At 66.8% G+C, this 44950-nt stretch carries 50 protein-coding genes and 4 pseudogenes; 23 read left to right on the top strand and 31 right to left on the bottom strand.

Annotated features, from left to right (window positions below; translation table 11 throughout):
- Positions 1 to 623 precede the first annotated feature (623 nt).
- On the top strand, positions 624 to 1652 hold the full coding sequence (locus AB0M56_RS47515; RefSeq protein WP_364189356.1) for an alpha/beta hydrolase: 1029 nt from the start codon (positions 624 to 626) through the stop codon (positions 1650 to 1652).
- A 460-nt stretch (positions 1653 to 2112) separates the two neighbouring features.
- Entirely contained in the window at positions 2113 to 2946 is an 834-nt protein-coding gene (locus tag AB0M56_RS47520; protein WP_364189359.1) for an aldo/keto reductase, read from the top strand.
- Positions 2947 to 3280: 334 nt separating this feature from the next.
- On the opposite strand, the gene AB0M56_RS47525 is transcribed toward AB0M56_RS47520, so the two are convergent.
- Entirely contained in the window at positions 3281 to 4060 is a 780-nt protein-coding gene (locus tag AB0M56_RS47525) for a transposase family protein (RefSeq protein ID WP_364189362.1), read from the bottom strand.
- Positions 4061 to 4872: 812 nt separating this feature from the next.
- Between AB0M56_RS47525 and AB0M56_RS47530 the strand changes: the two genes are divergently transcribed.
- Positions 4873 to 6168, top strand: a complete 1296-nt coding sequence (locus AB0M56_RS47530; RefSeq protein WP_364189365.1) for an MFS transporter — start codon at positions 4873 to 4875, stop codon at positions 6166 to 6168.
- Positions 6169 to 6497: 329 nt separating this feature from the next.
- Here AB0M56_RS47530 and AB0M56_RS47535 read toward each other — a convergent pair whose 3' ends face one another.
- The 3 genes from AB0M56_RS47535 to AB0M56_RS47545 all read right to left on the bottom strand — a co-directional run bounded on the left by AB0M56_RS47535 (position 6498) and on the right by AB0M56_RS47545 (position 8711).
- Positions 6498 to 7319: an isocitrate lyase/phosphoenolpyruvate mutase family protein gene (locus tag AB0M56_RS47535; protein ID WP_364189368.1), complete on the bottom strand. Its 822-nt coding sequence runs from the start codon at positions 7317 to 7319 to the stop codon at positions 6498 to 6500.
- Between the two features lie 133 nt (positions 7320 to 7452).
- Positions 7453 to 8100 (bottom strand): nitroreductase family protein, encoded by a 648-nt coding sequence (locus tag AB0M56_RS47540; protein WP_364189371.1) that lies wholly within the window; start codon positions 8098 to 8100, stop codon positions 7453 to 7455.
- Between the two features lie 62 nt (positions 8101 to 8162).
- Positions 8163 to 8711 (bottom strand): peroxidase-related enzyme, encoded by a 549-nt coding sequence (locus AB0M56_RS47545; RefSeq protein ID WP_364189374.1) that lies wholly within the window; start codon positions 8709 to 8711, stop codon positions 8163 to 8165.
- A gap of 147 nt (positions 8712 to 8858) precedes the next feature.
- Here AB0M56_RS47545 and AB0M56_RS47550 point away from each other — a divergent pair, with 147 nt between their 5' ends.
- Positions 8859 to 9512 (top strand): TetR/AcrR family transcriptional regulator, encoded by a 654-nt coding sequence (locus AB0M56_RS47550; protein WP_364189377.1) that lies wholly within the window; start codon positions 8859 to 8861, stop codon positions 9510 to 9512.
- Positions 9513 to 9998: 486 nt separating this feature from the next.
- On the opposite strand, the gene AB0M56_RS47555 is transcribed toward AB0M56_RS47550, so the two are convergent.
- The 3 genes from AB0M56_RS47555 to AB0M56_RS47565 form a co-directional block, all read right to left on the bottom strand.
- Complete coding sequence (locus AB0M56_RS47555; RefSeq protein WP_364189380.1) at positions 9999 to 10961, bottom strand: NADPH:quinone oxidoreductase family protein; 963 nt, start codon at positions 10959 to 10961, stop codon at positions 9999 to 10001.
- A gap of 157 nt (positions 10962 to 11118) precedes the next feature.
- Positions 11119 to 11418, bottom strand: coding sequence for a hypothetical protein (locus AB0M56_RS47560; RefSeq protein WP_364189383.1), 300 nt, complete (start codon positions 11416 to 11418; stop codon positions 11119 to 11121).
- Between the two features lie 472 nt (positions 11419 to 11890).
- Entirely contained in the window at positions 11891 to 12676 is a 786-nt protein-coding gene (locus tag AB0M56_RS47565) for an alpha/beta fold hydrolase (protein ID WP_364189386.1), read from the bottom strand.
- A gap of 550 nt (positions 12677 to 13226) precedes the next feature.
- Between AB0M56_RS47565 and AB0M56_RS47570 the strand changes: the two genes are divergently transcribed.
- From AB0M56_RS47570 to AB0M56_RS47600, 7 genes and pseudogenes are all read left to right on the top strand, one after another.
- Positions 13227 to 13853: a TetR/AcrR family transcriptional regulator gene (locus AB0M56_RS47570; protein ID WP_364189389.1), complete on the top strand. Its 627-nt coding sequence runs from the start codon at positions 13227 to 13229 to the stop codon at positions 13851 to 13853.
- Positions 13854 to 14229: 376 nt separating this feature from the next.
- The gene (locus tag AB0M56_RS47575; RefSeq protein WP_364189392.1) at positions 14230 to 15048 is read left to right on the top strand and encodes a zinc-binding dehydrogenase; all 819 of its coding nucleotides are present in this window, start codon (positions 14230 to 14232) and stop codon (positions 15046 to 15048) included.
- 214 nt (positions 15049 to 15262) lie between these two features.
- Positions 15263 to 16051: a LysR substrate-binding domain-containing protein gene (locus AB0M56_RS47580; RefSeq protein WP_364189500.1), complete on the top strand. Its 789-nt coding sequence runs from the start codon at positions 15263 to 15265 to the stop codon at positions 16049 to 16051.
- Positions 16045 to 16170: a hypothetical protein gene (locus AB0M56_RS47585; RefSeq protein ID WP_364189395.1), complete on the top strand. Its 126-nt coding sequence runs from the start codon at positions 16045 to 16047 to the stop codon at positions 16168 to 16170. The genes AB0M56_RS47580 and AB0M56_RS47585 overlap by 7 nt, the downstream gene beginning before the upstream one ends.
- A 96-nt stretch (positions 16171 to 16266) precedes the next feature.
- A complete protein-coding gene (locus AB0M56_RS47590) occupies positions 16267 to 16716 on the top strand; it encodes a nitroreductase family deazaflavin-dependent oxidoreductase (protein WP_364189398.1) in 450 nt (149 codons plus the stop codon).
- A 113-nt stretch (positions 16717 to 16829) separates the two neighbouring features.
- Positions 16830 to 17030 carry a hypothetical protein gene (locus AB0M56_RS47595; protein WP_364189401.1) on the top strand — a complete coding sequence of 67 codons (201 nt, stop codon included), beginning with the start codon at positions 16830 to 16832 and terminating at the stop codon, positions 17028 to 17030.
- A gap of 76 nt (positions 17031 to 17106) precedes the next feature.
- A pseudogene (locus AB0M56_RS47600) lies at positions 17107 to 17247 on the top strand (aldo/keto reductase); the annotation flags it as partial.
- A gap of 788 nt (positions 17248 to 18035) precedes the next feature.
- Here the strand turns inward: AB0M56_RS47600 and AB0M56_RS47605 are convergent.
- Positions 18036 to 18734, bottom strand: coding sequence for a hypothetical protein (locus tag AB0M56_RS47605; protein ID WP_364189404.1), 699 nt, complete (start codon positions 18732 to 18734; stop codon positions 18036 to 18038).
- Positions 18722 to 19039: a hypothetical protein gene (locus AB0M56_RS47610; RefSeq protein ID WP_364189407.1), complete on the bottom strand. Its 318-nt coding sequence runs from the start codon at positions 19037 to 19039 to the stop codon at positions 18722 to 18724. The genes AB0M56_RS47605 and AB0M56_RS47610 overlap by 13 nt, the downstream gene beginning before the upstream one ends.
- A gap of 217 nt (positions 19040 to 19256) precedes the next feature.
- Here AB0M56_RS47610 and AB0M56_RS47615 point away from each other — a divergent pair, with 217 nt between their 5' ends.
- Positions 19257 to 19571: a hypothetical protein gene (locus AB0M56_RS47615; protein WP_364189410.1), complete on the top strand. Its 315-nt coding sequence runs from the start codon at positions 19257 to 19259 to the stop codon at positions 19569 to 19571.
- A gap of 149 nt (positions 19572 to 19720) precedes the next feature.
- Here AB0M56_RS47615 and AB0M56_RS47620 read toward each other — a convergent pair whose 3' ends face one another.
- The 3 genes from AB0M56_RS47620 to AB0M56_RS47630 form a co-directional block, all read right to left on the bottom strand.
- Positions 19721 to 19864 (bottom strand): hypothetical protein, encoded by a 144-nt coding sequence (locus tag AB0M56_RS47620; protein WP_364189413.1) that lies wholly within the window; start codon positions 19862 to 19864, stop codon positions 19721 to 19723.
- 120 nt (positions 19865 to 19984) lie between these two features.
- Entirely contained in the window at positions 19985 to 21145 is a 1161-nt protein-coding gene (locus AB0M56_RS47625) for a trypsin-like serine protease (protein WP_364189416.1), read from the bottom strand.
- Between the two features lie 565 nt (positions 21146 to 21710).
- Positions 21711 to 22682, bottom strand: a complete 972-nt coding sequence (locus AB0M56_RS47630; protein ID WP_364189419.1) for an AraC family transcriptional regulator — start codon at positions 22680 to 22682, stop codon at positions 21711 to 21713.
- A 77-nt stretch (positions 22683 to 22759) separates the two neighbouring features.
- On the opposite strand from AB0M56_RS47630, the gene AB0M56_RS47635 reads away from it, so the two are divergent.
- Positions 22760 to 23344, top strand: coding sequence for a DJ-1/PfpI family protein (locus AB0M56_RS47635; protein WP_364189422.1), 585 nt, complete (start codon positions 22760 to 22762; stop codon positions 23342 to 23344).
- A 665-nt stretch (positions 23345 to 24009) separates the two neighbouring features.
- On the opposite strand, the gene AB0M56_RS47640 is transcribed toward AB0M56_RS47635, so the two are convergent.
- The 5 genes from AB0M56_RS47640 to AB0M56_RS47660 form a co-directional block, all read right to left on the bottom strand.
- Entirely contained in the window at positions 24010 to 24549 is a 540-nt protein-coding gene (locus AB0M56_RS47640) for a hypothetical protein (RefSeq protein ID WP_364189425.1), read from the bottom strand.
- 262 nt (positions 24550 to 24811) lie between these two features.
- Entirely contained in the window at positions 24812 to 25144 is a 333-nt protein-coding gene (locus AB0M56_RS47645) for a J domain-containing protein (protein ID WP_364189428.1), read from the bottom strand.
- Complete coding sequence (locus tag AB0M56_RS47650) at positions 25141 to 25533, bottom strand: hypothetical protein (RefSeq protein WP_364189431.1); 393 nt, start codon at positions 25531 to 25533, stop codon at positions 25141 to 25143. The genes AB0M56_RS47645 and AB0M56_RS47650 overlap by 4 nt, the downstream gene beginning before the upstream one ends.
- 126 nt (positions 25534 to 25659) lie before the next feature.
- Positions 25660 to 26091 (bottom strand): Hsp20/alpha crystallin family protein, encoded by a 432-nt coding sequence (locus AB0M56_RS47655; protein ID WP_364189434.1) that lies wholly within the window; start codon positions 26089 to 26091, stop codon positions 25660 to 25662.
- A 299-nt stretch (positions 26092 to 26390) separates the two neighbouring features.
- Positions 26391 to 26681 carry a hypothetical protein gene (locus AB0M56_RS47660; protein WP_364189437.1) on the bottom strand — a complete coding sequence of 97 codons (291 nt, stop codon included), beginning with the start codon at positions 26679 to 26681 and terminating at the stop codon, positions 26391 to 26393.
- 175 nt (positions 26682 to 26856) lie between these two features.
- On the opposite strand from AB0M56_RS47660, the gene AB0M56_RS47665 reads away from it, so the two are divergent.
- Positions 26857 to 27120, top strand: coding sequence for a MerR family transcriptional regulator (locus tag AB0M56_RS47665; protein WP_364189440.1), 264 nt, complete (start codon positions 26857 to 26859; stop codon positions 27118 to 27120).
- A 61-nt stretch (positions 27121 to 27181) separates the two neighbouring features.
- Here the strand turns inward: AB0M56_RS47665 and AB0M56_RS47670 are convergent, their stop codons facing one another.
- Together AB0M56_RS47670 and AB0M56_RS47675 are read right to left on the bottom strand one after the other, a co-directional pair.
- A complete protein-coding gene (locus AB0M56_RS47670) occupies positions 27182 to 27511 on the bottom strand; it encodes a hypothetical protein (RefSeq protein WP_364189443.1) in 330 nt (109 codons plus the stop codon).
- 71 nt (positions 27512 to 27582) lie between these two features.
- Complete coding sequence (locus AB0M56_RS47675) at positions 27583 to 28476, bottom strand: MBL fold metallo-hydrolase (protein WP_364189446.1); 894 nt, start codon at positions 28474 to 28476, stop codon at positions 27583 to 27585.
- 271 nt (positions 28477 to 28747) lie between these two features.
- Between AB0M56_RS47675 and AB0M56_RS47680 the strand changes: the two genes are divergently transcribed.
- Both AB0M56_RS47680 and AB0M56_RS47685 read left to right on the top strand, forming a co-directional pair.
- Positions 28748 to 29725, top strand: a complete 978-nt coding sequence (locus AB0M56_RS47680; RefSeq protein ID WP_364189450.1) for an aldo/keto reductase — start codon at positions 28748 to 28750, stop codon at positions 29723 to 29725.
- A 161-nt stretch (positions 29726 to 29886) separates the two neighbouring features.
- Positions 29887 to 30312 carry a MarR family transcriptional regulator gene (locus AB0M56_RS47685; protein WP_364189453.1) on the top strand — a complete coding sequence of 142 codons (426 nt, stop codon included), beginning with the start codon at positions 29887 to 29889 and terminating at the stop codon, positions 30310 to 30312.
- Positions 30313 to 30364: 52 nt separating this feature from the next.
- Here AB0M56_RS47685 and AB0M56_RS47690 read toward each other — a convergent pair whose 3' ends face one another.
- Both AB0M56_RS47690 and AB0M56_RS47695 read right to left on the bottom strand, forming a co-directional pair.
- Positions 30365 to 30556, bottom strand: a complete 192-nt coding sequence (locus AB0M56_RS47690) for a hypothetical protein (protein ID WP_364189456.1) — start codon at positions 30554 to 30556, stop codon at positions 30365 to 30367.
- Between the two features lie 127 nt (positions 30557 to 30683).
- Complete coding sequence (locus tag AB0M56_RS47695) at positions 30684 to 30956, bottom strand: IclR family transcriptional regulator C-terminal domain-containing protein (protein WP_364189459.1); 273 nt, start codon at positions 30954 to 30956, stop codon at positions 30684 to 30686.
- Between the two features lie 440 nt (positions 30957 to 31396).
- On the opposite strand from AB0M56_RS47695, the gene AB0M56_RS47700 reads away from it, so the two are divergent.
- Positions 31397 to 31885, top strand: coding sequence for a recombinase family protein (locus AB0M56_RS47700; protein WP_364189462.1), 489 nt, complete (start codon positions 31397 to 31399; stop codon positions 31883 to 31885).
- Between the two features lie 1464 nt (positions 31886 to 33349).
- Here AB0M56_RS47700 and AB0M56_RS47705 read toward each other — a convergent pair.
- Positions 33350 to 34081 (bottom strand): NAD(P)H-binding protein, encoded by a 732-nt coding sequence (locus AB0M56_RS47705; protein ID WP_364189465.1) that lies wholly within the window; start codon positions 34079 to 34081, stop codon positions 33350 to 33352.
- Positions 34082 to 34185: 104 nt separating this feature from the next.
- On the opposite strand from AB0M56_RS47705, the gene AB0M56_RS47710 reads away from it, so the two are divergent.
- A complete protein-coding gene (locus AB0M56_RS47710; protein ID WP_364189468.1) occupies positions 34186 to 34677 on the top strand; it encodes an Rrf2 family transcriptional regulator in 492 nt (163 codons plus the stop codon).
- Positions 34678 to 35157: 480 nt separating this feature from the next.
- Positions 35158 to 35271: pseudogene (locus AB0M56_RS47715) on the top strand (IS5/IS1182 family transposase); the annotation flags it as partial.
- Between the two features lie 168 nt (positions 35272 to 35439).
- Here the strand turns inward: AB0M56_RS47715 and AB0M56_RS47720 are convergent.
- The 7 genes and pseudogenes from AB0M56_RS47720 to AB0M56_RS47750 all read right to left on the bottom strand — a co-directional run bounded on the left by AB0M56_RS47720 (position 35440) and on the right by AB0M56_RS47750 (position 38794).
- Entirely contained in the window at positions 35440 to 35658 is a 219-nt protein-coding gene (locus tag AB0M56_RS47720; protein ID WP_364189471.1) for a pentapeptide repeat-containing protein, read from the bottom strand.
- Positions 35647 to 35712: pseudogene (locus AB0M56_RS47725) on the bottom strand (hypothetical protein); the annotation flags it as partial. The pseudogene AB0M56_RS47725 and the gene AB0M56_RS47720, both read right to left, overlap by 12 nt.
- 201 nt (positions 35713 to 35913) lie before the next feature.
- Positions 35914 to 36078: pseudogene (locus AB0M56_RS47730) on the bottom strand (pentapeptide repeat-containing protein); the annotation flags it as partial.
- Positions 36079 to 36187: 109 nt separating this feature from the next.
- Positions 36188 to 36979, bottom strand: coding sequence for a hypothetical protein (locus tag AB0M56_RS47735; RefSeq protein WP_364189474.1), 792 nt, complete (start codon positions 36977 to 36979; stop codon positions 36188 to 36190).
- 354 nt (positions 36980 to 37333) lie between these two features.
- Positions 37334 to 37774, bottom strand: a complete 441-nt coding sequence (locus tag AB0M56_RS47740; protein ID WP_364189477.1) for a hypothetical protein — start codon at positions 37772 to 37774, stop codon at positions 37334 to 37336.
- Between the two features lie 164 nt (positions 37775 to 37938).
- Complete coding sequence (locus AB0M56_RS47745; protein ID WP_364189480.1) at positions 37939 to 38268, bottom strand: hypothetical protein; 330 nt, start codon at positions 38266 to 38268, stop codon at positions 37939 to 37941.
- Positions 38269 to 38335: 67 nt separating this feature from the next.
- Positions 38336 to 38794, bottom strand: a complete 459-nt coding sequence (locus AB0M56_RS47750) for a hypothetical protein (RefSeq protein WP_364189483.1) — start codon at positions 38792 to 38794, stop codon at positions 38336 to 38338.
- A gap of 533 nt (positions 38795 to 39327) precedes the next feature.
- On the opposite strand from AB0M56_RS47750, the gene AB0M56_RS47755 reads away from it, so the two are divergent.
- On the top strand, positions 39328 to 39510 hold the full coding sequence (locus AB0M56_RS47755; RefSeq protein WP_364189486.1) for a hypothetical protein: 183 nt from the start codon (positions 39328 to 39330) through the stop codon (positions 39508 to 39510).
- 131 nt (positions 39511 to 39641) lie between these two features.
- Here the strand turns inward: AB0M56_RS47755 and AB0M56_RS47760 are convergent, their stop codons facing one another.
- Positions 39642 to 40247: a TetR/AcrR family transcriptional regulator gene (locus tag AB0M56_RS47760; protein ID WP_364189488.1), complete on the bottom strand. Its 606-nt coding sequence runs from the start codon at positions 40245 to 40247 to the stop codon at positions 39642 to 39644.
- 109 nt (positions 40248 to 40356) lie between these two features.
- Between AB0M56_RS47760 and AB0M56_RS47765 the strand changes: the two genes are divergently transcribed.
- Both AB0M56_RS47765 and AB0M56_RS47770 read left to right on the top strand, forming a co-directional pair.
- Positions 40357 to 41685, top strand: a complete 1329-nt coding sequence (locus AB0M56_RS47765; protein WP_364189503.1) for a carboxylesterase family protein — start codon at positions 40357 to 40359, stop codon at positions 41683 to 41685.
- A 59-nt stretch (positions 41686 to 41744) separates the two neighbouring features.
- Positions 41745 to 42032, top strand: coding sequence for a hypothetical protein (locus AB0M56_RS47770; RefSeq protein ID WP_364189491.1), 288 nt, complete (start codon positions 41745 to 41747; stop codon positions 42030 to 42032).
- Positions 42033 to 42044: 12 nt separating this feature from the next.
- On the opposite strand, the gene AB0M56_RS47775 is transcribed toward AB0M56_RS47770, so the two are convergent.
- Positions 42045 to 42860, bottom strand: coding sequence for a Hint domain-containing protein (locus tag AB0M56_RS47775; protein ID WP_364189494.1), 816 nt, complete (start codon positions 42858 to 42860; stop codon positions 42045 to 42047).
- A 561-nt stretch (positions 42861 to 43421) separates the two neighbouring features.
- Between AB0M56_RS47775 and AB0M56_RS47780 the strand changes: the two genes are divergently transcribed.
- The gene (locus tag AB0M56_RS47780; protein ID WP_364189497.1) at positions 43422 to 44819 is read left to right on the top strand and encodes a M1 family metallopeptidase; all 1398 of its coding nucleotides are present in this window, start codon (positions 43422 to 43424) and stop codon (positions 44817 to 44819) included.
- Positions 44820 to 44950: the final 131 nt, after the last annotated feature.

Consider the following 44950-nt stretch of genomic DNA (forward strand, 5'->3'; position numbering starts at 1 on the left):
CCCCCAATCCGCCCAAGCACCCGGTCCAGCTGATCCATCACCACATCGACCACCACCACGATGATCTACCACACGCCACCCGAGTGCCGTTGCAGTATTAGATCGTGCGGATCACGCCAGTTGGTAGCGGTGGCGCGGTGGCGATCGGCGGTGCCGCAGGCCATCCGGCACCGCACCGCAGACTGCCGTTGTCGATGCTCCGAGCGCCATGCCTTCCCGGGGTGCGCGGCAGGTCGACAGGAACATCGCGTCGTGCGGAACCGGCCAACGAGTTGCCTGACCGCCTGGGGCGGTGGGCAGCGACTTTTTGGACCTCCCGGGCTCTACTTGAGGTGAGGCGGCGTGGGTCCCACGTGGCGGTTGGGGCGGTCAGGCTCGGCTGAACGAGGCAGGGAGGGTAAGAAGTTGCTACCCCCAGGCGCTCACTCTCTGAAGCGATCCACTCGATCGGGTTGAAGTCTTGTATCTCGATCGGGTTGACGTCGGGTATCGACTAGCGGCCGGCTCCGGCCTTCAGGCGAACGAACGGGGGAATGGCTCGACGACGACACCCCACCTGAATCGCTTCAACCTCCCATGCGTCGGGTGACGCATAACGAGTACCGACCCCAAGTAGGAGAACGGTGGGTATCAAAATAGGAAAGGTCAACAGACCTTTCACCTTCATTGCGGCTCTTGCAGCCTTCCTGCTCGTGATTTTCGCGAATTCTAGCTCTGCAGCACGGAGCGAGAATGACGAGCATGTCTCCGCGACGGCGCAGTCACCATCGGCCTACCCACAATCTCAACTGCCCGCTGGTTTTCAGTCCGAGTTCGCGGAAGTGAACGGCTTTCGCATGCACTACGTGCGGGGCGGCAAAGGTTCGCCTCTGGTAATGATCCACGGGTTCCCCGAGGAGTGGTCCGAGTGGCGGCAGCAGATGGTGCCGCTCTCCAAGAACCACACCGTGATCGCCGTCGACATGCGTGGTGCTGGTGAGTCCGAGGTCACCAAGAGTGGTTACGATACAGCACAGCTGGCGAGGGACGTGCATGAGCTGCTGAAGCAGCTCGGCCTCAACAAGGGCGTCCAGGTTATCGCCCACGACCTTGGCGAGTGGGTCGCCTACGCATACGGGGCGCAATTTCGGTCGGAAGTGCGAAGCATGGCCGTGATGGAAGCCACCATCCCAGACGAGAGCTGGTACAAATACCCCGTGCTCAACGCCGACCCGGCCCAGCCGGCGGCGTGGCACTTCGGTTTCTTCCAGCTGCCCCTCGCCGAAAAGCTCATCGCCGGCAAGGAGCGCGACCTTGTCCACGACTTGATGCTGGAATACGTGGCGGGCGATAAGTCGCCGTTCACGGAGTCGGACTTTGAGTACTATGCCCACTTCCTGAAGCAGCCCGGCCGCCTGACGGCCTTCCTGAGTATATACCGTGGGATCCGCACGGATGTTCAGCAGAACAAGGAATTCCTGGCTCAGGGAAAGTTGAAGATGCCCATCCTCGCGATCGGTGGCGAGCTTTCCTTCGGTTCACTCATCCCCGACCAGTGGCGTGAGTACGCCGTGAACGTCGAGGGACACGTCCTGAAGGGTTCGGGCCACTTCGTGACGCAGGAGAGGCCAGAGGAAGTGACGGCTTTGCTGCAGTCCTTCCTGAAGAAGTAACTTTCGCCGTCGAGAGGCGGATCACAACGATCTCGGCAACTCGCAAAAAGCATCTACGTCGGTAGGTTCGCGTTGGTGGCGGCTGCAGCGCCACCAACGCCAACCAGCGGCTGACGTCGCGTTCGGCGGTACGTCGTACGAAATGGTTCAACGCACGGGTGCGCAGCGGGACGCCGGAGGTGACGAGCACGGCTTCACCTTGGACCGCGCGGCGCCCGGGCGCCTCCTTGACGTAAGGCGTGCATGAGTTCGTGCGGGCGTGCAACCGGACTTACTTCGCCACGGCGGAGCAGAGGTTCCTGGTCGACGACCTCCGACCGTGTGCTGATCCGCACGGAGAAGGCGGCGAACCTGATCTCCTACGTCGGCCGCGACCCGCCATCGGCGCTCCGCGTGTGGACGGCGGGTCGCGAAGTCGATCGTTCCGTAACTCTTTCGTTAGCACAGAAAGGTTTTTGAGTTGACCAACGTTTCCGTAGTGAAGTTGAACAACGGTGTCGAAATGCCGCAGCTCGGCTTCGGCGTCTTCCAGGTGCCGCCCGCCGAGACGAAGGCCGCGGTCAAGACCGCGCTCGACGCCGGCTACCGCAGCATCGACACCGCCACGGCGTACGGCAACGAAGCGGCCGTCGGCGAGGCGCTCGCCGAGTCGGGCGTCGCGGCCGACGAGCTGTTCATCACCACCAAGCTGTGGAACAGCGACCAGGGCTACGACCAGACGCTGCGCGCGTTCGACTCCAGCTTGACGGCGCTCGGGCTCGAGCAGCTCGACCTCTACCTGATCCACTGGCCGCTGCCCGCGCGCGACAAGTACCTCGACACGTGGAAGGCGCTGGAGAAGCTCTACGCCGACGGCCGCGTGCGCGCCCTCGGCGTGTCCAACTTCCAGCCTTCGCACCTGCGCCGCGTGCTCGACGAGGGCGCCGTGGTGCCGGCCGTGAACCAGGTGGAACTGCACCCGTACCTCGTCCAGACCGACGTCCGCGCCTTCGACGCCGACCACGGCATCGCCACGGAAGCCTGGAGCCCCCTCGCCAAGGGCGGCGAACTGCTGAGCGAGCCCGTGGTGACGCAGACGGCCGAACGCCTCGGCCGCACACCCGCTCAAGTGGTGCTGCGCTGGCACCTGCAGCTCGGCAACGTGGTCATCCCGAAGTCGGTCACACCCTCGCGCGTCGCGGAGAACCTCGACGTCTTCGGCTTCACCCTCACCGACGCCGACGTCGCCGCCCTGTCGGCCCTCGACCGCGACGGGCGCACCGGTCCGGACCCGGACACGTTCGACCTCGTGTGAGCCCGGTCGACAGCGGACGACGAACCGGGCGGACTCCCCTCGAGGGAGTCCGCCCGGTTCCTTTTGCTGCTTGAGGTCCACCCGCACCGTGAGCAAGGAAGCTCGTAACGTCCGGGTTCTTTCGCGGACTGGAGTGATGCTGCGAGCGACCTGGCGAGGAGCATGCCACCCTGGTAGGCGTGCTCATAACTAATTTTGGAAATCCGCTCACTCGCGGAACCCGCGTCGAGGCTGGTGAAACAGGGAACTGCTCGGTGTGATGGAATGCGAGGCCGCGCTCGGCTAAGGGATGTCTCGTAACTGCTCTTGTGGTTGGTGGGGCTGGTGTTGCGGATCAGTCTGCGAGGAGGATGTTGTGCAGGTGCGCGATGCCGGAGACCGTGTCGTTCAGCGTGCTGGCTGCGCGGCGATAGTCGCGCAGGATCTTCCAGCACTTCATCCGCGCCAGCGCGTGCTCGACACGGGCCCGGATCTTGCGGTGCCCGGCGTTGAGGTCTTCCTGCCAGCCGGGCAGATCGCTGCGGTCACGGGGTTTGCGGTAGGGCATGATCACCTCGGGATTGCCTTGGTAACCGCCGTCGGCCATCACCGAACGCCCCGCCAGCTTCTGCTCGATGCCGCAGGCGCGGTAGACGGTGCAGTCGCCTGCGTTGCCCGGATGCGCGTCGCCGGTGGCGATCACCAACCGGGTGTCGGCATCGATCGCGACCTGCACGTTCGCCGAATACCGGTAGTTCTTCGACGGTGCTGCCAGCCGGTGATCCCGCGTCGGCACCAGGGTGCCGTCCACGATCGCGATCGCGTCGATCCGCCGTGTGCGGACCGGGGCCAGCGCCAGCAGCGGCCCGATCGTGTCGATCACTCGATGCGCCGCCGAATGCGACACTCCGAACAGCGGCCCGATCTGGCGCATCGTCAGGTTCGTCCGCCAGTACGTCGCGACCAGCAGCACACGATCGGCCAGGTCAAGGCGCCACTGACGACCAGGTCGGCCATCAGCGATCTCGTCACCGCCACGTTTCGCCACGATCCGCACCAGCTTCCGGAACTGACCCGGTTCCAACCCCGTGAACGGGGCAATCCACTCCGGACGCGACGCCGAGATCACCTGCACCACACCATGATCAACCACCACCCCCAACCGACCCACACCGGGTTACGAGACATCCCTTAGCCACGCGATAACGGCCAAGACGAGACTTTAGTTGTTCGGGAAGTAATCGTTGAGCTGCGATCCGCTGACACAGGCGGCGTGGCGGATCTGCTGGTTGTTCGTCGCGTGGACACCCTTGGCGTAGATGACGGTCCGCAGCGTGCTCTAGAACACGAACGCTTGTCACCTGTCCCTTGTCCGTGACTTGTGAGGCTCCCGCGCTCCCGTTGATGTGCATTCCATGCTTTCACACGCTACCCCGGATTGGGCTTGCCAGCCCAGTAACCAAGTGGTGACGGGGCAGGCGACGGACCGGTGAACCCACGAAGGCATCGGTGTTCAACGCCCGCGGCGGGAAGAACTCCATCGAGGCGGTAAGACCCGACTTGGGCTCGACGCTGATCGCCTGTGCGGCAACGTCGACAACGAACGTGCATGACTTGTGTGGGCCAAGCCGGTTCTCGGCGATCCCGCGGTGCTGGGCCCACGGGCGCGGCTAATTCTCTCGCATCGACACTCCGCAGGCCCGGCAATGGCACTCGCACCCCGGCATCGAGTCAGCACGATGGCTTCTGTGCACGTCACATCCGGCCACGGAAGGCGACCGTGGGGCGCCCGTCGCCGTATACCTGGACCGCGCCGCGGCGCCGCGGCGCAGCATGGGGGGCATAGGTCTGACCGAGTTGTGTCGGCGCTTCGCCGGCGGGATTGCGGATGGGGCGTCGAGCTGCGCTGAAGCTATTGAGGGGTACGTGACGAGAATGGAGAACTTCATGACGGAAACCGAGGGGGGTACGCCGACGCGTCGCGCAACGCAGGTGCGTGTGGTCTCGACGTCGTCGTGCGCGGCGGCAGTCCCGATCCAGTCTGGGGCCGAGCGCGCTGCCGTCACCGCTGTACAGCCGGGGAGCAAACGAGGCTGGGCGGCAGTCGGCGCCATTGCACTCGGCGCGTTCATCATCGTAATGACAGAGACGATGCCGGTGGGACTGCTACCGCGCATCGCCGACGGATTGCATATTTCGCTGGGCCTTGCGGGGTTGATGGTGCTCGTGCCGGGTTTCAGCGCCGCGGTGTCGGCGCCGCTGTTCTTCCTCGGCTCCGGCCGATTCAACCGGCGCTCGGTCATTCTCGTCCTCGGCTTGACAGTGCTTGCGTCGAACGCGGTCGTCGCGGTGGCGCCGAACTTCGCCTTGGTGCTGATCGCCCGCATGTTCTTCGGCGCCACTCTCGGAGCCTTCTGGACCGTGGTCTCACCGGTCGGGCCCAAGTTGGTCGGACCCTCCGGTGGCACTCGCGCCATCACCATCATCGCAGCGGGCATTTCGGGGGGCACAGTGGTAGGGCTGCCGGCGGGACAGTTCCTCGGCAACCTCGTGGGCTGGCGTCTTACCTTCGCTGCCGCCGCGGCGGCGACGCTGCTTGTGGTGGCCGCGCAGACGATCGTACTGCCGGGTATTCCGCCGGACGGGCGCACGCACCTGCGTGATCTCGTGGGAGTCGTGACCCGGCGGGCGGCACAGCTGGGGATGGCGGCGGGCGCCGTGGTGTTCATCGGACAGTTCACCGCCTGGACGTACATCACACCGTTCCTGACGGACCACACACATCTGTCTGGCGGCATGATCTCTCTGCTCTACATCATCTACGGCTGTGGTGGCATCGTCGGCTCACTCATCGCCGGATCTCTGTTCAAACGCGGGGTGATCGGCAGCTTCGCCGGGGCCGCGACGGTAGTCGCCGCATTGATCATCGGGCTCGCGATCGTGGGGTCTTTACCCTGGCTGGCCGGCCTCTTGTTCGTGCTGTGGGGCTTGTTCTGGGGAGTCGTGAACCCTGGAACGCTGGTCTGGCTACTCGATGCCGCGGCGGATACCCCGGAGGCCGCGTCCGCGGTCAATGTGACGAACCTTCAGATAGCCCTGGCAGTCGGGTCTGGCCTCGGCGCGGTCCTGGTCACGTCGACGAGCTTGCCGACAGTGTTCCTCACGGCCGGCTTCATCATCCTGGCCTCCGCCGTCCTCGCAGCGGTGGCGATGCGGTTCGTGACACTCGCCCGCAGGGAATGAAGCGACGGGAGCGAAACGCTTTGGTTGGCGCCGCACGGAGGACGACCCAGTGCGGCCACGAGCGTAGGTCGCCCCTCCGCCTCGCTCAGCCTTTTCCTGCGAGGTGGTTTGCTGCCTGAGGGTCCGTTACCGGGGCCGGTTTCACTCGCCTTCGCAAATTATGGCCTGTGGCCCGGCCATGGTCTCGGGTGAGGTCGTCGACGGTGGCCCTGACGTTCGGGCTGCTCGCGGAGAGCAGACAGGACCACCGCCGCCGGCCACACGGTCCAGGGGAGTGGTGGCGGATTCTGCGCGGCCGATGCCTCTGAGAGCGGCGCCGCGCAGTCGTGTCAGCTCCTGATGAGGCTGATGATGTGGCTGAAGGTGAGATCTGATGCGAGTGCCGTCAGGTCACCCGTCACGAGATTCGCTGCAGCTGTCCGAATGGCTCCCAGAGCGTGCGTGTACGGGTCGACTCCGAGGCTGATCCGACGCACACCGATCTTCTGCAGCTCCTCCAGGCTCATCCCGTCTGACGGGCCGACGAGGAGGTTGACTGGTTTGGGCGCGACCGCGTTGACGACCGCACTCACGGCGGCGAGATCGGGAAGGTTCGGTGCGTAGAGGACGTCAGCTCCTGCTTCCGCGAAGGCCGTGAGGCGGCGGATGGTGTCGTCGACGTCGGAAATCCCCCACAAGAAGTTGTCTGTACGGCCGGTCAGAACGATCCGTCCGTGCGCGGCCGCGGCGGCAGCCTCGATGCGGCGGACCGCGTCGTCGAAGCTGCGAATCGGGTTGGCGGGGTCACCGGTGGTGTCCTCGATTCCGATGCCGGCCAGGCCACGGGCGATGGCGGCATTGGCGGTGGCCCGGACGTCCTCGGGAGTTTCGCCGTAGCCGTCCTCGAAGTCGCCGTTGATCGGCAGGTCGCTCACCGACGTGAGGAGCGCGGCATGATCCAGGTGCGTGTCGCGGCTGATGGCGTGGACGCCGTCGAGCCGGCCCAGTGTCGCCGCGAAAGCCGCTGAAGAGGTCGCGATGGACTTGAACCCGGCTTCCTTGAAGAGCAGGGCCGACGGGGCGTCCCAGGCGTTGGGCATGATGAACGTGCCGGTGCCGCGATGGAGTTCGAGGAACTGTTCGTAGTGAGCGTGTTGCGTCGTTTCAGGCATGGTGATGCTCTTACTTCTTTCTGCGGTTCGACGGTCGTTCGATGCGCGCCTGGGTCTTCGCCGTGCACTTGATCAGTGCCGGTTCGCGGTGCCGTATTACGGCAAAGCGCGATACGGACGAAGCCAGGGTCGTTCAGGCGAAGGTGAAGAGCCGCTCGGGCTCGAAACGTGAGATCGGGGTGCTGTAGGCCTTGGCGGTGTCGGGGTAGCCGAGTGCGAGCAGCACCGTGGTGGTGTGCCCGGTCTCGCGGATGTTGAACGCCTTGTCGACGGTGGTCGGGTCGAACCCTTCCAGCGGCATGGCTTCGACCCCGAGCTCGGCCGCCGCCATCATCGTCATCCCGAGCGCCATGTAGGTCTGCTTCTCCATCCAGTGGTTCAGGTCTTTGTAGCCGTAGTTGCGGATGGTGAGGAAGTCGCGGGTCATTGATTCCCAGAGCGACTGCTTCGCGGGGTCGGGGAAACGGCCATCCGCCCTCTCCTTGTCGAATACGGCCTCGAGGTGCTCGTCGGGCACGTCCACGCGGGTGGTCATGATGATCGCGTGCGAAGCGTTCATGATCTTCTCACCGTTGTCGGCGAAGCGTTCGCCCAGATTGTCCGCGAGCTGCCTCTTTCCTTCGTCCGTGCCGAGGACGTAGAAGTGGTTCGGCTGCACGTTCACCGACGTCGGCGCCGAGCGCAGGAACTTGAGCAGCTGCTGAAGTGTTTCTTCCGGGATGGCCCTGCTGCCGTCGAAGTATCGGGTGAGGTGCTTGGTCATCAGCTTGTCGAGGTCCATGTCGATCTGCTTTCTTCTTGCGACGTTGTGAAAAATGTATGGGTGAGTAGCTGGGTGCGTGGTCAGGCGGCGGTGTTCGCCGCCCCGATGGCGGGGATGTCGACGTCGGTCTGGTTGACGTTGTTGAGGAAGTTGGTGAGCAGGAACACCACCGCGACCGTGACGATCGCTTGGATCTGCCCGTCGGTGTAGCCGGCGCCCCGCACCGCCGCGATGTCGGCGTCGCTCACTTGCCCACGGCTTTCGACGACCCGCTGCGCGAAGCGAGCGACCGCGGCGCGCCGGGGGTCGGTGGAGCTCCCTGCGCGAGCCAGCTCGATGTCGTCATGCGACATACCGCCGAGTTCGGAGGATACGTAGGCGTGCATGGCCTGGCAGTAGTTGCAGCCGTTGGCTTGGGAGACTGCGAGCGCGATCGTGTGCCGGGTCTTCGCATCCAGAACCCGGCCGATCTTGCCCTGCAGGGTCATCACGATGTCCAGGACGGCCGGGTTCGCTGCCAGGGTCGCGAACATGTTCGGCACGAAGCCGAACTGGGCGCGGATACCGTCGAGGGTGGCCTGCGCTCCCGCGGGAACCTCGTCGGGGGAGGGGGTGGTCAGTCGGGACATGGCGTCGGCCTCCGTTGATTCGTGGGCGGTGATCCTCGAGGGGCCGCGAGTGCCACCCCCAATTTTTTGGGCTGTCTAGCCCACTTCTGGAAGTGAACACCATCCGGGAATGGGCTGTCAAGCCCAATTTTTGGTAGGGTGGAGACCATGAAGACGGACACGGGACCTCGGCCGCCCCACAAGCTCACCGACAAGGGGCAGGCGACGCGCGCCCGCATCCTCGAACACGCGGCCGATCTCATCTACACCAAAGGCGTTCACGCGGCGAACAACGAACAGCTTCGCCGACTCGCGGACGTGAGCGGCTCCCAGCTCAACCACTACTTCCCGAACAAGGAGAGCCTCGTCCTCGCCGTCATCGACTGGCAGGCCCGCGGTGTCCTCGACTTCCACCGCAGCGACAAGTTCGACGGCTTCGACACCATCGACGCGTTCCGGGAGTGGGCGGACTTCTACGTCGCCCATGGCCGTCCGTTCGAGGACGGCTGCAGCCTCGGATCGCTCGCGAGCGAGATCGTCAAGACCGACCTCGACGTTCACCAGCAGCTCGCCGCCACGTTCGAGCAGTGGCGGGACATCTTCCGCGATGGACTCGAGCGGATGCAGCACCTCGGCCGCCTCGACGCCGCGGCCGATCCCGCCCGCCTCGCGCACGCGCTGCTCGCCGCGTATCAGGGTGGCATGCTCCTCGCGCAGATCGCCCGGGACATCGCGCCGCTGCGCGACGCCTTGTACGCCGCGGTCGACTACGTGGAGACCTTCGCGACGTCCCCCGACGCCGACAGGGCGCGGGCGCAGTAACCCGAGCTTCGCGGCGTCCTTCCCTACCGGGAGAACGACCACCGGACGGTGAGCATCGTGGCCCCGCCCGGAGCCTGCAACCGATGCGCGTGCGCCGGCCCGAAGAGGGCGTAGCGTCCAAGCTCGGACAACAGCACGCTCTGCCCGCCGACCTCGACGTGGAACGCGCCGCCCGACACGAGGATCGCGAGCGTGTGCGCGTCCGTCAGCGGGCTGACCCCTCCCGTTCCTCGCCGGCCGGGTCGTTGGCCTTCTTTACCTCGATCTTGTCGGCGTGCAGGCCACTGTCGGCCGGGACGAAGTACCCGACTGCCTTCCAGCGGTACTCGGGGTTGGGACGGGTGAAGTCGACCCTCGCTCGACAATGCGCGGCCGCACGTGCACGGAAAGACCCGCGAATATGTGTCGCTGCAGCCGGGCCCGCAGGCCCGCGGGGGCGCCCACCGAGGCGGCCGGGGTGGCAGCACATGCGGTGAGCGCCGGTCCTCACCCGACCACTCGCACAATGGACTTGCCGGCCGGCGGGGCACTTTGTCGTGCGATCATCCGCGGCACCTCATCGAACGCGTACACCGCGCCCACAGGCGTCGCGATCGCGCCCTGCGCCGCCAGTTCGGTCAGGCGCTGCCACGCGGCTGCCTCCGTCTGCGCGTCGGACGGGCTCGCCAGCACACCGACCACCGTGTAGTTGCGCAGCAGTATGTCCAGGGGGTCGAGAGGCACCGGCGCGCCGCTCGCCAGGCCGATCATGGCGATACGCCCGTTGCGCGCGATGCTCTTCACCACCGTGGCAGCCGTGTCGCCGCCCACCGGATCGTAGATGAGGTCGAGGCCACGGCCGTCGGTGATTTCCGCGATTCGCGCCGTCAAGTCGTCCGTCCGGTGGTTGAGGACGTGGTCGGCGCCCAGCCGCGCGCAGAAGTCCACCTTCTCCGGGCTTCCCGCGACGGCGATCACCGTCGCGCCGAGCACCTTGCCGAGTTGCACAGCGGCGGCCCCGCTGCTTCCGGCGGCACCGAGAACGAGCAGGCTCTGACCCGGTTCGACCGGCGCGCGCTCGACCAGCCCCGCGTACGCCGTGCGGAAGCCGATCGGGAAACCGGCCGCCTGTTCGTCCGTCATCCCCCGAGGAATCCGGATCGTGGAGCGCTCGCGCAGGTACACGTAGTCCGCATAACCTCCCCACCCTTCTGTGAAATCAGTGATGCCGCTCACCTGTTCACCGACGGAGAAAGAAGAGCCCGGCGGTACGGCGACGACCTCACCCGCGGCTTCCTCCCCGACACCGAAAGGCGGAGCACCCAGCAGCGGGAAAGCGCCGGCCGTCATCATCAGGTCAGGAAACCCCGCCCCCGCCGCCCGGACCCGGATGAGCACCTGCCCGGACGACGGCTCGGCCCAGGTCATCTCCTGGAGTTCAACCGCCTCGTCCGGTTCGCCGAACTTCACCACACGCCATGCGCGACCAGAGAACACAGTATTCCTTTTCCGAAAATGCACTCGAGCAGGAGCTTGCGGACCAGGGCGTTGAGCTCGTCGTAGGCTGCCGCGCCCTCTTCGTTGCTGATCGGGGTGTTGATGCCCGCTCACCTTGAGCCGGCAACGGTCAGCGTGCCCGGGCGGCGAGGGGTGGCGTTTCTCCAGGACTGGCGCCGCAGGGGTCGCCGTGGCCGTTGCTCAGCCGCACACGCCGATCGCGCCGGTAGGACACAACTTCTCGAATGTTGTCGGTGGTGACAATCCGCACCGTGGTCACGCCGACCAGGATCTCGGCGACTTGCAAAGACCATGCCCGCAGTCCACGCACCGGTTCGTGCCAGAACCACTGGCCTTCGGTGAGATCCTCCGCGGCCACGGTCGGCTCATGAATGTTCACCTTCGACAGCGTCGCCGCGGCGATCAACATTACCGGTCAGCCGACCACGGCCGACCTGTCTGAGTTTCCACGACGTCACCGGGTCGAAAGCGTCGAGTCGTACCGCGGCGTCCATACGCCGCGACGCGCGGGGAACCCAGGCCGCTTCGGACGCGGCCTTCGTGACACGCCTTCGCCTGGGGCCCCGGGCTCAACGAAGGTAAGACACCCCGAACGTTACGGTCAATAGCTGTAACGTTCGAGGTCGGTGAAGACCGCCCGCGGCATACCCGATAATCAGGCCATGACGGACTCCAGTGGCCGGCCACCGCGGGACACCGCCACCGCTTCGCGCGACCGAATCGGCCTTGCGTGCACCCCAGCGGTCGACCACGATCTCCGCGGGCGCCGTCAGCCCGGGCAGTGTGGGAGGTTCGGTCAGGTGCCACCACGGTCCCTCATCAAGGAGTTGTCGGCACTGTTCAGTGAAAGTGTGCCGGTGGACGGTCTGCAACAAAATTGCCTAGGGCAACGCCTCGCTCGGCTGTGACCCCGTAACGTGCGTTGGCACGCCTGTCGGAGCGGATACGTGGCGGCGGATGATGTCGGCGACCTTCGATGGTTGTTCCATCTGGACCCAGTGGCCGGCGTGCTCCACGCGGTGGAAGGTCACGTCCGAGCGCACTGCGTGAAGTTGCGCGGCGGTGATCGGCCGGGAGGACCTGACGTAGCAGAGCCGCGATGGGCTTCGTCGGATCTCACCTGGCGCGTCGAAAGTTACGGCGTCGAGCAGGAGCGCGGCGCCGACCTCGGGATTGGTGTGTTTGACGGCTTCGTTGACCTCGTCGGAGATCGTCGCCATGGACTTGTCGCCGAGATTGGCACGGAGAAGGTCCGTCACAGTCTTGTGAAAGCCGTCGCGGTCGAGTGAGCTCGCCAGGTGATCTGCCCAGTCTTCGACGGCGTCACTGATGATGAGCGAGGAATCGAGGAGGATGGCGGTCTCGATCTCCTGCACCTCGTTCGTCATGCGCAATGCTGTTGTTCCGCCTGCGCTGTGGCCGACAAGCGCTACGCGCGCCAGCGCGAGGTCTTCGATGAGCTGCCGGAGTGCCTCGATCTGTGCCCTCATACCGTCCGCGCCTTGCCCGGCAGGCGATGAGCCGTGTCCGAGGAGGTCGACCGAGACGACGTGCGAGTCGTGACTCAGGTCGTCGGCCAGCGCAGCGGTTTGCGCCCGCCGTCCGCCGAGCCCATGCACGAGGACGATCGTCGTTTCCGCCTCGGGTCCTTGCGAGGTGAAGCTCAACAGAGTCCGTCGTGCCACCGAGAAGTGCTCCTGTTCGTCACCGAGTCGGGTATTCGTGTTTTCGAGGGCGATGCCGTGTCTTTCGGGCGTGCCGGAGTGTTGGAGGCGGCGATCGGCCGAGTCTTACCGCCGCGGGTGGGCCGAAAAGGAGCGGCTGCCATTGCGTGCGAGGACAGAACCCGTGTTGGGCCCAGCAACGTGTCGCGGCCGGGTTCGGGTGCCCGGAGCTCCGCGCAGCGGCAACTCGGAGCTCCGGGCGGCCAATGTGGCGCTCCGCGCTGGCGTCGGTTCCACCCGCGTTCGGCCCTGGGCATCGATCTCGCGGCTGACGAACCCTCGTTCGCCATCGTGCGTCGCCCCGAGGGGCGGGCAAGGGACGAATAGGCAAGAAGTCTGCACAGCGTTGTCGAGGCCGCGTCCCTCCTCGTTCGGCGGACGGCTTCTGGACTTTCTGGTCCTCTTTTGTTAGGAAGGTGGCAGGAGTTTCGACGGTTGCCGTGGTCACCGCGTCCCGGGTGATCGTCGTCATCTGGCAACACAGGCTGTCGAGGTGGTGGAGGCGGAGAGCACGATGGAGCCTGTCCGGCTGACGGCGCGGGGTGAAGCGACCCGGGCTCGGATCGTCCGCGCTGCGGCGAATGTACTGACGGTCAAAGGGATAGCCGCCACCACGCTCGACGATGTTCGCGCAGCGAGCAGTACGAGCAAGTCGCAGCTCTACCGGCACTATGCGGACAAGGACTCACTGGTCCAAGATGTGATCGAACATCATTCAGAAGATCTGCTCGCCGTGCACGGGGCGCACCTGCGCCGGCTGAACTCGGTGGACGGGCTCGAGCGTTGGTGCGATTCGATCATCGAGTGGATCGGCCTGCGCGAGGGGACTTACGGATACCAGCTCGGTTCTCTGGCGGGCGATCTGTCTGATCAGAATCAACGAACTCGGTCCATCCTGGCCGGCCACGTTGAAACTTGGCGTGGCCTCATTGCGGACGGTCTGCGGCGGATGCGCAGAGCAGGGAAACTGCGTTGTGACGCCGACCCGGAGCGGCTGGCCATCGGCTTGATAGGCGCGTTCGGGGGCGGGTATCTGCTCGCCCGGACCGAGGGAGACGTCAAGTCCATGCGCATCGCACTCGACATGGCCATCAGCTACATTCGTACTCTCGAGGTGTGAGTCGTCATGAACAGGCCACCACTGTAGACACTCCAGTTATACGGTAGGCGAGTTTTGGTGCGTTGCTACTCACAGGGGTGCACCCATTGATGCTCGGACAGCCTACCCGGCGGCAGACGAGACGACTCTCGTCGGCCAGTTATGGGACGACCACAAGCCCAACGAGTCTTTTCGAAGTGGCGGGACTCGCGGGTCTGGCCGGTTGGTGAGTCGTGCAGATCACGCCAGGTGCGCCCTGCGTGTCGTCGCGAGATGGATTCGGGCTTTGCCAGTGGGTTGGAGAAAGCGTGGTGTTTGCCGCCGGAGTGCGTGAAATCGGTGGCCGGGTCTGGTTGTTGGACCTCCTGGAGCCTGATGGCCCCGGTCCGGTGAAGTGGTGATCGAAGTTGAAGCGGCGGGCGTCGGCGGCTGGGATGACATCGTCCGTTCTGGGTTGTGGTCCGTCGGCCTGACACCGCCGATGGCGCTTGGTGTGGAGGTGGCCGGAACGGTTGCCGCAGTCGGTTCGAAGGTTGCGGGACTGCGGCCGGGCGACGAGGTTCTCGGCCATCCGTTTCCGCTGCGCCACCAGGGCTGCTGGGCCCAGCGGGTGGTTGTCGACGCCGATCTGGTCGTGTCGAAGCCTCGTGGTGTGGCATGGGAAACGGCAGCGGCGGTCCCGGTGCCTGCTTTGACTGCGGAGCAGGTGGTCTCTGAATCGCTCGAGGTTGCCGAGAACGAGACACTGCTTGTCCACGGTGCCGGCGGGACGACCGCAGGGTTGGTAGTGCAGCTCGCCGCCATGCGGGGAGCCCGGGTGATCGCCACTGCCGGGCCCTTGAGCGCGGCTCGGGTGAGGCAGGCCGGCGCGGTTGAAGCCGTCGACTACCACGGCACAAGCTGGCCGGATCGGGTCCGCGAGCTGGCCGGTGGCGTCGGCGTTGACACGGCCCCGAACGCTGTGCCCGGAGCCAGCGCCGAGACCATCCTGGCAGTGCGGGAAGGCGGCCGGATGGCGACGATCACCGGCGACCCGCAGCCGGCCGGGCGTGGTCAGCGTCGCCGACGTCCACGTGCGCCCGGACTCCACCCAGCTCGCGACGCTGTGTGCACTGCTGAGCGAGGACAGGCTGACCCTGCCGCTCGTCGCCCAAGCGGAATGGCGACATTGCTCCGTGGTCCGCCGGTGACCAGCGATGGTGCCTCGGGAACGTGAACCGAGGAACAATCGCAAGATTGCCGGTAAGACGGCGCGATGGATCGGCACCTAACGACCTGTACGCGGAAGCGCTCAGGGGGTCTAGCCGATCTCCGGGCCGGGCGACCCGGGCACCCACCCGTCACGCGTCCATTCGCAGGCGGATTGAGGGGGTGTTTCCACGTTGCCGATGAGGGCCAGAGCTACGTACCTCGATATGCCGAGCGCTGTGATGCCGCCCAACCTCCTCGCCGGGCGTCTGAAGATTCGGCATGTACTGCTGATCGACGCGATCGCGCGTCGCGGCACCCTCGTCGCGGCCGCCGACGACCTGAGCGTCACGCAGCCGGCTACGACTCGTGCACTGCGCGAACTCGAAGAAGTCCTCGGAGTCTCGTTGTACGACCGGCATTCGAGAGGCTTGTCGCCGACGCTGTTCGGTGAAGCGTTCGCCGCGCACGCCCAGGCTGTTGTGTCCCAGATTCGCCAGGCCGGGACGCACGTGGCTCAGCTCCGGAACGCCGATCTGGGAACAGTGTCGATCGGTGTTCACCTCACCGGTTCGAACGCCCTGGTGCCGCGGGCGGTCGAGGCGCTGAAGACCCGACACCCGCGCTTGACCGTCCAGCTGAACGAGGCGTGGCCCCGCAGGCTGCTCTCGGAGCTGGCGTCGGGACGCCTCGACCTCGTCGTCGGTCGGCTGGCCCAGCCGACCGACGAACACTTCATCCGAGTGCCGCTCCACGACGAGGTCGTGTCGCTGGTGGTCCGGACCGAGCATCCGCTCGCCGGCCGGGACGGGATCGATCTGTCGGAGCTCTCCGACTACCCGTGGATTTTCCCCAACGCTGGGGCTCGCTTGCGGGGTGAGCTGGACCAGTTCTTCAGCGTTCGGAGCATTCCACTCCCGGCAACCGGGTCGAGACCACTTCCTACCTCGCGGCGAGACACTTGCTCCTCGCCACGGATTCGATCGCCGCGCGGCCGGCATCCATCGACGAGGGACTGCCGGGGGTGGTGAGTCTGGGGCCGGACTTCGAGCTGGCGTGCCACAGCGTCGGCATCACGCTGGCCGCCGGCCGAGACCTCCCTCCCGCAGTGAGTGCGGTGATCGGCATTCTGCAGGAACTCGGTGCGTGAGCACGAGGTGGCGAGAAGGCCGGTAAGGACGAGGCGTTCCGCTGCCGCTGTTTCCCAGGGTCCGAAGATGTGTGACGGCGACGAAGGGATGGAACGGTGGCTCTCGAGGGCGAGTACGAGCCGAGTCCGGTGGAGTACGTGCGCGATCACGTGGCGTTGTACGAGAGTTCCGGTGGGACGGAGGGGACCATCTCACCCGACGTCGGGTTGCCGGTCATCATCCTGACGACGCGGGGCGCGAAAAGCGGGAAGATCCGCAAGACGCCGCTGATGCGGGTGGCGCACGAGGGGACGTACGTGGCGGTTGCCTCGCAGGGTGGCGCGCCGAAGCACCCGGTGTGGTACTTCAACGTCAAGGGCGATCCGCACGTGGAACTGCAGGATGGCCCAGTCCGCCGCGATATGCGGGCGCGTGAGGTCACCGGCGCGGAGAAGGCCGAGTGGTGGGAGCGCGCAGTCGCGGTGTACCCGCCGTACGCGGAATACCAGGGACGGACCGACCGGGAGATTCCCGTGTTCGTACTGGAGCCGGTTGCGGGCAGCTGACCGATCTCGGCACTGTGACCCCTTCCCACCGAGTTCGGGCCAAAGGCCCCGCGCCGACCTTGGTCTCGGAGTCGCCGGGTCAAGCGCCACCTCGATGACACACAGGAGCAACGATGACCGAGAAGCCCAAACCAGTGATCCGCGAACTCCACGAAGTGGTCGATCTCGAACTCGCCGAGGTCGCCGACAGCGCCGACCCGGACGGCGACGACGTCCCGGAGCGGGAAATCTACGAGGCGGAACTACGCAGCTTCCACGACGCTGTAGTGGCCGAGGAAAAGGCGGAGGAGAGGGAACGCAACTCCGACAGTTGATCGTGCGGCACCTCCGTCGTCTCTGAGCAGGCCGCTCGTTCCGTGAGTTCTTCGTTCGTACAGAAGGGTTTTTGAGTTGACCAACGTTCCCGTAGTGAAGTTGAACAACGGTGTCGAAATGCCGCAGCTCGGCTTCGGCGTCTTCCAGGTGCCGGCCGCCGAGACGAAGGCCGCGGTCAAGACCGCGCTCGACGCCGGCTACCGCAGCATCGACACGTGAGGAGTCCCTGCCGGCCCGTTTCGGCGGCCTCCCACAGTGCGGTGATCGCTTCCTCTGTGTGCCCGGTCTCGTGTCTCGAATCGGCCACGTCGATCAGCAACCTCACCAACACCAGCTGGTCGTTGGCGGAGCGGCTTGCCCGCTTTCGCGCCCGCCGGAGGAGGCTCTCGGCTCCGTCGGGGTCGTCGCTCACCACGAACTGGATGAGTCGGCGCATCCCACGCCAATACCGCCGCCGTACCTGCCGGCGCAGCCGCCCCACTTCCGTGCCGCTCTCGTTTCGAAAGCGCAGCCTCACTGCCCCCACATGTTCGCAGCCTCCCACACCGGAATTCGGTCAGACCAGCACGTCAAGGACAATTTCCGGTGTCCGCCGGGTGAGGGTCCACCGCCGGCCCGAGTGCTGCCCCGATCATGGCTGGTGTCGGTGTGGGAGGCACGACCAAGATCCTTGCAGTCCACGGGCGCTGATCCATGCCCCCGACCGAGCGATCTCTCATCTGTAGCGCCGGTATCACTCGTGCTACTCCTGCAAGGACGGCCCACGAGACGGTTGCGGAAACCCGGCAAACTGGGCGTGCGTTTTCGTGCGAAATCTCCGTAACAAATATCCCATTTTCGTAGTCACGATTGGCTTCCAAGCGGCTTCGCGGGTCAGGGCGAAGCCGTACTCTGAGGGCATGGTTGACCAGGTACAGCAGAGACCCGGCGAGTCGAACGCCCAATGGCTGAATCGGCTCGAAGCCCTCCTGGTCGTCCACATGGACCGGGTCACCGGCATGGGCTCAGCCGCTGACGAAGAAGAAGAGCGAATCCGGGCCACCATTGCCGCCCTGAAACGCGGTGAGGCACCGACGAACCCCTGACCTGGGGCTCAGGGCCTGGTGGTGAAGGGTTTCGCCCTGACCACGGGGAGCCGATGTCGGTGGCGGCCGAGCTCGAATGCGGAGTCCGCGCGTGCCTCGACGATGACGCCGGGTTCGACCGGCCAGTAGGTGAAGTCTTCGTTGCCGGGCAGGCCGGCCACGACTCCTGAGGCTCGCACGGAGCCGCCGGGCGCGAGCCGGAGTCTGCCCGCGAGGGACGCGAGCGCCGGCCGCGACAGCGTGGTCGAGAGCCCCACCGCCCGCACCTGCCCGCCGGTCGGTCTGGCCGAGGACCAGCGCCGTCGGTCGGGTGGGGGAGCCGGTCACGCCGAGGACCAGGGCGTCGACGTCGTCGACGTGGCGGACCTTCACCCAGCCCGCGCGGCCACCGCGCAGCGGGTACCGGCTGCCCAGCGGCTTCGCGAGGGACCCCGCGACCCCGACAGCGGCCTGCTCCGCGCTGATCCACGCGCGCCAGCTCGACGTCGAGCGCATCAGCTGCACGCCGGCGTTGCCCGCGCCGATCACCGCTTCAAGCCGTTCCCGCCGGCGCGAGTACGGCAACGTCCGCAGGTCGTGGCCGCGGCTGCCGAGCAGGTCGAACGCTACGAACACCACCGTGACGCCCTCGGCGCGGTGCCGCACCGGCCCGTAGCCAGCGCCGCGAAGTCCAGGCGCCCCTCCGGCAGGTAGGCGACGATCTCGCCGTCGAGCACCACCCGGCCCAGTATGGCCGCCGCCTCGAGGACGCCGGGGAACCGGTCGGTCAGGTCGCTGCCGGTGCGGGACTGCGCCGCCCTGGCAGGCACGTGGATCGGGCACCTCCAGCCGTCGAGCTGGGGTTCGTACCCGTGGCCGGCCTCGGGCAGCACGGCGGCCTGCTCGGCGACAGCGAGCCGCAACGGCAGTGACGGCACGGGCACCTGTCCATCGTCAACCCCGCTGACCAGCGGCGCAGCCGCAAACCCCGTGGTTAGACTCGCACTCATGTTCGAGGCTCAACGCCCGCATGGCGAGTCCGGCGCGCACGATAGGCGATCGCTTCGTGCGGGTTGTGGATAACTCGCCGCGTCGATCCCCTGGCCTGGCCGCGATGCTCGCACCGCTCGAGAACGTCGGTGGTCGCTGCATACTGGTCTGGTGAGCGCAGAGCCGATCCCGTTGTTCCCGGTGCACCGGGTGGACCCGCCCGGGTTCGCCGCGGCGCAGCACCGCATGTTCGCGGGGATGAACCTGCGGATCGGCACGTCGGAGACCGTGCATGGTGTGATCTGGCGTGACTGGATCAACGGCCTGACGTTGCCCGCGCCGGCCTGCCGACAGGGCTGGTCCGGGCTCGGGGCGGCGGGGGAGCTGCAGGCGACCGCGCGCGAGGTCACCTGCCGTAAGTGCCGACGCATCGTCGGTGTGGACGTTGCCCGCCAGGAGCAGGCTGTGCTGTTCGAGCTGGGCTGAGCGTCGTGCTTCGAACGTGCGCGGATCTACGGCCCCGGCAGCATCAGTTTCACCTCGGTGAGTAATCGGTTGCTTACCCGTTCGGCCGCCGCGGGGGTCGAGGTCGTGGTCGTAGGGTCGCAACGTCAGCTGGGGGACTCAGCGGTTGGTCAGCCGAGGAGTTTGTGGAGTGCGGGAATCACGCCGCCGGCGATGGTGAGCCCGGCCAGGTTCGCGCCCGGCACGGTGTCGCTGGCGAGGTAGGTCAATGCGGCCACCGTGCAGCCGCCCAGGATGGCGAGCAGGAAGATCACGGCGGCGCAGGTGCTCAGCTAATTGCGCAACGCCCTGGTCGCCGAAGGCTTCGACGGGCCGGGCGCCGGTGACCTCGTCCGGCACCTTCGGCCAGCCATCGTTTCGGGCTTTTTCGGGTGTCACCGCTGAAATTCCCTGGGCTGAGGCACGAGTGCTTCCAGCCGCACTTCGCCTGCCGAGGTGGTCAGTGTTGCGACACATTTCAGCTGTTTGCCGAGGAGGTCCTGGGAAACGGTCAAGGCCGGGGTTGTGGCTCCCTCGACAGCGACGAAGTACTTGAAGCCGGTGTCGGTGACCTTTTCCTGATACCAGTCGTAGCGTACGGCGGCGGAGCGGGGTGTGAGCCCGTCGACCGTGGCGTCCAGCCGTTGACCGACGGCCGGGGTTCCCGCGATCCGCAGCGTCCCGGTCGGTGCCAGTTCGGGATTCGGGCGCAGGGCTTCCTCTCGCCAGTCGCTGGGGTTCATGAGCTCGCCCTGGTGCGCGTCGCCGTCGCACTCGTTGCCGCTTTCCGCGCTGAGCACTCCCGCAAGTTCGGGGCCGTCCGCCGTGGACAGCATGAGCGGTCCGCCCGAATCGCCTGCGCAGACGCTCGGTGCCGGATCGGCCGGACCGGCGGGCACTCCGGTGACACAGAATCCGGAGCTGCCCACGGAATCCTGCGGGATGTCCGGTGCGCATTGCCCGGGCGGGAGCAGTTTCATCGCGGCCTGTTGAAGGCGGTCCGTCTCCCCGCCCTTTGCCGGGTCGGTGTGCTCTGTGCGGCCATGGCCGTAGACCTGTCCGGTGGCCCCTCGCTTCACGGCGGCAGCGACCTTGGCGGGCGTCGCGAACTGTGCTGGTCGAACGTCGAGTACCGGCCGGTCGAGCACGACCACAGCCAGGTCATGGGCCGCGAACGATTCGTCGTCGGTGTCGATCTCGCGCCAGCCCGGATGCCAGAACCAGCCGCGGACCTGGTGCGGTGCCTCGTGGGTCTGGGAGAGCTGGTCGGCGCCGAAATAGACCTCGAAGTCGGCCGGGGACTTGTCCATCACGCAGTGCCCGGCCGTCAATACGCGATCCGGGGCGATGAGCGTTCCCCCGCAGTAGCCGCGTTCGGTGAGCGGACCAGTGCCAGGGATGGCCAGCGTCGCCATCCACGATGCCTCGCCGGAAGGAGCGTCGGTGCCGTGCGAAATCGCGGATGCGGCAGAGGCCAAACCGGTGAGCAGGGCTGCTGAGACCGAGACCAGTATTCCTGCCCGGCGGGCTCCGCGGCGGAGTTCAGGGTGTGTCATCAGGCTTTCTCCTTAGGATGAACTGCATTACCAGGAGAATTTCTACGGGCGCTATCCCTGCCGCCGCGTCCGGCTGCGGTCGAGGATGGAGTTATCTATAAGATCTATGCCGCTGGGGGCCCGGATCGGTCACTCGGCCGGTGCCGGTCGAGGCTGGGCGGGCCGGCTGTCGTGACGAGGACACTGTCGATCTACCCGCATGCTGGGCCCATGACGGCATCGACTTGTTCGGCAGCCGCACCTCCGGTGCAAACTGCTGCTCCAGATCGCCCGCGGCTCGACCCCGGCCGACGTCGACGCGGTCGCCGCGAGCCGGAGCATCATCTGGGGAGGCCCCCAGGCGATCGCTCACCACATTCGCGCCGACGACGGCAGCGGCGACGCCACCCTTTGCCCGCGAACTCGCCCGGATCTGGTGGTACGGCGCCTAGTCCTACGATCCGACCTCGGTCAGGCCGCCGGCGCGCGCCCCGCGAACGGCCTGCCTGATCAAGCCGCGACAGCCCGAGCACTCTCCGGGGCACCATCGCCGGCACGCCGGACGGCTCGTTCACCGGCACACCGCTCAGGCGGCTTCGTCGGTGTGGCCGCGGGTCCGGCGGCGGTAGGCGCCCGGTGCTTGGCCGGTCATCCGCTTGAACGCCAGGCTGAATGCTGTCTCCGAGCCGTAACCGACGGAGCGGGCAATGGCTGCGATGCCCTGATCGGTCCTGGCCAGCCGGTCGGCTCCCAGTTCCAGGCGCCAGCGGGTCAGGTACTCCAGGGGACCCTGGCCGACGGCCTGTTTGAACCGGGCAGCGAGGGTGGAGCGGGAGACGTGGGCGGTGTCGGCGAGTTGCTGCACCGTCCAGTGGCGGGTGGGGTCGGCGTGCATCGCGCGCAGCGCGGTCGCGGTGACGGGCTCCGCGAGACCGTATATCCAGCCTCGGCCCGCAGTTGCGTCGCGGATGTGGTGGCGCAGGAGATCGATGAGCATCACGAGGGCGAGTTGCTCGGCGACGATGCGGGAGCCGAGCCGGTCCTGGCGGAGTTCGCGATCGATCCGGGTGAGCATCTGCTGGGTCGTCAGGGCGCCTTCGGCGTGACCGGGGAGGTGGATGACCGGGGGCAGCCCGTCCAGCAGCAGCTGCCTGGCCCGGCCGTCGAACTCGAAGCTGCCGCCGACGAGGCGGGCGGTGACCGGCTCCGTCGGTGATCCGACGAGAGCCGCCTCGGCCGGCGTGGAGTGGAAGTACGGTGCGGCCGGCTGCACGCCGACCGTGGGCGAGGTGGCCAGCACGTACTCGGCCGGTCGCGTCAGCAGGAAGACGTCCCCGGCCCGGAGCGTGAGCGGCGCCTGCCCGTCGACCGTGAGCGTGCAGGTGCCTTCCAGCACGGCGTTGAACTTCGCCCCCGGCGGCGCCGGGAACAGCACTGCCCAGTCGCCGTGACCGGCGAGCCTCGCCGTGAGCCGGGCCCGAGCGCCGGTCAACGACAGGATGCTTTCGAGAGGGTCCAGCGGTCCTGGACGATCTATTTCATTATCTGGACTGTCCACTATTTTCCGTCTCCTTTCCTCGACCTAGGTTAGAGGTTGTAAGAGATCCACAGAAGCAGCACCCCAGGAGGTATCCCGTGTCCGAGACCGTGCCCGTCGCCGACATCCGTGTCGCCGTGCCGACCAACGAGCCCCGCAAGGGCCGTATCGCCATCCTCACTGCCGACAAGGTGGAGGACATCGAGTTCTTCTACCCCTACTACCGCTTCGTCGAGGCCGGATACGACGTCGACGTCATCACGCCCTCGGGCGGTGCCCTCACCGGAGCAGCAGGCCTCGGAATCGCGCAGACTCTGGCCGTGGCCGACGTCGCCGCCTCCGACTACCTCCTGCTGTACGTGCCCGGCGGCTACGCGCCGGTCGAGCTGGGGGGCAGCCCTCAGGCCCTCGAGTTCATCCGGGCCTTCGCCGCCGCGGACAAACCGATGGGCCTGGTCTGCCACGGTCCCCAGGTTCTGATCTCCGCGGGGCTGGCAGAAGGACGCCGGCTCGCCGCGTGGTACGGGGTACGCTCCGAGATCGAGGCTGCCGGCGGCACGTGGATCGACGAGCCGGTTGTCCAGGACGGCGCCATCTTCACCGCCCGCAAGCCTGGCGATCTTCCCGTCGAACTGCACCGCATCATGGCGCACCTGCGCACCCTCGAGCAGCAGCCTGCCTGAGCACGTCCTCGAGGTTCTCGCCAACGACCCGCGTGGCACGCGGGCCCAGGTCACCGGCGGAGCCTGCGGGACCTCGCGGGCGCCGGCGCCGGCGGCGCCGTCGTCGTAGGCCGACCCGAGCAGGGGTTATCACGAACAAGTGTAGGTTCTCGCGGGGTGTGACGTCTCGATCTTCTGCGACCTGGGTGTTTCTGAGCTGTCTCATGCAGATGTCGCCATGGTCAGTCTCAGTTGTCGTGTCGTTTCTTCAGCTGCATTGGCGATGCTGGTTTCGTCCTCCAGGTTGAGAAAGTGATCCCCTCCGCGGTGGCCAGCCCGCTGCTTGTGGGCCGAGCAGGCGCTCGGCGCGGGTCGCGGCGGCGCTAACGGCAACTGCTCACCAAGGCGGTGCGGCGGTCGGGGCTGTGGCCGGATCCCGGCCGTCTCAGCGGGACCCCTCCCGGCGGTTGCCCGTAGGGTCCGCATCCGGCGATCAGGAGGGGATTGGGCCCGTGAATCGGCGAGCGCGGTGGTGCGGTGTGGTGGTCGTCGCGCTGGGGATGGCGGGCTGTAACAGGGTTACGCCTACCTCACCGGTCCCGGGCTCCGCGCCGCCGGCCACCACGTCGGTAACCCCCGGTCAGAAGCTCGGTGTCGGTGACGCTGCCACCCGCCGGTGCCGACATCTACGCCTGCCTCGACGGCAACTGGGAGGTGGAGGTCCAGACCGGGCGGCGGCTGTCGCTGCTGCCCGGAACCTCCTCGCCGCCGCCGACCATCGCCGTGGTGACGCCCACGGCGATGTCCGACAGGGAGGTCGAGCTGTAGATCAACTCGGTCAGCGGGTTCTCCGACTTCCACCTCGCTTGCACGGGCGGAAACCCGCCATGCCAAGCCACCCAGAACGGCTTCTTCAGGGTGATCGGCGGCCCCGGTTCGGTGGTGACGGTCAACGAGTTGACCATCCGCATTGAGTCCGTCGGCACCGACCGCACGATCATCAAGCTCAGCTTGTCGTGAAACCGCTCCACCGAGCCGGTTTCCGCCCCGTGCGCAAACCCACGATGCCGGAGCAGGCGAGCGCAGATGAGTTCCTCGCGCAGTTCACCCGCGGCTCCGCCGGCGACGAGGTCCGCTCCAGCAACTCCAGCTTGTGCTCCGAGGCCTTCGCCCGCGCGGCCAGCAACTCGTCCAGCATCCGCGCCGAACGTGAAGAACCGGATCAACTCGCCCCGACCCAGCTCCTCCGGCCACGACCGCAACCGCCCGATCTCCGCATCGGGCACATCCTCACCAAGCTCTCCCGCCAGCCAACCCCGGGCCCCACGGCAAACGCGATGACACACAGATGATGGGACGGCCCTGACCAGGAGCATCACGACCAACCGTTGTTTTTTCGGCGCTGCTACTGGAAGCCGGTCAGGTCTAACGATCCATCGGTGAGCTGACCGGGCCCGGCACTCCACCGCGCCGGCCAGATTCGCCGGGTCACCAGCTTTTTCGGTCAGGGTGGTGGTGGACGGGGCCGGCGCGCACGTCTGGTTCTGGCGGAGTGGTGTGGGGGTGCACGCGCACGTGGATGTCGCGGCCCGGCGTGGAGCGCCGGTGAGGTTTGGTGGGTTGCCTCGTGAGGTGGTCGCGGAGGTGGCGGTAGGCGGTGATCACGGCGGCGAGTCGTTCGCGGTCCGGGTGCGGTGCGTCGGGGTGGCAGTCACGGACTGCGCGCCGGTAGGCGGCGGTGATCTCGGTGGCGCTGGCGCCGGGAGCCACGCCGAGCACCGCGTAGGGGTCGGGCAGGTCTGCGGGGTGAGCGGGGTTCATGGCGAGGACCGGAGCGAACCGGGCGCAGCTGGGTTGAGCTGGCTGATCTTGGTGTAGTAATCGCGCGCCGCGATGTGGGCGGTGTCGAGGGCGCGTCGCAGGGTGGCCAGTTCCCGGCATGCGGAGGCCAGATGTGCGGTGCCCGGCGCGCCGTCGACCCGGCGAAGCTGCTCGGGACGTTGGGTGTGGTGGCCGGTGTGTTCGGCCAGGAGGGTCACCAGATCGGTCAGCTCGCCGGTGAGCTGGGTCAGCTGCCAGCCGGCGTCACACAGCTGTGCCAGGCCAGGCGTCTTGGCCGGGTCGGCCGCGCGGACCGCGCGCCGAAGGTCGCGGGCCGTCGTGGCCAGCGCGATGGCGATCGTGACCGGTCGGCGTTGGGTGGTACCCATCGCTTCCGCTTTCCTTCATGCTGTGCTCGACCCGGCACGGGGTGGGCGTGGTAGTCGCTGGCCCCGCCCGGCAGCGTTCGATGCGGCGCGGGCGGGGCCAAAAGGCCGAGCCAGGGTTCCGGGCGCTCAGACGTTGATCTGCTTGGACTCGCTCTCGCCGCTGATGGCGATCTTGCGCGGCTTGGCCTGTTCGGCGATCGGCATACGCAGCGTCAACACTCCCGCGTCGTAGTGCGCTGCGATGCTGTTCGCGTCGAGGGTGTCACCCAGGAACAGCTGGCGGGAGAACACCCCGCGTGGCCGCTCGGACACCTGGACCTCGGTGCCCTCGTCGTAGGCCGGCGTGCGTTCGGCTTTGACGGTGAGCACGTTGCGCTCCACGTCCAAGTCGATGGCGTCCGGTGCGACACCGGGCAGGTCGAACTGCACCACATACTCGTTGCCGGACCGGTAGGCATCCATCGGCATCACCGCCGGGTGCGACGTGGTGCCGTTGGCGCCGAAGAACTGTTGGGTCAGCCGGTCCAGCTCCCGGAACGGGTCGGTCCGCATCAACATGACCATCCCTCCTTTGCTCCTTCCCTGTACGCCGCCACCGGCGCGCTGGGACCGCAGGCGGCTCGTCAACCTGTTCGGTTGGAAACCACGTGTCGAGACTGCTGGGTGTGCGATCGATACTTCGACTTCGATTACCTGGGGCCCGTCCCGGCTGCCGTAACCCCGGGCCGGGGTGTCGCGAGGGGTGCGCCACGAGACGCCGGGCCGGGACCACTGCCAGGTCTCTCGGCCGTCTGTCGAAGCAGGCATCCCCGCCGGGTGAGAGAACTACAGCCGGGCGGGCTCCAGGTATGCAGGCATCACCTGCCTTTCGAGGTCACCATCGCGTTCGCTGACCACATGAGCGCGCCGATCAGCGGAGGGGAACGCTGTCGATGCCCACCTCGTGTGGCCGGCACCACGCCGACCAGCGGGCCGCCGGTGGTGACGGTGCGGGTCGGGCGGCCGGATCGCTGCGGACCTGTGGATCCAGGCCGGGACCTCGCTGGATACGGAGGAAGAACGTCGAAACTGGCGGTCATGATCGCGTCGAACTCTGCGCGCAGCCAGGCCGGATCGGCGCAAACCAGATCGGCGAACCCGCTGGTCACGGCCTCGCGGTGGGTAGTGTCCGGCATCATCGATCACTCCCCGGCAACATCGTCGTGTTCGACACCAGGTCATGTACCGCCCATCCATTTCTATAGCTCGCACTGCAAGTTGTGTCAAGTGCGAGCTATAGATAATCTGGAGTGGCGGGCCTGCGTGACGACTCGTCACGGAGGTTTGGGGGCTGATCTGGGCAACCTCGACGACCCGGACTACCCGTCCTTCACCACCGGGCAGGCCCCGAAGATGCTGAGTGTGCAGGAAGCGTTCCTGCGTAGCCTGGACGCGGCGGACCTGGTGCGCCCACAGCGCTCGGACGGCGGCCATCGCCGCTACTCCCGCCGCCAGCTCACCCTCGTGGTCTGGCTGCGCGGACAACTCGACGAAGGCCACACCCTCACCGCCGCCGCCCGCATCATCGGCCTGCAAGGCCAGCTATAGGTACGACATTTTCGGACCGCCGACCGCGCGCACCAGGCTTCAGTTGGTCGGCCGAACCGGATTACCGGTCCTTCCCTAAGGTCTTCTGCACCCCGTCGACCAGGTTGATCGCGCCCATGATCAAGCAGCACGATGCCGATGACGAACACCGGGATCCCCACGTGAGGTAGCTGACGATCAGGCGAATCACGGCGAAGGCCCCGCCGGCGACGAGCCGGTCGTCGACAGGCGGCTTCGCCTCGCGGGCTCGCCGGGCGGCGTCCTCGGCGGCGGCGAGGAGGTAGTCGCGGCGGCGCTGGAGGACGTCCTCGTAGTACAGCAGCTTCTGTACGTCGTCGTGGATGCGAGGCGGGGTGGAGAGCGCGGGCTGCAGCAAGTCGGACGCTGGCACATTCCCGCGCTACTGAAACGACGATGGCCCGCCGTGTCCGGCGGGCCATCGTGCCACCGGTGAGCGGACGGTCAGGCGACGGGGACCCAGGTGAACCGGCCATCGGGTCGGCGTTCGGCGCGTCCGAAGACCACGTCCCCGAAGTGGTTGCCGTAGCCGATGGTGTCGGGGCGGCTCAGCTCGTCGACCAGGCGGCGACGCTGCTCGGTGGCTTCGGCGGGGTCGTGGTCGAGCGTGCAGCCCCATTCGGGGTGGGTGACCTGGATCGGCGCGTGCATTGCGTCGCCGAACGCGATGAGCCGCTGACCGCCGCCGGTGATGGTGTACGTGGCGTGACCGAAGGTGTGTCCGACCGAGAACGATGCCCGCACGCCGGGGAAGATCTCCTCGCCGTCCTCGACCGTGCGGACGCGGGGCGCGAAGGCGGCCAGACGTTCCTCGGTCGCCCCGGCCTCGGCGGCCAGGTCGCGCCGGTCCCACTCGGGGGCCGCGATGAAGTGGGTGGCGTGCGCGAACGGCGGCGCATCGGTGCCGGGCTCGGCGCTCCAGGCCCAGCCCAAGTGGTCGAGGTGCAGGTGGCTGATGGCGACCGCCTCGATCTCGCTCGGCTCGCGGCCCAGCCGCCGCAGCCCGTCCAGCAGCGCACCGCCGTGGATGCTTCCAATCGCCGGGTTGGCCGGGTCGTCGGGGTAGGACTCGGGGCCGAACCCAGTGTCGATGAGCAGCGCCCGGTCACCCTGCTCGACCAGCAGCCCGCCGATGGCTGCGGGCAGGAAGCCGCCGTCGTCGAGGTGATCGCGGTTGGCCGCCCAGTCCGCGTCGGTGGTGCCGGTCAGCCAGCCGCGCGGTTTGCACAGGCACAGCCCATCCGGGACATAGGTGATCTTCAGTTCGCCCAGTTGGAGCGAACGAACGCGCGGTGCGCTGGTCAGCCGTGCGCGGTCGAACTCGGTCGTCGTGGCCATGGTCCTGCCTCGTGCTCGGAAAGGTGCCGCCAGCCGGCGGTACGAGATAAAGTTACAACTAGAACAGTACTAGTTGCAATAATCTGAGTTATGGTCAAAGCTGTATGGGCTGGTCAACTGCCTGGCCCAAAGGCTGGGTCGGTCGCGTCCTTGGGGTGCGCAGTCCCTCCTGCGGCGCGGGAAGGGCTATCCCGTCGTCGCCCCCCAGGGCCGGCCGCTGTTGCTCGACACTCCCAGTAAGTCCGACAAATGCCAGAAACGGAGAACTGCGATGAAGCACATCAAGCTCGGGGACTTGGACGTCTCCCGTATCGGTCTGGGCGTGTTATCGATGTCTTACGCCTACACGGGGGCCGGCACGGACGACGCCGAGTCGATCCGCGCCATCCATCGGGCCCTGGACCTGGGCGTCACTTTCCTCGACACCGCTGAGGTCTACGGCCCGTACATCAATGAGGAGCTCCTGGGCACAGCGCTCCAGGGCCGCCGGGACCAGGCCGTGGTGGCGACGAAGTTCGGCATGATCTCGCATGCGCGCGGCGGAGCAGGAGAACTCGACAGCAGCCCGACCAACATCCGCACCGCCGTCGAGGGCTCGCTCAAGCGGCTGGGCACCGACTACATCGACCTGTACTACCAGCACCGCGTCGACCCGAACACCCCCATCGAGGACACCGTCGGGACGCTGGGCGAACTGGTCTCCGCGGGCAAGATCCGCCACATCGGACTGTCCGAGGCCGGACTGGAGACGATCCGCCGCGCCCACGCCGTGCACCCCATCGCTGCCGTCCAGTCGGAGTACTCCCTATGGGCCCGGCACCCAGAGGAACGGGTGCTGCCGCTGCTGCGCGAGCTCAACATCGGCTTCGTTCCCTACTCACCCCTGGGACGCGGCTTCCTCACCGGGCAGATCCGCTCGACCGGCCACTTCGACGACACCGACCTGCGCAAGAACAACCCGCGCTTCACCGGCGAGAACTTCCAGCGCAACCTGCGTATCGCAGACGAGGTCCAAGCCATTGCCGCCGAAGCGAGTGTCACCCCGGCACAAATCGCACTGGCCTGGCTGCTGAGCCGGGGCGATAACGTCGCACCCATCCCCGGCACCAAACGCGTGGCACGCGTTGAGGAGAACACCGCCGCCGACGCCATCGAATTGACCGCGGAACAAATCGAGAAGCTCGACAACCTTCCCCCAGCCGTCGGCGAAACCCACGACGAAGCCGCCCTGCGCCTGCTGGAGCGTTGACCCCAGCCCCGGCTATCCGGAGCGGCGGTACCCGTGACCACGAGCAGAAGGCCGAGCAGGCGCCACTGCTCGTGGTCACGGGTGCTGCCGGGCGGATATGTATAAAGTTACAACTGGAACAGTTTTACTTGCAATCATGCAAGTGGTAGTAAACTTGTGTCGTGGCTACCAAGCGCGAGACCCGAGTCCAAGCCGACCGCCTGCTGTGCGGGCTGGTCAACGGTCTGGCCAATAACATCGAAGCCCACGTTCGGGTCCGGGCGGCCACCCTCGGCCTGACCGCCTCACAAGGCACCGCGCTTGCCGAGCTGACCCGCCCGCTGACCCTGCGCGAACTCGCCGAACGGATGAGCTGCGAGCCCTCCAACGTCACCTTCGTCGCTGATCGCCTCGAAGAGCAGGGCTACCTCGAACGCCATCCCCACCCCGACGACCGCCGCGCCAAGCAGCTCGTCCTGACCCCCAAAGGCACCGAACTCCGCGGACGCCTCCTCGACCTGCTCTCCGAGGGCTCCCCCCTGACCCCCCTGTCCGCCGAAGAGAAGGACGTCCTGCAGCAGCTCCTCACCCGCGCCCTCGTCCGCTGACCCGCCCCAACGGGCGCTCACGGAGGCGTCTGCACCGGTCGCGAACCTGCACTCACCGACGAGCCGGTGCACCAGCGTTCCACAGCACCAATTCGCGTTCGGTGATCGGCGGGATCTTCTTGGCCGGCGGCACGATGTGCGGGGACATCAGCGCGTATTGGCGCGCCTGCAGTCCCCTCAGCTCCAGGTGTGGGTGCAGCCGGGTCATGCCGCCGGTCACCGGGTGGTCCTCTTGGGGGGTCACTGGGGCGCCGCCGGCGCTGCTGGTACCAGGCGTTTGGCCATGGTCCCCAGCGCTCGAGATCGTCCGCGCCGGCGGGCAGGCGGCTGACGCGCATCCCCCATGTGCTCGTTGACGCCCAACGGCTCGGTCAGGGTCTCCTTGAAGTGGGCGACCGCGTCGGCGTAGCACCCGCGATGGCGCGCGATGCCCAGGCCGCCGCTACGACGTGACGGAGGTGGTTGAACACGGGGGCAGCGACGGTTCGTGCGGACGGTTGGGATTCTCCGCGGTTGTACCCGCAGCCTTCATCACGGATGCGTCCCAGTTCCACCATCAGGCCGTCGGCACTGGTCAGGGTGGAAGCCGTGAGCTTGGGCGACGGCATCGACCTGACCCATTCGTGCGCCGTTTCTACCGGCAATTACGCGAGCGGGGTTGGCCGAGGCTGGTGCTGTGCAGGGAGAACGACCAGCCGACGTGACCAGGCACCGGTGTATTCGGCTCCCGCTCCAAGCGTTCGATGACGACAGCTCTCCGGCCGCTGAGGGCGGCAGCCGGCAAGTGAGGCGGTCTCGACGGGGGGTCGGTGAAGGGCGCCGAGCCACCACTACCGATATCCGGTGATATCGGTGCGTTCAGAAAACGGTCGGTTGCCGGACCGGTCTGAACAACCCGACTCGAGCCGCGTCGCGCCAGCGTGTCGTGTTCATCAACTCGTTCATTTACCGGCACGGTGAGACTCGGATTTTGAACGCGTTTTCCGAACGTGGGGGAGGGTCACGTGGCGCTGGTCGGGCTTGTCCGGGTCAGCACGAAGGATCAGGAGACCGCGCGGCAGCACGACGCGCTCGGTCGATCTGTGTGCGGGTGTTCGAGGAGAGGCGTTCCGGGAAGCTGAAGATCGACGAGAGGCCGGGGCTGCAGGCCGCGCTCGACTACATGCGCCCCGGGGACATGCTCACCGTGCAGGAGGCCGATCGCCTCGGCCGCAACCTGCTGGAGGGCTTGATCGTGCTCAACGACCTGTTCTCCCGCGGTATCGCGGTCAAGATCCTCGAGGGCATCGCCGCCGGCGAGCACACCGAACGCAACCTCATCCTGGACATGGCGCTGGCGTTGGCCGAGGACCGCCGACGCGACATCGTCCGCAAAACCCGCAACGGCTTGGACGCCGCGCGGGCACGCGGCCGGGTCGGCGGCCGGCCCCGCGTCGTCGACGCCGAGAAACGTCGTGTCATTCTCGCCCGTCACGCCGATGGCGAGTCCATCCGCACCATCGCCCGCGCCACCCAGCTGTCCGTCGGCACCGTCCACAACGTCCTCGCCGACCACCGCGCCACCAACAACTGATCACTGCCGGCCAGGCATATCCGCCCGATTTTCCGCGGGTACAACGGGGACCCCCTTGAGCAGGACGATCCGAGGCCTGCACAACAGGACCTGCTGGCGGGGGTCGACCGCCGGTTGGTCATGCCCCAGCGCGTTACCGATCTTCGACCCAGCTGTCCCCGGCCTCGCGGGCGTCGCGCATCACGTGTTTTGCTACCTCGACTGATCACCATGCTGCCCGAGAACCTCGAAGCACATCCGCCCCGACCAGCGGTTTTGGAAGCTAATTGCCCGTTTCGCTCGTATCCCGACAGGTCCCCATGGACGGCCTGACTGCTACTCGAGGCGCGGCCGCATGGGCGGGCAGGAGTCGAAGGTCGACTCCCGCCAGGTGCAGCCGGCCTGGCGAATGTACGAGGAGCGAGGAACCGCCGCGTCTCCGGCGCCACCATGAAACACCTTCTTCACTGGTCGCGCGGGCGCGGGTGTTACGGCGGCGACCCGCAGGTCGCGCGTACCGGTTGAGGTCGGCCGTGTGGCACGGCTCCGTTACCCGGTGTTACTCGACATGTCTGCACAAAATTCGCGAACTATCTCTTGATATGCACCATAAGAAATGGTTTCTTGTCATGACGCAGGTCACACGCCATGATTGCACCTAGATCTATTGGCGAAATCGAATTACCTTAAAAAGGGAGATAGAGAACGGTTGATCGGCGCTCGGCTTCCCTGCCTGCACTATTTCTCGGGATCCGGGAAAAATGAAGTTCCAGATTCAGCTTTGGCTGGCCAGCGGTAACGACAACGGCACCCCTGCCGCAAGAGAGGCCCACGAGCTTATTGACGCCCTTTCGGCCGACTGCCTCATCTGAAGCCGAAGGTCACATGCCCCACAGCTAGTGCGGTGGGAATCGCAGTACGCGACGGACTTAGGCGGTCGGGCTCTAGCGCACGACACCACAGACTGTGTCCTCCGACCGGGTAAGCCCATCCAGGACCGCTGTCCCGGATGGGGCTTACCGGAGGTATGGCCGGAGTGGTCCGCTACCGACTGGTGATCGCGTCCTAACCAGCCATATCCGCGCGAATTTGCTCCGTTACGACGGTCGGCGACCCCTCTGCCCGAGGTGCGGGAAAGTCTCTGGTACTGCGATCTTGTCGTGGTGCCACACCTCCCAACCCTGGAGCTTGAGGTTCTTTTCGGTGACGGCGAAACCGGCGCCAGCGAGAAGGTGCAGCTGGAGGCCGACCGCAAGTGATTCCCGATCGCCCCGCCCGCTGGCCACGGCTCTGCGCGCGATCGCCGATACCGTGCATACCCACTTCGCCCGGCACCTCTACGCCGTCGTCGCCGAAGCCCACGGCTTTCCCGGCCGGCCAAATCTCCCGCGACGCTCGGCCACTCCAGCGTCGCGATCACCGAGGCGCCTACCTCGAACACGGCCGCCATCTCGCCAGCGGCACCGCCCCCACCTCGCCGCTGGGCTACTTCAGCCAGTCCGCGTAGCGGGTGGGAGCGATGCGGGCCCCGTCCTTGGTGGTGAGGACGTCGCCCGTTACGGCGCTGAATATGCCGGCGTTGTTGTCGACCGTGACCGTGCGGCGGTCGCCCTTGGCGGCAAGGGTGATGCGACCCAACTCGTTCAGCGGGTAGGTGTCGGGGCCACCGAGGTCGAGGGTTCCGTTCAGGGGCGCGCCGGCTGCGACCTGGGCGACGGTGGCGGCAACGTCAGCCGCTGCGACGGGCTGCAGCAGTGTTGCGGGCAGGCGGACGGTGTCTTCGTCGGCGGTCCAGGACAGGACCGAGTCGATGAACTCCATGAACTGGGTAGCCCGGACGATGGAGTACGGAACCGGACCCGCCTTGAGGAGGTCCTCCTGCAGCGTCTTGGCACGATAGTAGTCAAGCCTCGGAACCTGATCGACGCCGACGATCGACAGGATGACGAAGTGCCCGATGCCGGCCTTCTCGGCCGCGGCCAAGAGGTTGTCCATCGAGGTTTGGAAGAACGCGAGCGAGGCCTCGTCGAAGGTCGGGGAGTTGGTCAGGTTGACGACCACGTCGGCGCCGGCCAGCGACTCCGCCACGCCCTGTCCGGTGATGATGTCGACCCCGGTGGACCTCGAGTGCGGCACGGCGTCGTGCCCTGCCGCCTTCAGGTCCTCCACCACTTGCGACCCGATCAGCCCGGTCCCGCCGATGACTGCGAACTTCACGACCTGTTCCCACCCTTCTGAATGCCAATGCCCACAATCTCGGACACTTTGTATCCGAGAAAGTACACGGACACCATGTATCCGAGTCAAGTCGTACGGTGTGATTGACTGACGAGGTGAAGATGTCGGGCGGAGTCGAGTGGGCACTGCACTGCTGTGTCGTGCTGACCTCGGTGGACGAACCAGCTCCCGCCGCGCGGCTCGCCCAGCTGCACGACGTCTCGCCGAGTTACCTCGCCAAGCAGCTCCAGGCCCTCTCCGGCGCCGGGCTGATCCGCTCCGTCCAGGGCAAGGCGGGTGGTTACATCCTCGCTCGCTCCCCCGGGGCGATCACCGTGCTCGACGTCGTCGAGGCCGTCGACGGGCCGTCACCGGCCTTCGTCTGCACGGAGATCCGCCAGCGCGGCCCGCTGGCCACCCCGCCCGAGGCCTGCACAGCACCCTGCGCGATCGCTCGCGCCATGGCCGGCGCCGAACAGGCGTGGCGCGATGCGCTCCGCTCGGTGTCCATCGCGGACCTGGCCCGCGACGTCGGCTCCACCAACCCGGGCGCTCTGGCCGGCATCAGCACCTGGCTTCGTCAGACACAGGCGTAAGACTGCCGGACTCACCGGCTGACCCCGCCTGCTGGCCTAGCCAGCCGGTGACCGACCCAGCCCACGCCGCACGCAGCAGAGCGGTTACACCATCAGGGCCACGAGACCCGGGTTGAACACAAGGGTCGGCGACGACATGTCCGACGACCGGTTCGATGCCGGACTCCCGCATGCCGGCTCCGCCAGCGACCGCCGGCGTTCCCCAGGGTCCGAACTGTCACGCCCAACACACTCAAGACCAAACACGCGGACCTCGTCCTACATTAAATGTACGTACATTCTGCCGGTCCCTGACCTGGACCGCGACAGCTCGGAGGAGAGTCATGCCGAACGTGGACACCGTGCACTTCGATCTTGTCGTGATCGGTTTCGGCAGAGGTGGGAAGACGCTGGCCGCCACGATGGGGCGTAGTGGTCAGCGGGTGGCCGTGACGAGCGGTCGGCGGAGATGTACGGCGGCACCTGCCCCAACGTCGGGTGCTGGCGCGGATGAAGTGCTGGAAGATCCTGCGCGACTACCGCCGCGCAGCCAGCACCTTGAACGACACGGTCTCCGGCATCGCGCACCTGCACAACATCCTCCTCGCAGACTGATCCGCAACACCAGTCCCACCAACCACAAGAGCAGTTACGAGACATCCCTTAGACGCCCTCGTCAGGGATTCTTCAAAGTCGTCCGGGTTGACAACCGGCGTCATGACACCTTCTGGCAGGGAGGGATTTCCTCTCACCTTAGTGAAATCGGGCTCGAGTCCAAGGCGTCTAATTGTCCTTACTCCCCGAAGATCCACACCATTCATAATCGCGTGCGTAAAATTTGCTCCCCCCTTTGGAAGTCTTGTCAAACTTGGACCCGATAAGATCTGCCCGGCGTAGGTCCACTTCAAGTAAAGTTGCGATCGAGAAGTCGTTTCGTGTCAAGTTGGCCCCTACGCAACTTGCCCCGTTGAAGTGAGTCCGGCTCAGATTTGAACTGGTCACACGTGCTCCATCGAGGTTCGCTCGATCCAGCCGAGCACCGGTGAGGTCGATACGAGACCAGTGAACTCCTCACAAGTCTGCGCCCGTGAGATCGATGTCGACTCCACGTCAATAGAACTCGTCTGGCTCTCGTGGCTTGAATTTAAGGGTGCGATGCTTGGCAATAATCCGTTGCGCCGTCAATCTAACCTGCTTTTCCTGGTGATAAAGTCCATCGTCCTCGCAGGGCTGCCCAGAATCATCCACGGGAACAGGAAATGGCATACGAAGGTAGGCGCAAAGTACGTTAAAAATTGTTGCACGCTGGTCTGCGTTGTCCTGGCCCAGTCGTTCGAGCGCGTAGAGCCCGCCCAGACGTACTGGCGCCTTCTCTGAACCGAGCTGTTCGACTGCTTTGGTGTAGAGGTCGGTGATTCGTCGGGCTATGGCATCGACGCGCGCGTCATCGGCGAGACGTTCCTGGTGAAGTTTGGTTTCGGCAGCGACCTGCTGCTGATGCGCCAGGGTCGCCTCCGTGTGGCGTTGGGTTTCAGCGGCCACCTGTTGTTGGTGCAGCAGGGTCGCCTCCGTCGTGCTGTCTCCGCCAAAGAACGACACCCGCGATGGTCCAGAACAGTGCCAGAGGGCTCAGCGGCAGCTTCGATTTACTGGTGCCGGCGCCGATGGTGCCGGGAACGACTGATCTTCGGTCACATCGGACAATGTCGCGCGCGGGTGGCTGTGCGTTGCATCGCCAGACGGCTGCCCGCCCGGGATCTTCGTCGCCAGCACATCGAGCTTCGTCACGTCGGTGAACATGGGACGTCGCACGGGCGCCGACGTCACGGTCATGTCGTCGTAGTCGGCCACCGGGACCCCGCCGGGCGGTCACCGCGCCCGCTCTGCTTTCTGTGATCACGGCCGTCAGCCGGCCGGTTGTTGGAAGCGCGAGTTCGGACTCGGTCGGGAAGGCGTAGAACCGCATCGCGAGCTCCCGGGTCCCCGGGGTTGGCGCGGATCGGCGCAGGTAGTAGCGCTGCGCCAGCTCGTTGTACTCCTCGGTGAACCGGGCCAGTTCGACCTCGGTCAGGTGCGTGACGGCGCGGGAGGCCTGCCCCCACGGACCGAAACCACCCTGGTGCGCCGCCCAGCAGAGGATGCGCAACTCGCGGTCGTTGCGGGCGTTCGCGAGCACCACCCGGCCGAGCGCGGCCGCCGACGCGAGGACTCCGGGGAGCCGGCCGGTTAGGTCGCTGCCGGTCCGGGATTGCAGCACCCCGCCGGGCACGTGGACCACGCACCGCCACCCATCCAGCTTCGGCGAGTACTCGTACCAGCCCATGGGAGCGCCGGGGCCGGCTCGACGATAGCGAGCCGCAGCGGCGGTTCCGGCACGGGCACATGTCCATAGTGGATCCCGCTGACCAGCGGCGCAGCCGTCAACCGCAGCTGTACGCGAGCGGGCCCTGCCGGGGGGTTGGTGTCCGCCGCCAGGCCGGGGGAGAAGGCCCGTCGGCGGAGCTCGTGCTCGGCGGCGTCGGGGCGCCGCCGCTTACGGGAAGACGCGGCATGCCTCTCCCGGCTCGCCGCGGCGGCTGGTCCTGCGGGCAACCGGGTGGCCGGTGAAAGCTGCGATCACGTCGAAACGCCGCGACTACAGCCGGGTGGCCCTCGACGGATCACCATGTCCGGGGGCCTAGCCAACGTACCCGGCCACCTCGGCCAGGTACCCCAGGCCGCCGAAGAGGGCGAAGTACCCCAGGACGAGCCACGCTTTGAGGAGCACACCGAAGCTCGGTTTCGCCCCCGTGGTTGTGATGAGGTAGCGCAGGACGAACAGCGCCCGGCCGGTCGTGGCACCCCACCACCGCTGAAGCAGGACCCGGTGGACGAACGACACCACGGTGTACGTCCCGATCAGCGTGGGCAGAACGGGCAAGTTGAGGTTCATCGTGACGACGATCGCGATGGTCAGGTGGATGGCGAGGTCGGCCACGATCGCGCCGCCCCGCTGCCACGCGGGCGGGTCCGGCAACGGCAGCTTCGCGCCGGGTTCGCGAAGGTCACGGCGCCGGACGGACCACGGCATGAAGTCCAACCAGCCGTGGTCCGTCTCGTGTTGCGCCTTGGTCGTCATGCTCTTGCCACGCGCGAACCCGGCGCCCGGTTGCCTGCCCTTCCCCAACCAACGCCGTCGCCGTCCGCAGCACACCTCGGATTCGAGGCGTCGGCGTCGCGGCGGCCGCGAAACGTTTGCGCCGGGGCTGGTAGCCAGGGACTGCTGCTGCGGTGCTGGATGGGTCAGCCGATGCCGGTGACCTGCAGGGCGGTGGTCCAGTTGTTCTTGATCGCCGAGCGGGCGGCGGAGAGGGTGATGGTGCCGGCGCAGACGGCGTTCTTCAGCTTGGTCTCGGTGCCGTCCTTGGTGTGGGCGGTCTGGGTGCCGGAGTAGGGCTCGGGCCAGAGGTTGCCCGGGTCCTTGGGCGAGCCGCCGAGCTCGAGCGGGACCATGTGGTCCTCTTCGTAGTCGGCCAGGTTGGTGTCGCTGTAGCCGTAGTCGGCGATGCCCTGGACCTTGAGCGCGTTCGTGTAGGACGTGGAGGGTCGGACGGTGGCAGTCCAGCCGGACACGCAGATGGTGCTGTGGCTGGTGGACTGGGTGACAGACGAGTAGTAGACGCCCGGGGTGCAGACCGGGTCAGGCAGTGGCAGGTACGACCGCGGGCAGGTCGCGGCTCCGCCACGCCGCCGGTGATGATGATGCCACCACCGACCAGCGCGACAGCGGCCCAGACCGGGTGACCGAACGAACGAAGACGCGCATGCGAGGCCTCCCAGTGTGGCCCTTGGCCGGGTCGCCGGGATCGGGTGCCATCGCACCACCGTGCCGGCGGCCAGTTCGAAAAGATCCGCCCTGATGAACACCGTGTGCCATTAATCGGTCAGTGACACCAACTTCGAACTTTCGCCGGGCCTCGGCCGCGATCGCCTTGTTGAACGCCAGATACCGACCCCGCCTGCGGGTGGCGGCCGCGCCGAGCATGGTCAGCGTCGTCGTCTTTCCCGTGCCGGCGCCGGCCTGCAGCGCCAGGTGATCGCCGCGGCGAAACGCGTCGACCGCGGCCTCCTGCTCCGGAGTCGGTCGGGCTGCGGGCATCAGCGGTGTCCTCCAGGGCAAGCGGCGGTCACCAAACGATCACACGCGGGTACGACGTTTTCTACCGCCGACGGGGCATCGGCCGCGCGTTGCCGACGTTCGAGTGGATCAACCAGGTGTCGGCGGCGCGGCGAAGTACTCGCTACCGGCCTCGGCGGTGTACTCGAGGCGGACGCCCCGGTGAGGAGATGATCGATGGCACGACCTTCCCGCGCGCTGCCTTCGCCGAGCTCTTTCGCCGCCCGCCGGCCCGAGATGTTCCTCGACGGCGTCTACGTCGGGGACGCCCAGACGCTGTACGCGAGTTTCCAGGCGGGAGAGCTGACCACGGACGACATGGCCGCGGTGCTTCCCGCGGTGTGGCGGTTCAGACCGCGGCGTGATCCGCTCGCCAGTGCCGATGCGTGGCGGCAGATGGTCGAGCACGCCGGCTACTTCGCCTGGCGATCAGGAGATCCCAGTGGGCGGCGCGCGCGGCGGCCGTGGCGACGGCAACGGCTGTACGGGGTGCCACCGGAGAGCAGCGCTTGGGGATGTCGTGGACGAAGAACTTGGCGATCGCCAAGGACTTCGCCCACAACCGTCAGCCGGACGGCGAGACCGGCCACGTCTGGACCGCGACGTTCGCCCTCTCGCGGCTGCTGGCCTCCTTCGCCGGCGAACAGGAGTATCTCGTCCGCGCCGAGGAGAGCGATGTGCGGCGCTGGAGGACGTAACCACGTCAGGGCAACGAGCAGGCCGCATCCGAGTGGATCTCGGAGTTGGACGGTGTGGCGCACCCGGCCGCGCACGGCGCCGGCGGTGCACTCGGTTGACGACGCCGGCGCGCCCAGGGGAGTCCACGAAACTACGCGCGTTCGGCAGGCGGTGCAGTGGAGCGGACTCCGGCCAGGAGGAGGTCCACGAGCCGGCGGACGTAGTCGAGGTCAGCCGGCAGTTTGCGTTCCAGGATGCGCAGGTGAAGCGAGCCAGTCAGGGCCTCCAGCAGGAGTTCCGCGTCGGTTTCGCGGGGGAGTTCGCCCCGGTCGATGCCGCGTTGGATGACTGCGCCGACGCGGTCGAGGCGGGCAGTCCAGAACTGCTCGAGCAGTTCCTCGAACCGTGTGTCGTCCGGTTGGACGAGGGTGATCCGGGCCAGCGCCCGGCCGGTAGGCGTGGCGAGAAAGGCTGCCAGGTCGGTGAAGAAGGTCGTCAGGTCCTCGCGGGTGGAGCCGGTGTCCGGACGGGGCAGCTCAGCGTCCAGACGATCGGAGAGGGCCTCGAGGATCAGGGCGTTGCGGGTGCCCCACCGGCGGTAGACGGAGGTCTCGTGGACTCCCGCGCGGGCGGCGATGTCGGCGACGCGAGCACCTGGCAGGCCCTCGGCGGCCAGGAGTTCGGTGGTGGCTTCGAGGACGGCTTGGCGTACGGCGGCGCCGCGACGGTGCGAGGGGGCCGGGCGGAGTGGTGCCATACCTCTCATCATCGCAAGTCTAGTTGCGTTCTGGCCGGAAGGGCGCTTCACTGGAATTAACGCAAGTTGACTTGCGTTGGGCTGATCCGAGGAGGTTTCTGTGCTCACCATGGCGAAGACGGCCGATGGCGTGCTGCGCGGGCGGGTCGAGGACGGCCTGACCGTTTTCCGGGGTGTGCGCTATGCCACCTGCGAGCGGTTCGGCCCGCCCCGCACGGTGCCCGCCTGGAGCGGGGAGCGGGACGCCACGGTCGACGGTCCGATCGCCCCGCAGAGGCCGTCCCGGCTGGAGCCCGTCATGGGTGCCCCGGAGCACCATGAACAGGGTGAGGACTGCCTGAACCTGACCATCACCACCCCTGGGGCCGACGATCATGCTCGGCCGGTGCTGGTGTGGTTCCACGGTGGCGCCTGGATCTCGGGCGCCGGCTCGTGGAAGTGGTACGGCGGCCATCGGCTGGCCCGGGAAGGTGACGTGGTCGTCGTCTCGGTCAGCTACCGGCTGGGCGTGCTCGGTTATCTGCGTGCCCCGGGGATTTCCGAGGGCAACCTGGGCCTTGCCGACCAGCTTGCTGCGCTGAGGTGGGTGCGCGAGAACATCGCCGCGTTCGGCGGTGACCCGGACGCGGTGACGGTGGCGGGCCAGTCCGCAGGTGGCCACACCGTGCAGTCTCTACTGGGCATGCCCGCCGCCGAGAACCTGTTTCGCCGGGCTATCCTCCAAAGTTCGCCGCGTTTCGACCTCACTAGTGCCCGCACCGCCCAGCGTGCCGCCCAACGGTTCCTCACCCGGCTCGGCGAGGACCCGCGAGCCGCTTCGGTGCCTGACATCCTCGATGCCCAGAGTGAGGTCGCGCGCGCAGCTGCCGGCAGGTTCGGGCTGAAGATCGCATCCCCGTTCAGCCCCGTCGCCGGAGTCGGACCACTCCCGGACGAGGCGAACTGGACCACCTGCCTCGTCAACCGCGCGCCCACGCTGGACGTCATCGTCGGCACCACCGCACGCGAGATGAGCGCCTTCTACACCTTGAATCCGGCGCTGCGCAGCCTGCGCCGAGTCCCCGCCGTGGGACCAATGATCGTCAACACCTGGGAACGTCTCGCGAGCGACGCCGTGTTCAACCGCCCCACCCGTCGTCTGGCTGCCCGCCTCAACGACAGCGGGGCACGCGTCTGGGCCTACCGATTTGACTACGCCGCGCCTGCTTCCCCCTTCGGGGCCGCCCATTGCATCGAGCTGCCCTTCCTGTTCGGCACCGACGCCGACTGGGCCACCGCGCCGATGCTCGCCGGCGCGGACCCGAACGACATCGAGACACTGGGCCGACACCTGCGCGCCGCCTGGCTCGGCTTCATCCGCACCGGCACCCCCGCCACCGAGCCGCCCTGGCCACGATTCACGGCAGACTCTGCCGTCGTCCGCCACTGGCGCCGCTGAGGATTCACAGTCAGAACGCGCACCTTGGGCGCGCGTTCGGTCAGCAGTCGGGTTGCCCGATGCCATCCATCTCGGGCATGCGCACGTCCATGAGCACGATGTCGGCTCGGGTGGTGTCCGCGACCCGACTGCGCGACGAGGAACGCGAAAAGCTGGTCGAGCTCACCGCACAACTGCGCAGCGAGTCGGCCGAGCCGCTCGAGCAGGAAGTCGAGTTGGAGCAGCAGTTGATGGCTGTGCCGGCCCAGGCGCGGCAGCTCAACGTGCCCCCGCAACCCGCCACCACCCGAAACCTCGGTGCCCTGCGTCACACGTACCTCCGGAATTATGAACCAGTACCGGCGTGACGCCCGCAAGACTTAGTACGTGTGGGTAGTGCCGATGGTCAGGTTGTAGGTGCGGAGGCTGCCGGTGTACCGGTTGAGAGACTTGATGGCGACGTTGCCGTTACCGGGTGTGTCGAGCAGGTCACCAGGCTTGAGATCGGTGGCATCGGTTGAGGTGTGAGTGGTGACGTCCCTCCACAGGTGGTGCGCCGTGGAGGTGATCTTCTCTGGGCCGCTCGGGGTCGCGATGGTGACATCGACAAAGTCGCGGTCGTTGTCGGTGATGTGCAGAGCTGTGACCGTGTGGATCTCGGTGTTCCGGTTGTCAGGTTCGGCGTTGCGGACCTTGTCGCCGACCTTGACGTCCTCGATCGGCTCTTTGGTGCCGTCTCCCGTGAGAACAAGGGTCCCGGCTGAGAAGCTGTTGCAGCCACGGATGCTCGACAGTCGCCGCTCTGCAGCTTCAACCGCTCGCAGATCGGCCATCGCTTTGTCCCGGCGCCGGATCCACGAGAGCGTGTCCTTGAACGCCGTGACGATTTTCCCGCCCTTGAGGATCTTGCCCCAGGGCAGCGCGGTCAGTACCTCCCAGCCGCAGGCGGCGAGGTAGAAGTCCTTGATGCAGTTGTCGACGATGCCCTTCACACCGAAGATCTCCTGCAGGATGTCGCCGCCGACCTGGATGGCGACGTCGACCCAGCTGCGTTTGTCCGCGGCGGCCTTCTTCGCCTCCTCGTACTCGGCTTGGTTCGCAGCGGCTGCGGCAGTTGTGATCGCAGCTGCCGCAGCGTTCGCTTGCCTTCGTTGGTGGGCTCCGCGAGTCGCTCCGGGCAGGGCCCCGCCCGACAAGTTTGAAGTTGGAGGATGGCTTTGGTACGGACCAACAGTTCTTCCCGGCTCGTGGCTGACTTGAGATGGGTCTCAGTGACGAACGTGTATCGCCAGGTCCCGAACTTGACTTTGTCGCGGACGAACCGGGGCCCACTCTTCGGCTGCGCGCTGGTCCTCGAGCCCATCGGTGTCGAGCGCTTCCTCCGGTCCGACTGGCCTTCGACGACCCAGTGGACACCGTCCTTGCCAAGGACGATGAAGTCTGCCTAGTACTTCTTGCCGCTGTTGCGTTCGATCCACACATTGCTGCTGGGGTTTCGCGGTGGTGACCCTTCACCAACGGTGGTCGGACGGGCGTGCTCTTCCATCGGATGTTGCGCGCGACCTCCGACGGAAGGTCCTCAAGCGATTGCCCCGGAAACCTCAGCAGCACGACCGGCCCGGGAGCCGCCCGAACCGAACGTTCGAAGCCGCCCGCAACAGACTTGATCCGCGTGTCGGATCGGTCCTACTCTTCAGCGTCGACGACTGCCGAGGAGGACCAAACCAATGCGAGGCGCCAACCGTAGCCGTGGCCACTTGTTGATCATCTCCGGCGCACTGGCCGCCGGTCTGCTGGCCGCGACGAGCCCGGCAGCGGATGCGGCGCCGGCACGAGAACCGCTGTACTCGCCTGGTGCTCCAGGCGCCGGGGATCCGTATTTCCCCGACATGGGCAACGGCGGCTACGACGTCAGTCACTACGACATCCGGCTGGCGTTCAACCCCGAAACCAAAGCAATCAACGCGACCACGACGATCCTCGCCACGGCCACACAGGATCTCTCCCGCTTCGACCTGGACTTCCAGGGACCGCTGAAGATCAGCAGACTCTCGGTGGACGGCCGAAACACCACGTACAGCCGCAGCGGTGCCCAGGAGTTGGCGATCACCCCGCCGCACGGTCTACGGAAGGGTAGCTCGTTCGTCGTCTCGGTGAGCTACGCCGGCGTCCCGCAGAAGATCGACGACCCCGCGCTGGGCGTCTCCGGCTGGGTCGCCACCAAGGACGGCGCGGTCTCGCTCAACCAGCCGATCGGTGCGGCGACCTACTACCCGGTGAACGACACCACCGACGACAAAGCGACCTACACCCAGACCATCACCGTCCCCACCGGACTCACGGTGCTGGCCAACGGCGAACCCGGGCCCACAACCACGCACGATCACCAGACCACCTTCCGCTGGACCATGAACCGGCCGATGGCCAGCGAGCTGAGCATGCTCGCGATCGGCAACTACGACGTCACCCGCGGCGTGGCGGCCGGCGGCCTGCCGAACATCACCGCGATCGGCAAGTCGATCGACACCAAGCCCGGTCAGGGCAAGGTGTTCAACCAGACCACGGCGCAGGTCATCCAATGGGAATCCTCGATGTACGGGCGGTACCCGTTCGACTCCACCGGCGGGATCCTCGCCGACGTCGGCGTCGACTACGCCCTCGAGACGCAGAGCCGGCCGGTCTACGACCAGAGCACCAGCGATGTCGACGGCGACCTGCTCGCCCACGAACTCGGCCACCAGTGGTTCGGCGACAGCCTCACTCCCGTGCACTGGTCCGACATCTGGCTCAACGAAGGCTTCGCGACCTACTCCGAGTGGCTCTACCAGGAGAAATTCAACAACGTCCCCGTGCAACAGACCTTCGCGAAGGCCTACGCCGACGAGAAGGACTGGAGCGGCGAAGTCGCCGACCCCGGACGTGATCACATCTTCGACGACCTGGTCTACAACCGCGGCGCGATGGCACTGCAGGCGCTGCGCATGAAGATCGGCGACCGCGCCTTCTTCGAAGTGCTCACGCAGTGGCCGACCGCTCACCGATACGGCAACGTCTCGACGCGGCAATTCATCCAGTTCGTCGAGCGACTGACCCACCGCAACCTCGACTCGTTCTTCCACGCCTGGCTCTACCAAGCGGGCAAGCCGGCACTCTGACCACGTCATGGACTGCACCGACCGCGTCACGCTCTCCTAATACTGCAACGACAGATCGTGATGGCCGTGTCGGCGGTAGTGGCTGGCTCGTGCTCGGGCTTGGCTGGTTCGTCGCCATCGGGACCAGTGCA

The organism is Amycolatopsis sp. NPDC051372, from assembly GCF_040682095.1.
Taxonomy (GTDB): domain Bacteria; phylum Actinomycetota; class Actinomycetes; order Mycobacteriales; family Pseudonocardiaceae; genus Amycolatopsis.

What these genes read in the sequence shown, in the direction of transcription:
- AB0M56_RS47530 (WP_364189365.1), top strand. Translation starts at nt 4,873, where the DNA reads ATGACGGAAACCGAGGGGGGTACGCCGACGCGTCGCGCAACGCAGGTG.
- AB0M56_RS47535 (WP_364189368.1), bottom strand. Translation starts at nt 7,319, where the DNA reads ATGCCTGAAACGACGCAACACGCTCACTACGAACAGTTCCTCGAACTC.
- AB0M56_RS47540 (WP_364189371.1), bottom strand. Translation starts at nt 8,100, where the DNA reads ATGGACCTCGACAAGCTGATGACCAAGCACCTCACCCGATACTTCGAC.
- AB0M56_RS47545 (WP_364189374.1), bottom strand. Translation starts at nt 8,711, where the DNA reads ATGTCCCGACTGACCACCCCCTCCCCCGACGAGGTTCCCGCGGGAGCG.
- AB0M56_RS47550 (WP_364189377.1), top strand. Translation starts at nt 8,859, where the DNA reads ATGAAGACGGACACGGGACCTCGGCCGCCCCACAAGCTCACCGACAAG.
- AB0M56_RS47560 (WP_364189383.1), bottom strand. Translation starts at nt 11,418, where the DNA reads ATGTTGATCGCCGCGGCGACGCTGTCGAAGGTGAACATTCATGAGCCG.
- AB0M56_RS47580 (WP_364189500.1), top strand. Translation starts at nt 15,263, where the DNA reads ATGCCGCCCAACCTCCTCGCCGGGCGTCTGAAGATTCGGCATGTACTG.
- AB0M56_RS47595 (WP_364189401.1), top strand. Translation starts at nt 16,830, where the DNA reads ATGACCGAGAAGCCCAAACCAGTGATCCGCGAACTCCACGAAGTGGTC.
- AB0M56_RS47625 (WP_364189416.1), bottom strand. Translation starts at nt 21,145, where the DNA reads ATGACACACCCTGAACTCCGCCGCGGAGCCCGCCGGGCAGGAATACTG.
- AB0M56_RS47645 (WP_364189428.1), bottom strand. Translation starts at nt 25,144, where the DNA reads ATGAACCCCGCTCACCCCGCAGACCTGCCCGACCCCTACGCGGTGCTC.
- AB0M56_RS47650 (WP_364189431.1), bottom strand. Translation starts at nt 25,533, where the DNA reads ATGGGTACCACCCAACGCCGACCGGTCACGATCGCCATCGCGCTGGCC.
- AB0M56_RS47655 (WP_364189434.1), bottom strand. Translation starts at nt 26,091, where the DNA reads ATGTTGATGCGGACCGACCCGTTCCGGGAGCTGGACCGGCTGACCCAA.
- AB0M56_RS47675 (WP_364189446.1), bottom strand. Translation starts at nt 28,476, where the DNA reads ATGGCCACGACGACCGAGTTCGACCGCGCACGGCTGACCAGCGCACCG.
- AB0M56_RS47680 (WP_364189450.1), top strand. Translation starts at nt 28,748, where the DNA reads ATGAAGCACATCAAGCTCGGGGACTTGGACGTCTCCCGTATCGGTCTG.
- AB0M56_RS47735 (WP_364189474.1), bottom strand. Translation starts at nt 36,979, where the DNA reads ATGGGCTGGTACGAGTACTCGCCGAAGCTGGATGGGTGGCGGTGCGTG.
- AB0M56_RS47740 (WP_364189477.1), bottom strand. Translation starts at nt 37,774, where the DNA reads ATGACGACCAAGGCGCAACACGAGACGGACCACGGCTGGTTGGACTTC.
- AB0M56_RS47750 (WP_364189483.1), bottom strand. Translation starts at nt 38,794, where the DNA reads ATGCCCGCAGCCCGACCGACTCCGGAGCAGGAGGCCGCGGTCGACGCG.
- AB0M56_RS47755 (WP_364189486.1), top strand. Translation starts at nt 39,328, where the DNA reads ATGTCGTGGACGAAGAACTTGGCGATCGCCAAGGACTTCGCCCACAAC.
- AB0M56_RS47760 (WP_364189488.1), bottom strand. Translation starts at nt 40,247, where the DNA reads ATGGCACCACTCCGCCCGGCCCCCTCGCACCGTCGCGGCGCCGCCGTA.
- AB0M56_RS47765 (WP_364189503.1), top strand. Translation starts at nt 40,357, where the DNA reads ATGGCGAAGACGGCCGATGGCGTGCTGCGCGGGCGGGTCGAGGACGGC.
- AB0M56_RS47770 (WP_364189491.1), top strand. Translation starts at nt 41,745, where the DNA reads ATGCCATCCATCTCGGGCATGCGCACGTCCATGAGCACGATGTCGGCT.